The 57,120-nt window shown below is 71.3% G+C and carries 49 protein-coding genes (1 of these 49 only partly in view); 30 read left to right on the top strand and 19 right to left on the bottom strand.

The window, feature by feature from the left end:
• The 7 genes from ACFY0F_RS19610 to ACFY0F_RS19580 all read left to right on the top strand — a co-directional run.
• Positions 1-1,185, top strand: the 3' portion of a protein-coding gene (locus ACFY0F_RS19610) for an ABC transporter substrate-binding protein (RefSeq protein WP_388795413.1). The gene continues 81 nt to the left of window position 1, outside the view; the window shows 1,185 of its 1,266 coding nt (coding positions 82-1,266); its start codon lies off the left edge, out of view; its stop codon occupies positions 1,183-1,185.
• A gap of 20 nt (positions 1,186-1,205) precedes the next feature.
• Positions 1,206-2,171, top strand: a complete 966-nt coding sequence (locus tag ACFY0F_RS19605; RefSeq protein WP_388795411.1) for a carbohydrate ABC transporter permease — start codon at positions 1,206-1,208, stop codon at positions 2,169-2,171.
• A gap of 17 nt (positions 2,172-2,188) precedes the next feature.
• Entirely contained in the window at positions 2,189-3,061 is an 873-nt protein-coding gene (locus tag ACFY0F_RS19600; RefSeq protein ID WP_388796208.1) for a carbohydrate ABC transporter permease, read from the top strand.
• A gap of 12 nt (positions 3,062-3,073) precedes the next feature.
• Positions 3,074-5,953: a glycoside hydrolase family 2 TIM barrel-domain containing protein gene (locus ACFY0F_RS19595; protein ID WP_388795408.1), complete on the top strand. Its 2,880-nt coding sequence runs from the start codon at positions 3,074-3,076 to the stop codon at positions 5,951-5,953.
• Between the two features lie 313 nt (positions 5,954-6,266).
• Positions 6,267-7,592 carry a jacalin-like lectin gene (locus ACFY0F_RS19590; RefSeq protein WP_388796205.1) on the top strand — a complete coding sequence of 442 codons (1,326 nt, stop codon included), beginning with the start codon at positions 6,267-6,269 and terminating at the stop codon, positions 7,590-7,592.
• 76 nt (positions 7,593-7,668) lie between these two features.
• Complete coding sequence (locus tag ACFY0F_RS19585) at positions 7,669-8,313, top strand: TetR/AcrR family transcriptional regulator (protein ID WP_388795405.1); 645 nt, start codon at positions 7,669-7,671, stop codon at positions 8,311-8,313.
• Positions 8,306-8,992 (top strand): alpha/beta fold hydrolase, encoded by a 687-nt coding sequence (locus tag ACFY0F_RS19580; RefSeq protein WP_388795402.1) that lies wholly within the window; start codon positions 8,306-8,308, stop codon positions 8,990-8,992. The genes ACFY0F_RS19585 and ACFY0F_RS19580 overlap by 8 nt, the downstream gene beginning before the upstream one ends.
• Before the next feature lie 8 nt (positions 8,993-9,000).
• Here the strand turns inward: ACFY0F_RS19580 and ACFY0F_RS19575 are convergent, their stop codons facing one another.
• From ACFY0F_RS19575 to ACFY0F_RS19555, 5 genes are all read right to left on the bottom strand, one after another.
• Positions 9,001-9,765 carry an isocitrate lyase/phosphoenolpyruvate mutase family protein gene (locus tag ACFY0F_RS19575; RefSeq protein ID WP_388795399.1) on the bottom strand — a complete coding sequence of 255 codons (765 nt, stop codon included), beginning with the start codon at positions 9,763-9,765 and terminating at the stop codon, positions 9,001-9,003.
• Positions 9,762-10,232, bottom strand: a complete 471-nt coding sequence (locus ACFY0F_RS19570) for a hypothetical protein (protein WP_388795396.1) — start codon at positions 10,230-10,232, stop codon at positions 9,762-9,764. Before ACFY0F_RS19570 ends, ACFY0F_RS19575 begins: the two co-directional genes overlap by 4 nt.
• 60 nt (positions 10,233-10,292) lie before the next feature.
• A complete protein-coding gene (locus tag ACFY0F_RS19565; RefSeq protein ID WP_388795393.1) occupies positions 10,293-10,661 on the bottom strand; it encodes a VOC family protein in 369 nt (122 codons plus the stop codon).
• A gap of 103 nt (positions 10,662-10,764) precedes the next feature.
• Positions 10,765-12,474 (bottom strand): DUF2264 domain-containing protein, encoded by a 1,710-nt coding sequence (locus ACFY0F_RS19560; RefSeq protein ID WP_388795390.1) that lies wholly within the window; start codon positions 12,472-12,474, stop codon positions 10,765-10,767.
• 22 nt (positions 12,475-12,496) lie between these two features.
• Positions 12,497-13,546, bottom strand: coding sequence for a rhamnogalacturonan acetylesterase (locus ACFY0F_RS19555; protein ID WP_388795388.1), 1,050 nt, complete (start codon positions 13,544-13,546; stop codon positions 12,497-12,499).
• A 189-nt stretch (positions 13,547-13,735) separates the two neighbouring features.
• Here ACFY0F_RS19555 and ACFY0F_RS19550 point away from each other — a divergent pair, with 189 nt between their 5' ends.
• Complete coding sequence (locus tag ACFY0F_RS19550; protein ID WP_388795386.1) at positions 13,736-15,451, top strand: rhamnogalacturonan lyase B N-terminal domain-containing protein; 1,716 nt, start codon at positions 13,736-13,738, stop codon at positions 15,449-15,451.
• Positions 15,452-15,461: 10 nt separating this feature from the next.
• Here ACFY0F_RS19550 and ACFY0F_RS19545 read toward each other — a convergent pair whose 3' ends face one another.
• Together ACFY0F_RS19545 and ACFY0F_RS19540 are read right to left on the bottom strand one after the other, a co-directional pair.
• Entirely contained in the window at positions 15,462-16,874 is a 1,413-nt protein-coding gene (locus tag ACFY0F_RS19545; RefSeq protein WP_388795383.1) for an RICIN domain-containing protein, read from the bottom strand.
• Position 16,875: 1 nt separating this feature from the next.
• On the bottom strand, positions 16,876-17,949 hold the full coding sequence (locus tag ACFY0F_RS19540; protein WP_388795380.1) for a family 43 glycosylhydrolase: 1,074 nt from the start codon (positions 17,947-17,949) through the stop codon (positions 16,876-16,878).
• 254 nt (positions 17,950-18,203) lie between these two features.
• Between ACFY0F_RS19540 and ACFY0F_RS19535 the strand changes: the two genes are divergently transcribed.
• Positions 18,204-20,243, top strand: a complete 2,040-nt coding sequence (locus ACFY0F_RS19535; RefSeq protein WP_388796202.1) for an autotransporter-associated beta strand repeat-containing protein — start codon at positions 18,204-18,206, stop codon at positions 20,241-20,243.
• Here the strand turns inward: ACFY0F_RS19535 and ACFY0F_RS19530 are convergent.
• Positions 20,237-21,628: an amino acid permease gene (locus ACFY0F_RS19530; RefSeq protein WP_388795377.1), complete on the bottom strand. Its 1,392-nt coding sequence runs from the start codon at positions 21,626-21,628 to the stop codon at positions 20,237-20,239. The two genes, ACFY0F_RS19535 and ACFY0F_RS19530, sit on opposite strands and share 7 nt — an antisense overlap.
• A gap of 125 nt (positions 21,629-21,753) precedes the next feature.
• On the opposite strand from ACFY0F_RS19530, the gene mmuM reads away from it, so the two are divergent.
• Positions 21,754-22,680 (top strand): homocysteine S-methyltransferase, encoded by a 927-nt coding sequence (gene mmuM, locus ACFY0F_RS19525; RefSeq protein WP_388795374.1) that lies wholly within the window; start codon positions 21,754-21,756, stop codon positions 22,678-22,680.
• Positions 22,681-22,940: 260 nt separating this feature from the next.
• Here the strand turns inward: mmuM and ACFY0F_RS19520 are convergent, their stop codons facing one another.
• Positions 22,941-24,506 carry a carboxylesterase/lipase family protein gene (locus tag ACFY0F_RS19520; protein WP_388795370.1) on the bottom strand — a complete coding sequence of 522 codons (1,566 nt, stop codon included), beginning with the start codon at positions 24,504-24,506 and terminating at the stop codon, positions 22,941-22,943.
• Between the two features lie 587 nt (positions 24,507-25,093).
• Between ACFY0F_RS19520 and ACFY0F_RS19515 the strand changes: the two genes are divergently transcribed.
• Positions 25,094-26,143 (top strand): LacI family DNA-binding transcriptional regulator, encoded by a 1,050-nt coding sequence (locus tag ACFY0F_RS19515; protein ID WP_388796199.1) that lies wholly within the window; start codon positions 25,094-25,096, stop codon positions 26,141-26,143.
• 92 nt (positions 26,144-26,235) lie between these two features.
• On the opposite strand, the gene ACFY0F_RS19510 is transcribed toward ACFY0F_RS19515, so the two are convergent.
• Positions 26,236-26,493 (bottom strand): hypothetical protein, encoded by a 258-nt coding sequence (locus ACFY0F_RS19510; RefSeq protein ID WP_388795367.1) that lies wholly within the window; start codon positions 26,491-26,493, stop codon positions 26,236-26,238.
• Positions 26,490-27,353 carry an oxaloacetate decarboxylase gene (locus ACFY0F_RS19505; protein WP_388795364.1) on the bottom strand — a complete coding sequence of 288 codons (864 nt, stop codon included), beginning with the start codon at positions 27,351-27,353 and terminating at the stop codon, positions 26,490-26,492. Before ACFY0F_RS19505 ends, ACFY0F_RS19510 begins: the two co-directional genes overlap by 4 nt.
• Positions 27,354-27,607: 254 nt before the next feature.
• Between ACFY0F_RS19505 and ACFY0F_RS19500 the strand changes: the two genes are divergently transcribed.
• A complete protein-coding gene (locus tag ACFY0F_RS19500) occupies positions 27,608-28,123 on the top strand; it encodes a barstar family protein (protein WP_388795362.1) in 516 nt (171 codons plus the stop codon).
• Positions 28,124-28,206: 83 nt separating this feature from the next.
• Positions 28,207-28,608, top strand: a complete 402-nt coding sequence (locus tag ACFY0F_RS19495) for a VOC family protein (protein WP_388795359.1) — start codon at positions 28,207-28,209, stop codon at positions 28,606-28,608.
• On the opposite strand, the gene ACFY0F_RS19490 is transcribed toward ACFY0F_RS19495, so the two are convergent.
• Together ACFY0F_RS19490 and ACFY0F_RS19485 are read right to left on the bottom strand one after the other, a co-directional pair.
• On the bottom strand, positions 28,591-29,286 hold the full coding sequence (locus tag ACFY0F_RS19490) for a helix-turn-helix domain-containing protein (RefSeq protein ID WP_388795356.1): 696 nt from the start codon (positions 29,284-29,286) through the stop codon (positions 28,591-28,593). The genes ACFY0F_RS19495 and ACFY0F_RS19490 overlap by 18 nt on opposite strands.
• Positions 29,287-29,490: 204 nt before the next feature.
• Positions 29,491-30,654: a YihY/virulence factor BrkB family protein gene (locus ACFY0F_RS19485; protein WP_388795353.1), complete on the bottom strand. Its 1,164-nt coding sequence runs from the start codon at positions 30,652-30,654 to the stop codon at positions 29,491-29,493.
• Between the two features lie 176 nt (positions 30,655-30,830).
• On the opposite strand from ACFY0F_RS19485, the gene ACFY0F_RS19480 reads away from it, so the two are divergent.
• The 15 genes from ACFY0F_RS19480 (at position 30,831) to ACFY0F_RS19410 (ending at position 45,795) form a co-directional block, all read left to right on the top strand.
• Complete coding sequence (locus ACFY0F_RS19480) at positions 30,831-32,468, top strand: acyl-CoA dehydrogenase family protein (RefSeq protein WP_388795350.1); 1,638 nt, start codon at positions 30,831-30,833, stop codon at positions 32,466-32,468.
• Between the two features lie 304 nt (positions 32,469-32,772).
• Positions 32,773-34,044, top strand: a complete 1,272-nt coding sequence (locus ACFY0F_RS19475; RefSeq protein ID WP_388796196.1) for a GAF domain-containing protein — start codon at positions 32,773-32,775, stop codon at positions 34,042-34,044.
• A gap of 183 nt (positions 34,045-34,227) precedes the next feature.
• Positions 34,228-35,568, top strand: coding sequence for a hypothetical protein (locus ACFY0F_RS19470; protein WP_388795347.1), 1,341 nt, complete (start codon positions 34,228-34,230; stop codon positions 35,566-35,568).
• A gap of 17 nt (positions 35,569-35,585) precedes the next feature.
• Positions 35,586-36,173: a GNAT family N-acetyltransferase gene (locus ACFY0F_RS19465; protein ID WP_388795344.1), complete on the top strand. Its 588-nt coding sequence runs from the start codon at positions 35,586-35,588 to the stop codon at positions 36,171-36,173.
• Positions 36,174-36,304: 131 nt separating this feature from the next.
• Positions 36,305-36,388, top strand: a complete 84-nt coding sequence (locus ACFY0F_RS19460; protein WP_310591794.1) for a putative leader peptide — start codon at positions 36,305-36,307, stop codon at positions 36,386-36,388.
• 121 nt (positions 36,389-36,509) lie between these two features.
• The gene (locus ACFY0F_RS19455) at positions 36,510-38,210 is read left to right on the top strand and encodes a nitrite/sulfite reductase (RefSeq protein ID WP_388795341.1); all 1,701 of its coding nucleotides are present in this window, start codon (positions 36,510-36,512) and stop codon (positions 38,208-38,210) included.
• Entirely contained in the window at positions 38,207-38,398 is a 192-nt protein-coding gene (locus tag ACFY0F_RS19450) for a hypothetical protein (protein ID WP_388795338.1), read from the top strand. Before ACFY0F_RS19455 ends, ACFY0F_RS19450 begins: the two co-directional genes overlap by 4 nt.
• Positions 38,395-39,105, top strand: a complete 711-nt coding sequence (locus ACFY0F_RS19445) for a phosphoadenylyl-sulfate reductase (RefSeq protein WP_388795335.1) — start codon at positions 38,395-38,397, stop codon at positions 39,103-39,105. Before ACFY0F_RS19450 ends, ACFY0F_RS19445 begins: the two co-directional genes overlap by 4 nt.
• Before the next feature lie 55 nt (positions 39,106-39,160).
• Positions 39,161-39,697: an adenylyl-sulfate kinase gene (gene cysC, locus ACFY0F_RS19440; RefSeq protein ID WP_388795332.1), complete on the top strand. Its 537-nt coding sequence runs from the start codon at positions 39,161-39,163 to the stop codon at positions 39,695-39,697.
• Positions 39,694-40,638, top strand: coding sequence for a sulfate adenylyltransferase subunit CysD (gene cysD / locus ACFY0F_RS19435; protein ID WP_388795329.1), 945 nt, complete (start codon positions 39,694-39,696; stop codon positions 40,636-40,638). Before cysC ends, cysD begins: the two co-directional genes overlap by 4 nt.
• A 2-nt stretch (positions 40,639-40,640) precedes the next feature.
• Complete coding sequence (locus ACFY0F_RS19430) at positions 40,641-41,969, top strand: sulfate adenylyltransferase subunit 1 (RefSeq protein WP_388795326.1); 1,329 nt, start codon at positions 40,641-40,643, stop codon at positions 41,967-41,969.
• Between the two features lie 273 nt (positions 41,970-42,242).
• A complete protein-coding gene (locus tag ACFY0F_RS19425; RefSeq protein WP_388795323.1) occupies positions 42,243-43,364 on the top strand; it encodes an aliphatic sulfonate ABC transporter substrate-binding protein in 1,122 nt (373 codons plus the stop codon).
• Positions 43,365-43,400: 36 nt separating this feature from the next.
• Entirely contained in the window at positions 43,401-44,180 is a 780-nt protein-coding gene (locus ACFY0F_RS19420) for an ABC transporter ATP-binding protein (RefSeq protein WP_388795320.1), read from the top strand.
• Entirely contained in the window at positions 44,167-45,051 is an 885-nt protein-coding gene (locus ACFY0F_RS19415; protein WP_388795317.1) for an ABC transporter permease, read from the top strand. Before ACFY0F_RS19420 ends, ACFY0F_RS19415 begins: the two co-directional genes overlap by 14 nt.
• 6 nt (positions 45,052-45,057) lie before the next feature.
• Positions 45,058-45,795 (top strand): sirohydrochlorin chelatase, encoded by a 738-nt coding sequence (locus ACFY0F_RS19410; RefSeq protein ID WP_388795314.1) that lies wholly within the window; start codon positions 45,058-45,060, stop codon positions 45,793-45,795.
• Between the two features lie 187 nt (positions 45,796-45,982).
• Here ACFY0F_RS19410 and ACFY0F_RS19405 read toward each other — a convergent pair whose 3' ends face one another.
• The 3 genes from ACFY0F_RS19405 to ACFY0F_RS19395 form a co-directional block, all read right to left on the bottom strand.
• Positions 45,983-48,499, bottom strand: coding sequence for a fibronectin type III domain-containing protein (locus ACFY0F_RS19405; RefSeq protein ID WP_388795311.1), 2,517 nt, complete (start codon positions 48,497-48,499; stop codon positions 45,983-45,985).
• A gap of 185 nt (positions 48,500-48,684) precedes the next feature.
• Positions 48,685-49,710, bottom strand: a complete 1,026-nt coding sequence (locus ACFY0F_RS19400; protein WP_388795308.1) for a ketopantoate reductase family protein — start codon at positions 49,708-49,710, stop codon at positions 48,685-48,687.
• A gap of 45 nt (positions 49,711-49,755) precedes the next feature.
• Positions 49,756-50,307, bottom strand: coding sequence for a DUF1697 domain-containing protein (locus ACFY0F_RS19395; RefSeq protein ID WP_388795305.1), 552 nt, complete (start codon positions 50,305-50,307; stop codon positions 49,756-49,758).
• Positions 50,308-50,542: 235 nt separating this feature from the next.
• On the opposite strand from ACFY0F_RS19395, the gene ACFY0F_RS19390 reads away from it, so the two are divergent.
• Positions 50,543-52,786 carry an MMPL family transporter gene (locus ACFY0F_RS19390; RefSeq protein WP_388795302.1) on the top strand — a complete coding sequence of 748 codons (2,244 nt, stop codon included), beginning with the start codon at positions 50,543-50,545 and terminating at the stop codon, positions 52,784-52,786.
• A gap of 109 nt (positions 52,787-52,895) precedes the next feature.
• On the opposite strand, the gene ACFY0F_RS19385 is transcribed toward ACFY0F_RS19390, so the two are convergent.
• From ACFY0F_RS19385 to ACFY0F_RS19375, 3 genes are read right to left on the bottom strand one after another with little or no spacing between them, the layout of a single operon-like run.
• Complete coding sequence (locus ACFY0F_RS19385; RefSeq protein WP_388795299.1) at positions 52,896-54,185, bottom strand: ABC transporter substrate-binding protein; 1,290 nt, start codon at positions 54,183-54,185, stop codon at positions 52,896-52,898.
• Complete coding sequence (locus ACFY0F_RS19380; RefSeq protein WP_388795296.1) at positions 54,185-55,018, bottom strand: carbohydrate ABC transporter permease; 834 nt, start codon at positions 55,016-55,018, stop codon at positions 54,185-54,187. Before ACFY0F_RS19380 ends, ACFY0F_RS19385 begins: the two co-directional genes overlap by 1 nt.
• Positions 55,015-55,962, bottom strand: a complete 948-nt coding sequence (locus ACFY0F_RS19375) for a carbohydrate ABC transporter permease (protein ID WP_388795293.1) — start codon at positions 55,960-55,962, stop codon at positions 55,015-55,017. Before ACFY0F_RS19375 ends, ACFY0F_RS19380 begins: the two co-directional genes overlap by 4 nt.
• A gap of 110 nt (positions 55,963-56,072) precedes the next feature.
• Between ACFY0F_RS19375 and ACFY0F_RS19370 the strand changes: the two genes are divergently transcribed.
• Positions 56,073-56,936: a phosphotransferase enzyme family protein gene (locus ACFY0F_RS19370; protein ID WP_388795290.1), complete on the top strand. Its 864-nt coding sequence runs from the start codon at positions 56,073-56,075 to the stop codon at positions 56,934-56,936.
• Positions 56,937-57,120 lie beyond the last annotated feature (184 nt).

Here is a 57,120-nt window from a genome sequence, read left to right as displayed (position 1 = left end):
GCCGCGTGCGGCAGCAACAACGGCCGCGGCGGGAGCGGCGGATCGGGCAAGCACCTCACCCAGATGTTCCACGCCTACGGTGAGGCGGGGACGGAGCAGGCGGTCAAGCGGTACGCCGCCGCGTACAAGGGCGCCAACGTGGCCACGCAGTGGATCACCAGCGCCGACTACGAGAGCAAGCTCTTCGCCACCCTGCTCACCGACAACGCGCCCGACCTGTTCGAGTTCCACCCGCAGATCCAGATGGTCAAGAGCGGGCAGGTGGCAGACCTGTCCGACATCGTCAACCCGGTCAAGGACGACTTCAACGCGGCCGACATCAAGTCGCACACGGTCGACGGGAAGATATACGGCGTCCGGATGATCGACGACCCGCAGTTCTTCTTCTACCGGCCCTCGCTCTTCAAGAAGGCCGGGGTGAAGGTCCCGGAGACCCTCGACGAGCTGATCGAGGCCGCCGCCAAGCTCACCACCGGCAAGGTCAAGGGCCTGTACCTCGGCAACGACCTCCACGCGATCATCAACCCGCTGATCTGGTCCGCGGGCGCCGACACGCTCGACGACAAGAACCAGATCGCCTACCACACCCCCGGCGTCGTCGAGGGTCTGAAGAAGATGCGCAAGCTCTTCACCAGCGGCCACCTCCTCCTCGGTGCCCCGACCGACTTCTGGGACCCGTCCTCGCTCACCCAGGGCCTGTGTGCCATCCAGTTCTGCGGCATGTGGGCGATGCCGCAGTTCCAGAAGGCGCTCGGCGACGACATCGGGATCTTCCCCTTCCCGAAGACCATCGACTCCGGCAAGCCCTCCGTCTACAACGGCGGCTGGTCGATGTTCGTCAACGCCAAGGGCAAGAACGTCGACGCCGCCAAGGAATACGTGAAGTGGCTGTGGATCGGCCAGAAGAAGTACCAGGAGGACTGGGCCACTTCGTACGGCTTCCACATCCCGCCGCGCACCTCGATCGCCGCGTCCGCCACCAAGCTCAAGTCGGGCCTGCCGGCGCAGGGCGTCAAGCTCTTCAACGAGTTCGGCCACTTCGACAACATCGGCTGGACCCAGGCGATGATCCAGGCGACGTGGGACCTCCTCGCCAACTGCGTCCGCAAGAGCGGCGACCCGGAGAAGGCGCTCGACCAGTGCGACAAGACCGTCAACCGCGAGCTCAAGAAGCTCTTCGGATAGGCGGCCGGACGGACCACGCCATGTCGACGACGACTACTCGCGACCTCGCGAACCCCGCCCCGGCGAAGGCCCACCCGGCCAAGCCGCGGCGGGGGCTGTGGGGCAGCCGCACCTTCAACTTCTGGCTCTTCTCCGCCCCGTTCCTCATCGGGCTGATCATCTTCGTCTACGTGCCGATCGGCTGGAGCGTCTACCTCAGCTTCTTCGACGCACGCTTCACCGTCACGCCGGACAAGTTCATCGGCTTCGACAACTACACGTACATGCTGACGGACCCCAAGTTCGTCGGATCCCTCGGCACCTTCACCGCGTTCGCCGCGTTCATCGTGCCCACCACCTGGGCGATGTCGCTGGGCCTCGCCATGCTGGTGCACCGGCTCAGGTTCATGCGGGCGTTCTTCCGGTCGGTGTTCTTCCTGCCGACCGCGTGCAGCTATGTCGCCGCGTCCCTGATCTGGAAGATGTCCATCTTCAGTGGCGTCCGCTTCGGCCTGATGAACACGATCATCGGCTGGTTCGGGGTGGACAACATCGCCTGGCTGGCTTCCCCCAGCCCACCCTGGTACTGGCTGGTCATCGTCACGGCCCGCCTGTGGCTGCAGTCCGGCTTCTACATGATCCTTTTCCTGGCGGCTCTGCAGAACATCCCGACCGAGCTGTACGAGGCGGCTGCCATCGACGGCGCCAAGCCGGGCTGGCAGACCTTCCGGTACATCACCCTGCCCCAGCTACGGGCCACCACGACCGCGGTGATCCTCTTGCTGCTCATCGCCGCTTACCAGGCCTTCGACGAGTTCTACAACCTGCTGGACAAGACGACCTGGGGCCGGCCGCCGCTGGTCGAGCTGTACTACACCGCCCTGGGCACGGAACAGGACTACGGCGCCGGCAGCGCGGGAGCCGTCATCCTGACCCTGCTGATCATCGTCGTCACCCTGTTCCAGGGGAAGATCCTGGGCTTCGGAAGGGGGGACGAGTCCAAGTGACCGCCACCACGCCCGACATACGCGAGACCGCGCCCTCGAAGGGAACGCGCCGGAGCAGGCGCAGCGGCGGTGTCATGGGCGCCGCCGGCCTCTACGTCGCCGCCGGAGTCGCCGCCTTCCTCTTCCTGATCCCCTTCTACATCCTGGTCCGCAACGCCCTCTCCACGGACGCCGCGATCACCGGTGAGCACTGGGAGTTCTTCCCCACGCACCTGCAGTGGGGCAACATCAGCGAATTGTTCGACGACCCGCAGGTGGACTTCGGGAAGTCGCTGCTGAACTCCCTGGTCGTCGCCGTCTCCATGACCGTCGGCATCCTTCTGGTCTGCTCCCTCGCCGGCTACGCCCTGGCCCGCATCCCGTACAAGCACGCCAACAAGATCTTCTACGTCGTTCTGGGCACCCTGATGGTCCCGACCTCGGTGACCTTCGTGCCCAGCTTCGTACTGGTCTCATCACTCGGCTGGGTGGACACCTATCGCGGTCTGATCATTCCGGGCCTGTTCAGTGGTTTCACCTGCTTCCTGTTCCGGCAGTACTTCCTCGGCTTCCCGAAGGAGCTGGAGGAGGCGGCGCGGGTGGACGGGCTGGGCTACTGGGGCGCGTACTGGCGTATCGTGGTGCCGAACTCGCTGAACTTCTTCGCGGCCATGGCCACCATCACCTTCATCAGCGGCTGGAACGCCTTCCTGTGGCCACTGGTCATCGGCCAGGACCCGGGTTCGTGGACCGTCCAGATCGCGCTCTCCTCGTACATGACCAACCAGACGGTCGTCTTCCACACGATCTTCATGGCCACTGCCATTTCCATCCTGCCCCTGTTGTTCGTGTTCCTCTTCCTCCAGCGCTGGCTGGTCCAGGGGATCGCACAGACCGGTATCAAGGGCTGAGCTAGGAGACCGATGTCTTTCCGTACCGCCACCGACTATGTCGAGGACGTCTCGCCGGGCAGCGGCAGCCTGCCGCCGCGTGCCTGGTACGCGTCCTCGGACGCGAGGACCCTGTCGCTGAACGGCAACTGGCGTTTCAGACTGTCCGCGACGGTCGACGCCGAGGACGACTCCTTCGCGGCGCAGGGGTACGACGCCGGTGACTGGGCGGAGGTGTCGGTCCCCGGCCACTGGGTCCTCCAGGGGCACGGCTCCCCCATCTACACCAACCACCTCTATCCCTTCCCGGTCGACCCGCCCCGGGTCCCGACCGAGAATCCGACCGGCGACCACCTGCGGTTCTTCGACCTCCCCGAGGGCTGGGACCTGGAGGCCGGCGGGGCGGTGCTCCGCTTCGACGGTGTCGAGTCCTGCGCCCGCGTCTGGCTGAACGGCACGGACATCGGCGAGTTCAAGGGCTCACGGCTGCCGCACGAGTTCGCGGTCGGCCATCTGCTGAAGCCCGCGGGCAATGTGCTGGCCGTCCGCGTGCACCAGTGGTCGGCGGGCTCCTACCTGGAGGACCAGGACCAGTGGTGGCTGCCGGGCATCTTCCGTGACGTGACGCTGCTGCACCGCCCGGCGGACGCCGTCCTCGACTTCTTCGTGCACGCCGCCTACGACCACGTCACGGGCGAGGGCACCCTGCGCGTCGACTCCGACGTCGACGGGCGGGTGATCGTGCCCGCCCTGGACATCGATGTCGCGACCGGCGAGTCCGTGACGGTGCCGGTCGAGGCGTGGACGGCGGAGACGCCGAAGCTGTACGACGGTGTCCTGGTCACCGAGGGCGAACGGGTGCCGCTGCGCATCGGCTTCCGCACGGTCGTCCTCCAGGACGGCCTCATCAAGGTCAACGGGAAGCCCGTCCTGTTCAAGGGCGTCAACCGTCACGAGTGGCACCCCGAGAAGGGCCGCGCGCTGGACCTGGAGACCATGCGCGAGGACGTGCTGCTGATGAAGCGGCACAACATCAACGCCGTCCGCACCTCCCACTACCCGCCGCACCCGGCCTTCCTCGACCTGTGCGACGAGTACGGGCTGTGGGTGATCGACGAGTGCGACCTGGAGACCCACGGCTTCACCGAGCAGGCCTGGCGGGACAACCCCGTCGACGACGACCGCTGGACCCCGGCCCTGCTCGACCGCGCCGCCCGCATGGTGGAGCGCGACAAGAACCACCCGTCCGTCGTCGTCTGGTCCCTCGGCAACGAGGCGGGCACCGGCCGTGGTCTGACCGCCATGGCCGAGTGGATCCACGGCCGGGACTCCTCACGGCTGGTGCACTACGAGGGCGACATCGACTGCCGTGACACCGACATGTACTCGCGGATGTACGCGAGCCACGCCGAGGTCGAGGCAATCGGCAAGGAGCTGGACGGCGGTACGCACAAGCGCCGTGAACTGCCCTTCATCCTCTGCGAGTACGGGCACGCCATGGGCAACGGCCCCGGCGGCATCGCCGACTACCAGCGGATCTTCGAGTCGTACGACCGGCTCCAGGGCGGTTTCATCTGGGAGTGGATCGACCACGGCATCAAGGACGAGCGGTACGGCTTCGCGTACGGCGGCGACTTCGGCGAGGAGCTGCACGACGGCAACTTCGTCTGCGACGGACTGCTCTTCCCCGACCGGCGGCCCTCCCCCGGTCTGGTCGAGTTCAAGAAGGTGATCGAGCCGGTCCGTATCGGGGGCGACCTCGCCGACGGGACCGTACGGATCACCAACAGGCACGACTTCGCCGACCTGTCCGGGCTGGCGTTCGAGTGGTCGTACCAGGTGGACGGCGAGACGGTCGAGTCGGGCCCACTGTCCGTGCCGTTGCTCGCCGCCGGCGAGTCGGCCGACGTGAAGCTGCCTCAGCCGCCTGCGGCGGGGAGCGGTGAGACGTGCTGGACGGTACGGGCGCTGCTCGCCGCCGACACGGCGTGGGGTCCGAAGGGCCATGTGGTGGGCTGGGGCCAGTTCCCCGTCTCCGCCCGGCAGGTGCCATCGGTCGCCGCGACCGCCCGGCCGGTGAGCGGCGAGGGGCTGATCACCCTGAGCCCGGCCTCCTTCGACGCCCGCACCGGGGCGCTCCGGTCGGTCGGCCCGGTCGAGGTCACCGGGCTGCGTCTCGACGTGTGGCGGGCGACCACCGACAACGACGACGGCGCGGCCTGGCAGACGGACGTCCGCCATGCCGAGCTGTGGCGCAAGTTCGGCCTGCACCGCATGCGGCACCGCCTCGACGGGGTGGAGGCCGACGGGGATGCACTGACCGTACGGACGCGGGTGGCGCCGGCGGCCTGGGAGGTGGGGCTGTCGACGGTGTACCGGTGGACGTCCGACGGAGATCGTCTACAGCTGGCCGTATCCGTGACACCGGACGGCGACTGGCAGGAGCTGCCGCTGCCCCGGCTCGGCATCCGCTTCGGGCTGTCCGGCGCGGACACCGACGCGGTGAGCTGGTTCGGCGGCGGTCCCGGCGAGGCGTACCCGGACACCCGGGCGGCGTCGATGGTCGGCCGCTGGCAGTCGACGGTCGACGGTATGCAGACCCCGTATGTCCGTCCGCAGGAGAACGGCGCCCGTGCCGACGTCCGCTGGGCGGAGCTCGGCGGGCTGCGTATCGAGGGTGACCCGGAGTTCTTCTTCAGCGCCCGGCGCTGGACCACCGAGCAACTGGACGCCGCCGCCCACCGCACCGACCTCACTCCGGGCGAGACGGTCTGGGTCCACCTCGACCACGGCCAGCACGGCATCGGCACCGCCTCCTGCGGCCCTGGCCCGCTGCCGCAGTACCACCTGATCGCCGAGCCCGCCGAGTTCTCGTTCGTCTTCTCGAAGACCGACGGCCCGACGGGGTCCTGAGACACCGGCAGGCCTCTCAGGTCAACCGCCCACACCCGCGTACGACCACGCGCCCGTAAAACCAGTGGCGCATGGGACGTACGCGGGTGTGGGCTTGTTCCGTCCCCCGCTGTTTCCCGCCGTTTCCCCGCGCCCACGGTGTACGACCACGAGGAGCGCGGCGCCGCCTGGTCGGCCCTCGCGGCTGTGACGGCGGACTGTCCGGCGCGGCGGCACCAGGACGTCACGCACAAATGTTGAACAGTTTTCTCAACTGGCCTTCAAAAACAGGCCTGTTGACATGAACATGGGCCCCATGCGACCCATGCGACCCATGCGACAACTCCTCGGCACCCTCGCGGCGGGCACGCTCGCCCTGGCCGGGCTCACCGCGTCGGCCGGCACCGCGCAGGCGGAGACCGCTGCCGCCTCCGGCACCTTCAACGTGCTGACCTACAACGTGGCCGGTCTCCCCGAGGGCCTCAGCTCCAGCCACCCGGCGACCAACACGCCCCTCATCTCGCCCCGGCTGGCGCCCTACGACATCGTGAACGTCCAGGAGGACTTCAACTACCACGCGGCCCTGTACGCGGGCGACAACCACCCCTACCGCACCGCGACCAGCGGGGGCGCGGCCTTCGGTGACGGTCTCAACACGCTGTCCCGCTATCCCCTCGACGACTTCGAGCGCGTCAAGTGGAACAACTGCACGGGCACCAACTGCCTGACCCCGAAGGGCTTCACGCTGGCCCGGGTGCGGCTGGCCGAGGGCGTCTACGTCGATCTGTACAACGCCCACCCCAACGCGGACGACACCGACGACGCCCTCGCCGCCCGCCGCGCCAACATCGCGCAGCTCTCCGCCTTCATCCAGGCGAACTCGGCGGGCAACGCGGTGATCGTCATGGGCGACACGAACACCCGCTACACCCGCACCGCCGACAACATCCGCACGCTCGTGAACGACAACGGGCTCACGGACGCGTGGGTGAAGCTGATCAAGGGTGGTACGGCTCCGGCGCAGGGCGCGGACCCGCTGCTGTGCCCGACCTCCGCGCCGTCGAACGACTGCGAGGTGGTCGACAAGGTCCTCTACCGGAGCAGCAACCTGGTCTCCCTCTCCGCCACCCGTTACAACGACGAGTGGGCGTCCTTCCTGGACTCCTCCGGCGGCAACCTCTCCGACCACTTCCCGCACACCGTCGACTTCTCCTACACCCTCAACCCCAGGCTGCGGGCGAGCGACTTCTTCGGCGGGCCGCACGGCACCGCCTTCGACGACGCCGACGACCTGCCCGCCACGCCCTCACCGCGCACCCTCACCCTGCGCGGCGACTCCCGTCTCGACGCCGTGTCGCTGACGCACGACGGCGGCACCGCCCTGTCCCACGGCGGTTCGGGCGGCACGGCGAGCTCGCTCACCCTCTCCGCCGGCGAGCACCTCACGTCCGTGAAGCTGACCGAGGGTCAGAAGGACGGCCACACCCGGATCTTCTCCGCCGCCTTCACGACCGACAAGGGCCGCACACTGTCCGCCGGCACGGCGACCACGGACACCACCACCTTCACCGCCCCGTCCGGCTGGCAGATCGTGGGCTTCACGGGCCGTGCGGGCGAGGAGATCGACAAGCTGGGCGTGCTGTACGCACCGATCGGCTGACACCCGCACGGAGGGGCCATCCACCAAACCTAGATGGCCTAGGATGTAACCTAGGCATCCAAGGAGGTGGTGGCCCATGGTCCGGGCGGGACTCACCGTCGACCGTCTTGTCGCGGCGGCAGCCGAACTCGCCGACGAGGCCGGTTTCGAGAACGTCACCCTGTCCGCGCTGGCCCGCCGCTTCGGGGTGAAGGACGCGAGTCTGTACTCGCACGTCAAGAACCTGCAGGACCTGCGCACCCGGCTCGCGCTGTACGCGGGCGGCGAGATGGTCGAGCGGATCGCGGCGGCCGTGGCCGGGCGGGCCGGGAAGGACGCGCTGGTCGCCTTCGCGGGGGCGTACCGGGAGTACGCCCTCGAGCGGCCCGGCCGGTACGCGGCCACCCAGATCCGCATCGACCAGGAGCTCATCGCCGGCTCCCCCGCCCTGCGCCGCACCGCGGAGGTCACCTACGGCATGCTCCGCGCCTACGACCTCGACGAGCCCGACCTCACCGACGCCGTACGCCTGTTGCGCAGCACCTTCCACGGCTACTGCGTCCTGGAGTCCACCGGCGGCTTCGGCGCCGCCCGTGACGTACAGGCCTCCTGGGAGCGGGCCGTCGACGCCCTGCACATCGCCCTCGCGCACTGGCCCCGGGAGGGGGACCAGGAGAGGGATCTGGAGAAGAACCTGGAGAAGAACCTGGAGAAGAACCTGGAGAAGAACCGTCATGACTGAGCCGCACTACGACATCGCCGGCCGCGGACCCGTCCTGCTCGTCGTCCCCGGCGGGGCCGGGCATCCGATGGGGCTCGGCCCGGTCACCGAGCGGCTGGCCGAGCGGTTCACCGTGGTGACGTACGACCCGCTCGGGCTCGCCCACGGACGGCTCGGCCGCCCGGTGGCGGACCAGCGGGTGGCGGGCTGGAGCGAGGGGGCGTACGCCGTCCTGGAGGAGGTGCTCCCGGCGGGCGAGTCCGCGAACGTCCTCGGGATGAGCTCCGGTGCGATCGCGGCCCTCGACCTGCTCGCCCGGCACCCCGGGCGGCTGCGGCACGTGGTCGCGCACAAACCGCCGTGCGTGACGCTGCTGCCGGACGGGACGGAGCAGCGGGCCCGGCTGGTCGAGGGGATGCGGGCGGGGCAGACGTCGGCCGAGGGACCCATGGCGGTGTTCCTCGCCCATGTCCTGGAGCCGTTCTCCGCGTACGCGCCGGCCTTCACCGCCTCCCCCGGCCGCCTCACGGTGGCCGCCGGGGCCGACTCCCGGGGCCAAGTCCTGTACGACACCGCCGTGTCGGTGGCCGAGCGGACCGGCGGGACCTTCACCGAGTTCCCCGGCGGGCACCTCGGCGCACTGGAGCACCCCGTGGCGTTCGCCGACCGGGTCACCGGGACGTTGATCCCGTCCTCCTGAGGGCGTGGTCAGTCCGGCCGTCGCGGTCGGCGCACCAGCGCCTGTACGTCGTCGTACGAGGGCACCGTGCCGTGCGGTGCCCGGCCGCCGCGGATGTCGGCCATCGCGTCCAGCGCGGCACCCAGTGCCCGGCGGTAGAGCAGGGAACCGAGACTGACGCGGCTCACCCCCAGATCGGCGAGGTGGGCGACGGTGGGTCCGGCCGGGGAGTAGAGGATGTTGAGGGGGACGTCGAGGTGCCGGACCAGCTCGGTGATCCCGCGCGGGTCGGTCAGCCCGGGGACGAACACCCCGTCGGCACCGGCTTGCCGGTAGGCGTCCAGACGGGGCAGTGTCCCCTCCCCCTCGCCCCGCCAGTACGTGTCCGCCCGCGCGTTCACGAAGAGACCGGGGGCGGCCGACTTCACCGCCGCGATCTTCGCCGCGTGCCGGTCGGACGGACCGTTGCCGTCCTCGAGGTTGATGCCGGCGGCGCCCACGGCCCACAGCTCGCGTGCCAGTTCCCCCACCTCGTCGGGGTCGTCGCTGAAGCCGCCCTCCGCGTCCACGGACAGCAGGAACGGTTCGGCGCCGAGGGTCGGGGCGAGTCGCAGGGTCTCCCCGCGGGTCGCGGCGGCACCGTCGGGCAGTCCCGCCGCCGCCGCGACACCGAGACTGGTGGTGCCGATCGCGGGAAAGCCCCGGGCCGCGAGGGCCACCGCGGAGGCATGGTCCCAGGCGTTCGGCAGAAGGAGGGGTTCGCCCGGGCGGTGGAGTGCGGCGAACGCCGTCACGACAGGTCACCGACGGCGTCGGCGTAGTACGTGGACTCGGAGAGGTGGCGGGCGAGTTCCCGGAAAGTCCAGCCCTCCCCCGGCGAGGCGTCGAGCTGCTCGACGGTCAGTGCGTCCAGGCGGTGCGCCCAGATCCGGGCGAGGCGGGTGAGGCGGCTGCGGGCCTCGTCCAGGTCCTCGGCCGTGAAGGGCGCGAGGTCGGCCGCGGTGGTGACGGCGGAGGCGTGCCAGTGGTCGGGCTGCGGCTCGACGCCCGCCAGCCGGGACTCCAGTTCGGCCAGGTGGTCGACCAGATGGTCGGCCACCCGGCGGATCGCCTTGTGCGGGGTGTAGACGCGGTCGTCGCTGTGGGCGAGCGTGCCGTCCCACGCGGTCCAGGTGGCGGCCAGCGCGAGCACGTGGTCGACCATGGCGGTGACGGACCGCGCGGGGGTGTCGGGTGTCGTGTCGGGTGCGGTGTCGGTCATGCCCCGAACGCTAGGCGCGCATCTCTTCGGTGCCCGCCGAAGTGTGCGCGCCGACGGGTCCTACTGCGCGCGCTCCTCCGCGCTGCGCTCCACGCAGAACTCGTTCCCCTCGGGATCGACCAGGACCGCCCAGCCGCTGCCGTCCGGCTTACGGTGGTCGTCGACCAGCTTGGCGCCGAGGGCGAGCAGCCGTTCGACCTCCGCGTCACGGGTGCGGTCCTGCGGCTGGATGTCGAGGTGGACCCGGCTCTTGACGTTCTCGGCGTCAGGCACGGTGACGAAGAGCATCCCCGCGCCCTCGATCAGTGCCTCCTCGTCACCCGGGTGGTCGTCCTCGTGCAGGGGCAGTTCGAGCACCTGGGACCAGAAGGTGGCGAGCGCGTAGGCGTCGGCGCAGTGGACCGTGATGTGACGGATTCTGGAAGTCATGGACCCGGATTCTCGCGGAAGTCCGGGAAAAGGCTGAACGATTTTCGCAAGGCCTCCCGGCCCGGCGGCCACCGAAGGCCACGACATCGGTACACCGACGGGCTCACCGGGGCGTGACCGACCATGCCGGCCCTGCGGATCGCCCGTCCGGCGCACTGAAGCGGAAGGCCCTGGACGGGCCCGCCGCCCAGTGGACCACCACCCCGTGATCCTGCCGCGTCTCCACGGTCACCAGCTCCGTAAGGGGCAGGGGGTCCGGCTCGGCGGTGAGACGGGCGAGGGTGACGAAGAGCGTGGCCTCCTCACCCGTCACCCCCTCGAGCTCTTCCGACAGGCCCACCGCGGCGGCGAGTTCGGCCCGTACGCCCTCGGGAGCCGCCCAGCCCGTGATGCGCACCGGCGTCCCGGGAGCCGCCCCCGCCACCAGGTGCGCCCGCACCTCGACCGCTCCCTCGGCCACCACCAGGCTGGTCACCGTGATCCCGTCCCGGACGGTGTGCCGGGACGCCGCCCAGCCGTCGCCGACACCCAGCGGCACGATGTCCGTACGGCCCGGATCGCCGTCCACGACGACACTGTTGTCGTACGACGCCGCGGGCGCCGTCGCCGTCGAGTAGGCGAGCCGCGTGTAGTACGGGTCGTAACGGACGTCCTCGCTGCCGTGGTTGTGAAGGCGCACCAGGCCGTCCGAACGCGTCGACTGCAGCAGCCAGTTGGGAGCGGCGACCGGTGTCACCTCGTCCGCGCGCTCCGCCGGGCCCGGTTCCTCGGCCGCCGTCCACACCGGGTGCTCGGGCGGCAGCAGCAGGCCGAGGAAGGCCTTGCCGGCCCAGTAGGGCGAGGCGGGGCCGGAATAGCCCTGCAGCACCGCCTCGTCGGGGCCGTGCCAGCCGAGGGTCAGCAGGCCCCGCTCGTCGACCGCGCCCCGTTCGAGGAAGTACTTCAGCGCGCCCGAGGCCAGTCGTCGGGTCTCCCCCGGCGTCAGCGGCGTACGCCCGGTCAGGGCGCCCAGCCACAGCGGGGCCGTCGTCGCGAAGCGGTAGGTGAGGGAGCGGCCCTGGTGCATCGGGGCACCGTCGGCGCCGAACAGGCGGGCGTAGTCGGCGAGATGGGTCTCGAGCCGGCCGCCGTAGAGGTCGAGCAGGGCGGGGTCGCCGGCGAGGAAGGCGTGCAGCACCGGGTAGAGGTGCATCGCCCAGCCGTTGTAGTAGTCGAACTTGCGGCCGTCGCCGTCGGTGTACCAGCCGTCGCCGACGTACCACTGCTCGATGCGTTCCAGGCCGCGGTCGATCGCCTTGCGTGCGGCGTCGGCCTCGTGGCCGATGTCCGCCAGGAAGCCGCCGACGGTGACCGGGAACAACTCCCAGTTGCACGGCCAGGGTTCGGCGGTGAGCGCGTCGGCGAGCCAGGCCGCCGTCCGCCGGCGTACGGGATCGTCCAGCCGGTCCCACAGCAGTGGGCGGGTCAGACGCAGCGCAAGCGCGATCGAGGCGGCCTCGACCAGGGGCTGGCCGCGGTCCTCGATGCGGGGCCAGACGCCCGCGGTGCCCGCGGCGAGTCCCTCGGCGTAGCGGCCGAGCGCGTTCTCGTCGCGGCGGAAGGCGGCCAGCAGGAGGGTGCGGGCGTAGCCCTCCAGACCGTCGGAGAGACGGCCGGACCAACTCGTGCGCTCGCCGGGCAGGTGGTACAGCGCCCGGTCGGCGGTGGCGTACGGCTGCACCGCGGCGAGCAGGGCGTCGGCGGCGGCCTCCCAGTGCGCGCGGCTGTAGCCGGTGCGGGGGCTGAGGGAGCGGTCGTCGGCGGGCAGGTGCATCAGGTTCCTTCCAGGGCCACTGTCACCCCCGCACCCTGTCCTTGGGGACCAGGTGCTGGGCGAGGAGTTCGTCGCGGACCAGGCCGGCGTAGACCGTGGCGCCGTGCGCGGAGGTGTGCGTGTTGTCCTTCTTCTCGTTGTACAGGTACAGCGCCTTGGAGCCTTCCACGCCCAGCGACTCCACCAGTGCCTTGGTCTTCGCGGTGAGGTCGATCAGCGGGACGTGCTCGGCGGCGGCGACCTCGCGGATCACCTGCGGGTGGTTGACGCCGAGGCCGTTGACCAGGAGCGCGGTGTCGTTGTTCAGGGTGCCGTCGGAGTTGAACCAGCGGCGCACGATCGGGGTGACCAGGACCGGCCGGCCGCCCTTCTCGCGCACGCCCGCCACCATCGTCCGCAGGTTCGCCCGGTAGGTGGCCTCGTCCGTCGTCTTGTCGTTGTGGGCGAGCTGGACCAGGACCAGGTCGCCGTGGTGGATCAGCGGCTGGACGGTGCCCCACAGCAGCGGGTTCTGCAGATAGGTGACCGTGCTTTCCCCGGAGTCCGCGTGGTTGGCGACGGACAGGCTCTTGCCGAGGTACTGCGGGAGCCGCTGGCCCCAGCCGGAGTACGGGTCGGCGGGCTGGTCGCAGACGGTGGAGTCGCCGATGAGGAGGATCTGGCGGGGGTGCCTGGCGGGGGTCACCCTGATACCGGCGAGGGCGGGTGCCGAGCCGTCGAACGCGAGGTCGAGGCCGGGGCTGCCGTCGGCGCCGGTCGGCTCGCCCTCCGGGGTGCGGACGTCGACGGTGAAGGCACGGGTGACGCGTTCCCCGGCGGCGACGGAGGTCTCGGGCAGCAGGGCGCGCCGGGTCTCGCCGCTGACCGCCGTGCTGGAGGCGGTCGCGCCGCCGAGGACCACCTTCACGTCGTAGGTGCCGGGCGGGACGTCGAAGTGGCAGGCGGTGGCGGTGCAGTTCGCGATGCCGAGGGGCGGCTGCCGGTCATGGGCGTGGGCGGGCGCGGCCGACAGCACGGCCGTCAGGGTCGCCGCCGCGAGCGCGGCCGTACGCACACCGGTGAAAGGTCTCACTCCTGGCTCCTCCGTCACGGCGACATATCCGGCCGCTGGACCGTACCGCTCCTCGCAAGCGCTTTCTAGACCTCCGGCGGTTTTCCCGAGACAGCCGACTGCCGCTCGGTGAAAGCCCTTTCGCGAAATCGATTCAACTGTCACTCTGCCAGACACCCGCACCCCCACACCTCTGAAGGAGGCACCCCCATGTCCGGATCCGTGAACAGACCGGTCGGACGCCGTACCTTCGTGCTCGGCACGGCCGCCGCCGCCGGTTCCGCCGCCCTCACCGGACCGCTCGCGGCCTCCGCGTCCGCCACGTCCGCCACGTCCGCCACGTCCGCCACGTCCGCCACCGGCTTCGGCTACCGCGACGACGGTTCGAACTACGTCGTCGACACCGGCGCCGACCTGGTCTTCAAGGTCAGCAAGACCAACGGCGACCTCACCTCGCTGGTCTACCGCGGCACGGAGTACCAGGGCTACGGCGGCAAGAACTCGCACGTGGAGTCCGGCCTCGGCACGTCCACGGTGACCGCCAGGCAGTCGGGGACGACGATCCTCGTCTCGGTCGCCCACGGCACGCTCAGGCACTACTACGCGGCCCGCAGCGGCGAGAACAACATCTACCTGTGGACCAACAAGGCGGACTCCTCGGTCAGCGCCACCCGGTACATCGTGCGCGTCAAGGCCGGCCTGTTCCCCAACGACCAGCCCGACTCGTACACGTACACCACCAGCACCGTCGAGGCCTCGGACGTGTTCGCCAAGTCCGACGGGCAGACCCGCTCCAAGCACTACTCGAAGCTGCGGGTGACGGACTACGACTACATCGGCTGGGCCACCGGCAGCGTCGGCCTGTGGATCGTGCGCAGCAACCACGAGAAGGCCTCCGGCGGCCCGTTCTACCGCTCCCTGCTGCGCCACCAGAGCGCGGACGGAGGCGGCCTGTACGAGATCCTGTACTACGGCGAGAACCAGACGGAGCCCGAGCGCTACGGCCTCCAGGGCCCCTACGTCATCGCCTTCACCGACGGCGGGGCGCCCTCGTCCGCGCTGTTCCCGGGGACTCTGACCACCTCCTGGGCGGACTCGCTGGGCATCTCCGGATACGTGCCGGCGAGCGGCCGGGGCCGGGTGGCCGGCGTCGGCATCGCCGGGCGGAACACGGCGTACCCGTACACCGTGGGGCTGGCGAACTCGGCGGCGCAGTACTGGGGGCCGGCGCGGGCGTCGGACGGCTACTTCTCGGTCGGCGGTGTACTGCCGGGTGCATACACGCTGACTGTCTACAAAGGCGAGCTGGCGGTGTACAGCACATCGGTGACCGTGACCGCGGGCACGACGACCACGGTCAACACCCTCACCGTCCCCTCCTCCAACGACCCGGGCAACGCCACCGCCATCTGGCGGATCGGTGACTGGAACGGCACGCCGGGCGGCTTCAAGAACGCGGACCTGATGGCGTACGCGCATCCGTCCGACGTGCGGGCCGCGCCCTGGACCGGCAACGTGGTCATCGGCAGTGGCACGGAGACCTCGGCGTTTCCCTGCTACCTCTGGAAGGACGTCAACAGCGGCATCGTCGTCCACTTCAAGCTGACGGCCGCGCAGGCCGCCGCCGCGCACACCCTGCGCATCGGCGTGACCACGGCCTACGCGAACGGCCGCCCCCAGGTCGTCGTCAACGACACCTGGACGTCGGCCGTCCCCTCGCCGCCCACCCAGCCCAGCACCCGGTCGCTGACCGTGGGTTCGTACCGGGGCAACAACCACACGTTCACCTACAGCGTCCCGGCGTCCGCCTGGCTGACGGACACCGGCGCGTACAACACGCTGAAGATCTACGTGGTGAGCGGCTCGGGGACGACGTCCTATCTGAGCGCGGGCACGTCGATCGACGCGATCGACCTGCTGGCCTGAGCCGCCGACGTCATGATCCGCGCGTCCACTGCTGGTTGGTGCCGCCGTTGCACGTGTACGTGATGACCGCGGCGGAGTCGGCGGTGGACGCGCCGGACACGTCCAGGCACTCGCCGGTCGCACGCGACTTGACGTTCACGTAGGAGCCGGAGGTGGTCAGCGACCACTGCTGGCCGGTGGCCGAACCGCTGCAGTTCTCCTGGGTGACGGTACCGGCGTTCTCCTGCACGCACAGGGAGCTGTTCCTGACCACGAGCTGGTAGTAGCCGCTGCCCACGGACTTGAACCAGTACTTCTGGTTGGTGCCGCCGTTGCAGCCGTACTGCTTGATCTGGGCGCCCTGCCACAGCGACTGCCCGGTCACGTCGGCGCACTTGCCGCTGTGCCGCGCGACCAGCGTGTTGTAGGTGGCACTGGTCCCATCGACCGTCCCGGCGGCCGTGTCGACGGTGACCTCCGGGTACCAGGACATGGACATCGAGGTGGAGGTGGGGAAGGTCAGCGGGGACCACACGTAGCGGGAGTCGTTGACGGTGCCGCCGAAGGAGTTGCCCCAGCGGTCGCCCATGTAGAGGTACGACGTGCCGGACGTCCCCTGCACGGGAAGAACGTATGCGGTCTGCGATCCGTAGGCCGTCGAGTCGCCGACGTTCGTCATCGACGTCCACGGGCCGGCGAGGGAGGTGGCGGTGGCGTACTGCTGCTGGTTGGGGTTCCAGCCGGTGGCGCCCGAAGTGAGCATGAAGTAGACACTGCCCCGCTTGAACAGGGCGGGTGCCTCACGGTGGCCGCCCGGCCAGGGGTTGGCGACCAGGCTCGCGATGCCGGTGTAGTCCGCGGTCAGCCGGTAGATGTGCAGGTCGTAGTTCTCGTTGGCGGCGGAGACCATGTAGGCCGTGCCGTCCGTGTCGACGAACGTGGTGATGTCCCGGGACATGGAGGAGCCGAGCGGGCGGAAGCTGCCCTTGTAGGTGTAGGTCCCGTCGACCGTGTCGGAGACGGCGACGGCCGCGCGGGCCTCGCTGTAGTCGGTGCCGTTCTCCTTGTGCATCCACATCACGAACTTGCCGGTCGACGCGTTGTAGACGACCTTCGGCCGCTCGATGTAGGCGGTGCCCAGCTCCGAGGCACTGGACCGGGTCAGGACGTGGTTCCTGAACTCCCAGTTCTTCAGGTCGGTGGAGCGGTAGGCGTCGACGTACTTGAAGGTGTTGTCGGAGTTGCGGTCCTCGCCGAACCAGTAGTAGTACGAGCCGACCTTGATGACTCCGCCGCCGTGGGCGTGGACCGCGCTGCCGGAAGTGTCCGTGAACTGCGTGCCGTTGGTGATCGTCTGGGCCGCGGCCTGGGCGGGCCCGGCGGTCGCCAGTGCCGCAGCGAGGGCGCAGGACAGGGCCAGGAGGATCGCGTACGCGCGTCTCATCTCAGGAGCCCTCCTTCGCGGTGTCGGCGACGGGGACGCCGAAGTCCGGGGTGCCGTCCGGCTTCCAGCCGAGCTTCTGGATCCGGGTGTGGCGGTTGGGGTCGTTCAGCGGGTCGCCGGTGATCTCCTTGTACTGGCGGGCGTGGTAGACGAGGACGTCGGTGCGTCCGTCCTCGGCGACCGTGAAGCAGTTGTGGCCCGGGCCGTACTGCTTGGTGGTGTCGTTGCTGGTGAAGACCGGGGTCGGCGACTTGCGCCAGCTCGCCGGGTCCATCAGGTCGCTGTCGGCGTCGGCGGTGAGCATGCCGACGCAGTAGTGGTAGTCGGTGGCGCTGGCGGAGTAGGTGAGGAACAGGCGGCCGTTGCGCCGCAGGACGTACGGGCCCTCGTTGACCTTGTAGCCGACGCACTCCCAGTCGTACTCCGGGGTGGAGAGCCGGATCTGGGGGCCGGTGAGGGTCCAGGGGTCGGACATCTCCGACAGCCACAGCGCGGTGTTGTTGTCCATACCGGGCTCGTGCTGGGCCCAGGCGAGGTAACGGCTGCCGCGGTGCGTGAAGGTGGTGGCGTCCAGGGAGAAGGTCTCCCAGGCCGTCTTGATCTGGCCCTTCTCCACCCAGGTCCCCTGGAACGGGTCGCGGTGCGCGTTCTCCAGGACCCAGATGCGGATGGCCCACACGTCCTCGGCGGGCGCGGAGGCGAAGTAGATGTACCACTTGCCGTTGATGCGGTGCAGTTCCGGCGCCCAGATGTGCGCGCCCATCGGGCCGGTGGTGTGTGCCCGCCAGATGACCGACTCGGCGGCGGCGGAGAGGCCGTTCAGGGTGCGCGAGCGGCGCAGAATGATGCGGTCGTACTCGGGCACGGTGGCCGTGAAGTAGTAGGAGCCGTCGGTGTGCCGGGTGATGTGCGGGTCGGCGCGCTGCGGGACGAGGGGGTTGACGTAGGGGGACGCCTTCCGGTGGGCGGCAGCGGCGGGCGCGCCGGCCGCGGCGGCCAGGAAGGCGCCGGCTGCGGCGCCCTTCAGCACCACCCTGCGGCTGGGGACGCGGGGCAGGTCGTGATCGCGGCTCATGCGGACTGCCTCTCGGTGGGGGACGGGGGCATGGTTCGAGATGGCGAACGCCAGTTGTCATTACGAACGCCGAAAAGGTAAGGGTGAGTTACCGGGAGGTCAACGGGTCTGACGGGACTGGGGGCAAGCGATTTCTGCGGATGGTTCCCAGCGAATTTCTGTTATCGGTCCGCGGCGACGGGCGTCTCCGTACCGTGCACAGCCATCTCCACACCACAGCAGCGGTCACCGGCGCCCTGGCGGCGGTCGTCCTCATGGCGGGCGCTCCCCCGGCCGCGGCCGGCCCCCGGGACGCCACCGCCGATGTCCTCGCGGGCCGGGACGTCACACTCAGCGGCGACACGGTGGTCACCGTGCCTTCCGGGACCACGACGTACCACGGGGTCTTCCGCGGCGAGGGCACCCTCACCGTGCGCGGCAGCGGAACACTGGTCCTCACCAAGGACAGCGACTTCACCCTGCCCAGGTCCCGGCAACGCCAGGTCGTACGCACACAGGGCGGCAACCACCCGTATGTCACCGTCGCCCACCCCGACCCGCCGGCGATCACGGTCGAGCGCGGGGCGACCCTGCAGTACGGCGACGGCGGCACGACCGGACTGATCGGCCACTTCCCCTACAACACCCCGGCGTTCCGCCTCAACCAGGACAACATCCGGGTCGACGGCCGCCTGCGGCTGTCCCTCACAAGCGCCTACAACCTGGGGACCATCAGCGGCTCCGGTCTGATCACCCAGCCGAGATTCCTCTGGGGCACCTGGGACCTCTCCGGCGTCCATCCCTTCTCCGGGGTGATCGACAACGGGACGCAGCTCAACGCCGGACGACCGGAGTACGCGACCTCGCTGCCGAACGTGCGCAAGGTCCTCAACCAGGGCACCTGGACCGTGGACACCCCGCTGGGCCAGACCGTCACCATGGGGATGGACTTCTACCAGCGCGAGTACGGCAGCGACATCAACGTGCAGTCCCGGCCGGGCAGCAAGGTCGTCCTCACCGGCCAGTACAGCTGGTCGGACCAGGGCGGCGACACCAACCCCTCGCTGAGCGACCCGGCCCTGAACTGGACGCCCGCCCGGAAGAACGTCAACAAGCGCGGCACCAACATCAAGGGCGCGAACGTCCAGTGGGGCGACGGCACCACGAACAAGATCTTCATGCCGGGCACCGCCGAGACCGTCTACATCAATCTGCTGGCGGCCCGGTCCCGTTCACTGCTGACGTTCGACTACAACGGACCCGTGACACTGGGCGCTCCCATCGGCGGCGGCAAGTTCCACGATACGCTGGCCGCCCCCGGCGCCGGCGACATCGTCGTGAAGGGGACGAAGGGCAACGACGTCACCTTCGCCGCCGTCCAGTACTACAACGGCTCGACGACCGTGGAGAAGAACGCCGTGCTGCGGCTGGGCAGCGGCAAGTCCGGTGGCGACGGTGGACTGTATACACAAGGCGACCTCTACAAGATCGTCGACAATGGTTCGCTCGTACTGAACAACAGGAGCAGAGCGCTGGCGCTGTCCCGGATCAGTGGCAGTGGCTCCCTCACCCAGTCCGGCGCCGCGACGACCACGCTCACGGGCCGCGCGGTGACGTACACGGGCCCCACGACCGTCACCAGGGGCACGCTGGCCCTGCGCTCCGGAGCGACCCTCGCGCACAGCCGGGCCGTCAGGCTGGCCTCGGGCGCACGGCTGGACCCGGGCGCCCCGGGGCTGCGGGTGGCGACCGCGCTCACCGGCAAGGGCACGGTGAAGGGTTCGGTGACCAACGACGGACTGGTGGCCGGCGGACTGACGGTGACCGGGGACTACACCCAGCACGCGAAGGCCGAACTGGTCTTCCAGGGCAAGCCTTTGAAGGTGGCGGGCAGGCTACGGCTGGCCGGGACCCTCGACATGGCGGACGCCTCGGCCGCCCCCGCGCGGGAGATCACCCTGATCGACCACGGGGGTCGCGCCAGGACCAGCGGCACCTTCGACGGGCTGGGTGAAGGGGACCGGCTGAAACTCTCCGGCACCGTCTACCGGATCAGCTACCGGGGCGGTGACGGCAACGACGTCGTCCTGACGGCCGCCTCCGCCGGTGCCGCCCCGTCCGTCCGTGCCGAGGCGGCGGAGTCCACCGGCGGCCCGGTCACGGCCGACACCCGCAACGCGAGCGCCACCGCCGAGGGTTTCGGCTGGTGGCCGTACGTCCTCGCGCTCGGCCTGCTGGGCGGGCTGGTGTTCCCGATGGGCCTGCGCACCCGGCGCAGGGGCCGACGCGGCGGCGGACGGCACGCGGCTCACTGAGACCCGGCGCCGGGCTGTGCGGGCCGCTCCGCCGGCTCGCGGCGGCCGCGCAGCCACACGTACACCGGGATGCCCGCGAAGAGGAACAGCACGCCCTGGTAGACGGCGGCGTAACCGGCGCCCGCGATCAGCCAGAAGGAGAAGGCGAACGACAGGGCGGCGACGATCAGGTCCCGGGTGAGGCCGGCGGGGCGGACCCGGTCGCGGGTGCCGCGGGCCAGCCAGTACAACTGGGCCGCCGCCGACAGCAGGTACGGGACGCAGCCGGTGAAGGTCGTGATGAGGACGAGGACGCGGAAGGTGGTGTCCGGGCCCGCCGTGTAGTTGAGGGCGATCAGGAGCGTGCCGAGGACCACGCAGGCCCACACGCCGAAGCCGGGCACCCCGCCCTTGCCGATTCTTGCGAAGGGGGCCGGGAAGAGTCCGTCGCGGGCGGCGGCGTACGGCATCTGCGCCGCCATCAGGATCCAGCCGTTGAGGCACCCGGTGATGGAGGCGACCGCCACCAGGGCGATCGCGGTGCCGCCCCAGTGGCCGCCCGTGATCGCGTTCACGGCGTCGGCGAACGGCGCCCCCGAGTTCACGAGCCGGTCGTGCGGGACCAGGCCGAAGACGGCGACCGTGCCGAGGAGGTAGACGAGGGCGGAGGCGAGGGTGCCGAGGACGCTCGCGCGGCCCACCGTGCGCTCCGGGTCGTCGACCTCGCCCGCGCTGACCGCCGCCGACTCCACGCCGAGGAAGCTGTAGAGCAGCAGCGCGGCGGAGGCGGCGACGGCGCCGGGGACGCTGTCACCGGAGGCGTTGAACGGGCCGAAGTTGTCGGTGTCGACGAAGAACAGGCCGACGGTGGCGACCAGCAGCAGGGGTACGAACTTCAGGATGGTGGATACGATCTGCACCGCACCGACCCAACGGGTCCCGGCGAAGTTCGCCGCCGCCGGAAGCCAGAGCGCGGCGAGGGCGACGAGCCCCTGCGCCAGGTGGTTGCCGTGCAGGGGTACGAGGACGTCGACGTAGCCGACCACGGCGACCGCGAGGGCGGCGATGCTGACCCAGCACATCGTCCAGTACGACCACGCCGACAGGAAGCCCGCGAACGGGCCGAAGGCGTCGCGCGGATACACGTACAGCCCGCCGGTGACCGGGCTGCGCCGGGCCAGCCTGCCGAAGAGCAGCGCGAGCAGCACGGCGGCGACGGACAGGACGAGGAAGGCGAGCAGGCTGACCGTGCCGTACGGGGCGACGGTCGCGGGCAGCGCGAAGATGCCGCCGCCGATGATGTTGCCCATGACGAGGGCGGTGGCGGCGGTCAGGCCGAAGGCGCGGCGGCGCGGAGCCGGGGAGAGCTCCGGCCGGGTGGTCCCGGTGGGACTGGGGGAAGTCATGGCGGTTCCGGGGTGGCAGGTGCGGGGAGGTGCGTGATCGTAACCCGGTATCCCACATGGTGGGCGATCTGTTCATGTACTGGACACACTCGGCTGTCCGGGTCCTGGTGGACTAGCGTCGGGGCATGACCAGCGACACCCCTCCCCCGCTCACCGAGGCCCTCGCCGCCGGCACCGTCGTACTCGACGGCGGCATGTCCAACCAGCTCGAGTCCGCCGGGCACGACCTGAGCGACGAACTGTGGTCGGCACGGCTGCTCGCCGAACGGCCCGAGGCGATCACCGAGGCGCACCTCGCCTACTTCGAGGCGGGCGCGAACGTGGCGATCACCTCCAGCTACCAGGCGACCTTCGAGGGCTTCGCGAAGCGCGGGATCGGCCGGGAGGAGGCGGCCCGGCTGCTCACGCTGAGTGTGGAGCTGGCCCGGGAGGCGGCTCGGCAGGCCCACGCCGAGGGGGTCGCGGGCCCGTTGTGGGTGGCGGCTTCCGTCGGCCCGTACGGGGCGATGCTCGCGGACGGCTCCGAGTACCGGGGCCGGTACGGACTGAGCGTGGCCGAACTGGAGCGCTTCCACCGGCCCCGCCTGGAGGTACTGGCGGCGGCCGGGCCCGATGTACTGGCCCTGGAGACGGTTCCGGACGCGGACGAGGCGGCGGCGCTGCTGCGAGCGGTGCGCGGATTGGATACACCCGCCTGGCTTTCGTACACCGTCGACGGTGGTCGCACCCGCGCCGGACAGCCCCTGGAGGAGGCGTTCGCGCCGGCCGCCGACGCCGACGAGGTGATCGCGGTCGGCGTCAACTGCTGCGCGCCCGAGGATGTGGAGCACGCGATCGAGACCGCCGTCCGGGTCACCGGCAAGCCGGTGGTGGTGTATCCCAACAGCGGCGAGGCCTGGGACGCCGGGGCCCGCGCGTGGAACGGCCGCACCAGCTTCACCGCCGAGCAGGTCGAGGCCTGGCGCAGGGCGGGCGCTCGGCTGATCGGCGGCTGCTGCCGGGTGGGCCCGCAGGCGATCACGTCGATAGCGCAGGCGGTGGGCGCGGCCTGACCGAGGCCCTGCGGGTCCGGCCCCGCGCGCCTTTGGCTTCGGCCCCCCGCTGTTCGACCGACGAGCATCTGCTGCCGGGCACACACGTGGTGGTGCGGGGCTCGGTGGCGAAGCCGGCGGGCGCGGTGGACCGCTGACGGCTCGACCGCGCGGTCTGCTGACGGCTCGACCCGGTGGTCCGGCGGCGGCTCGACCCGGTGGTCCGCGACGGCTCGGCCCGGTGGTCCGGCGGCCGGTCGGCCCGGTGGTCCGGCGGCGGGTCAGTGCAGGCGGGCGCCGATCGAACGGCGCAGCCGGCGCACCGTCACCGCGAGTTCCGCGCTGCGGACGGCGTGTGGGCCGTCGACGGGATCCGGTGTGCGGTCGGCGATCGACCACAGACCGACCTCGGAATCCAGCGGCCTGTATGCGGTATACGGTTCACCGTCGCCGAGGACCCGGACCGGATGGGCGGCATCCCAGGCCTCCCACCCCGGATCCCCGTCGGTCGCGAACCGCACCCATGCCGTGTGCATCGTGTCGCACAGTTCCTGCGGTGCGCCCTCGCCGGCGAGGCGGGCGGACTCCGGGGCGTCCCCGGTGTCGAAGACGAAGCCGAGCTCGAGCCCGTGGCAGGCGCCGAGCCCGGGCAGGCGGGAGGGCCAGGCGAACTCGTAGACGTACGAGGACGCGGGGCGGGCGTCGGCCAGGCGGTGCAACGGCACGCGCAGCAGGTGGTCGGTGACGAGCTGGCCGACGAGCTCGGAGGGCGAGGCCTTCGGGTGCAGGGCGCGGTAGCCGCGCGGCACCTCGTGGCCGCAGTGGCAGCGGGCCATGGCACCGGCCAGGGCGACCGCGCCGAGCCGGTCGACGTGCTCCACGAGCCCGCCCGGCACCAGCCACAGCCGGTACTCGTCCCGGGTCCAGCCCATGAGGAGGTCGACGCCCCGCGCGGCTTCGCCGTCGAGGAGGGCCCGCAGCGGGTCTCGGGGCACGAGGTCGCCGTCGACGACGATGCCGAAGGCCGGGCCCCCCAGCACCGGGCTGCTGAGCCGGCCGGCCTCGGCCTGGGTACGCAGCAGCAGCTCCCGGTCGACGGCGGCGAAGGCCTCGGCCGTGGCGGGGATCTTCAGCCGGTTCGCCATGCGGCGCACCATGCGCCGCACCTTGTCGCGGTCGGAGGCCCCCGGGGCCCCGCTCTGCAGCACCGCCCGCCGTAGCAGGCCCTGCGCCTGGGGTGCGACGAGCAGGGCGCCGGCGCTGATGGCCCCGGCCGACTGCCCGGCCAGGGTCACCCGTCCGGGGTCGCCGCCGAAGGCCTCGATCGAGGCGTGCACCCAGCGCAGGGCGGCCAGCTGGTCGCGCAGCCCGGGGTTGGCGGGCGCGTCCGGGAACAGGCCGTAGCCCTCCACCCCCAGCCGGTAGTTGACCGAGACGAGGACGACGCCGTCGCGCGCGAAGGCGCGCCCGTCGTACACCGGGACGGCCGAGGACCCCCTGGTCAGCGCGCCGCCGTGGAGCCACACGAGGACGGGGAGCCGGGCGCCGGGGCCCGGCTCGGGGGTCCACACGTTGAGGTTGAGACAGTCGTCGCCGGGTACGACCGGGTCGGACAGGTACTGCGCGAACGCCTCCGAGTACGGCGGTTTTGGCGCCGTGGGGCCGAACGCGTCCGCGTCGCGCACCCCGTCCCAGGGTTCGGGCGGCCGGGGCGGGCGGAACCGGCCGGGGCCGAAGGGCGGGGCGGCGTACGGGATGCCACGGAAGACGGCGATCCCGTGTTCGTACCTGCCGCGCACCGCCCCGTACGGTGTGGTGACGACGGGGCCCGTCCGGTCAGCCGTCATGTGCCCACCAGCCCTTCGCGGCGCTCCTGTACCGGTAACACCACAGCACCACATCACCGCCGGGTATTCCGCCGCACGGAGCGCCGAGACGGCTGGTTCAGGCCATCTCTCGGATCGCGCCCATCTGGCCCATGCCGGTTTGGAGGCTGCCCTCAGACGGGGGTGTAGCAGTTCAAGGGAAGGCGGGCGCGGGTTGAGGTAGCGGTGTCGCCACCGCGGCAGCGCCCCCGGCCTTCCGCGACCTCACCAACCGCATCGTCCGGTCGCTTCTGGAGACCGGCGGTTTCAGACCGCGACTACACCCTCGATCGGAATGGCCGGTTCGGCCCTGGTCGCGGGGCCGATGCCGCCTGCACTGCGGACTTCACCCGGTCCGGCTCACGTGTACACCTGACCGACCGGTTCCGCTGTTCGAGGTTTCGAAAGTTCCACCCGCTATGATCCCGTGAATTCCCATGTCTTCCCGCCGTGTTGACGCGCACCTATGGTAGGAAGCGCTTTCTGCCCGGTCGGTGCCCGGGCCTCGGAAGCAGCGTTGGTCGCAACTTTCGATGGCCCTCGGGCGGGCCGGGGAGGCGGGTTCGGCGATGGTCCGTACGGGGAGCGCGAGCGTGGCGGCCGGTCCGACACTGGCCGTGGTGGCCCGCGAGGCGGGGGTGTCGGTGCCCACCGCGTCGAAGGTGGTCAACGGCCGGGAGGACGTGGCGCCGGAGACCCGCCGCCGGGTCACCGAGGCGCTGGACCGGCTCGGCTACGTCCGCAGGCCCCGCTTCGACGCGGCGAAGGTGCCCGGACTGGTCGATCTCGTGGTGCACTCGCTGGACAGCTCCTGGTCGGGTGCGGTGCTGCACGGCGTGGAGGAGGCGGCGCACGAGGCGGGCCTCGAGGTGGTGGTCTCCGCCGGGCTGAACCGGACCCGGGGCGGCCGCCCCGAGCGGGGCTGGCTGGACAAGCTCACCGCGCGCGGTTCCTCGGGGGTGCTGTTCAATCTGGCGGAGCTGTCGGCTTCGCAGTACGCCTGGCTCGGCCAGCACCGCATTCCGTACGTGATGATCGATCCGGTGCACGAACTCCCGCCCGGTGTCGTCTCGGTGGGGGCGCAGAACTGGCAGGGCGGGGTGACGGCGACCGAGCATCTGCTGGGACTCGGCCATGAGCGCGTCGCCGTGATCGCGGGGCACCGGCGCACGATGTGCTCCAGCGCGCGAGTGGCGGGGTACCGCTCGGCGCTGGCGTCGGCCGGGGTGCGCCAGCGTGCCGAGTACGTCCGTCACGCGGGCTTCGACGAGACCGCCGCCCGGCTGCACACGCACGAACTGCTGGACCTGCCCGAGCCACCGACGGCCCTGTTCGTCTGTTCGGACCGGATGGCGCTCGGGGCGTACGCGGCGCTGGCCGAACGGGGTCTGCGGGTGCCGGACGACATCAGTGTGGTCGGCTTCGACGACCTGCCCGAGTCCCGCTGGGTCGCCCCGGCGCTGACCACGGTCCGCCAGCCACTGGCGGAGATGGCGGCGACGGCCCTCAGACTTCTGGTGCGGATGATGCACGGCGAGCGCCCGGAGGGGACGCGCACGGAGCTGTCGACACGGCTGGTGCTGCGGGAGAGCACGGCGGCGCCGTCCGGGGCCGGCTGAGCGCGGCGCCGTCCGGGGCCGGCCGAGCGCGGAGCGGAGACGGCCGGGAACCTCCCGCACGGGGTGCCCGGCCGCCGTCTGCCGTGAGCCGCTCAGTCGTGGCTGGCGTGGTGGCCTGCGCCGACGATGGCCTCCATCAGGTCGACGGCGCTGCCGTCGTGGTCGCTGCCGGCGGTGCCGCTGCCGGTGGAGACGTTGCCGGTGCGGTCGACCTCGAGGATCGAGTCGGCGTGCGAGTTGTCGATGACGGTGATCAGCCCCCCGTTCGCGGCGGCGGGCGGGGCGGCGGCCCCGAGGAGGGCGACCGCCAGTGCCGTGGCCTTGCGGAGGCGGGGTGCCGTGCGGCTCACACGCCCACGCCCTCGGGGGCCGGCCGGTGGCGGGCGATGTTCCGCTCCAGCAGACGGGTGGCGGCCCTGACGCCGACCCCGCGGGTGGGATCCACCTCGGGCAGCCGTCCGTCGGCCGCCTTCAGGCCCGCGAGCGCGGAGTGCATCGCCTCGTGCGCGGCGAACAGGCACGGGGTGCTGTAGATCGCGACGTCGACGCCCAGGTCGGAGAGCTCGCCCAGCGACAGGCGCGGCGACTTGCCGCCGGCGATCTGGTTGAACAGCAGCGGCTTGTCGCCGACGACCTCGCGGATCCTGCGGATCCACGCCACGCTGCGCACCCCGTCGACCAGGACGACGTCGGCGTCGGTGGCGGCCAGCCGCTCGGCCCGGTGCAAAATGTCGTGCTCGTCGGTGGCGTCCGTCCGGGCCACCACCACGAGGTCCTGGCGGGTGGCGAGGACCTTCTCCAGCTTCTCCAGGTACTCCTCCAGCGGCAGCACCTGCTTGCCGTCGGCGTGCCCGCAACGGCGGGGGCGCTTCTGGTCCTCGAGGATCACACCGGAGGCGCCGATCCGCTCCAGACCCTCGACCACGTGACAGGCGACCTCCGCGTCGACGTACCCGTCGTCGATGTCCACCAGCAGGTGGTGGTGCGGGAACGCGCCCCGCAGCCGCTGGACGAACGCGAGCATGTCCGGCCAGGCGATGAACCCGATGTCCGGCAGCCCGTAGTACGAGGCCGCGAAACCGAAGCCCGAGACGAACATCCCGTCGTAGTGCTCGGCGGCGATCGACGCCGAGTACATGTCGTACACGCCGATCAGCGGGGTGGTCCCCGGCCCGGCGATCCGCTCGCGCAGCTTCTTCCCGTGAGTCAAGGTCCGGCTCCTCGTGTGGGTGGGTGGCGCGGCTGCCGGTGCGGCGCCGCGTCGCGACATCCCTTTACCAAGACAAGAGCATCTCTTGAGATCCGACTGGGATTGCCTATGGACGGGCTTTACTCACTCGGATGGAGCAACGGGTTCACCGCAGAAACGTCACGCGGTCTGTCCCCCCTTCGCCGTACGGAGGGCGCGTCCCGTCCGACCCCGACCCAACGGCCCGCCAGACCTCTCCGGGACAGGGTCCCGCAGTGGCTGCCTTCGACCTCGACGCCGACCTCGCCCTGCGCCTGACGACGAACACCTTCGTCCCCCTGTTCCGGCGTCGGCGGCTGCGGGACGAGACCACCGCGTGGCTGCACGACCACGGCTACCGGATCGTCGCCCTGGACGCCGGACGGTGGACCACGGAAGCGGACCTGCACCGGGATGTCGCGGCGGCACTGGACTTCCCCGACTACTACGGCCGCACCCTCGACGCGCTCGACGACTGCGACGTCGAGGCGTACGAGTACGGGACCACCCGGGAGGCGACCGGCCTCGTCCTCGTTCTCAGCCGCTACGACCGCTTCGCGCGGGCTCAGCCGCGCGCGGCGCAGGCGGTCCTGGACATCGTCGCGGACCGCGCCCGCGGCGCCGCGCTCTTCGGGCACCGCATCATGGCCCTCGTCCAGAGCGACGACCCGGACATCGCCTTCGAGCCGGTGGGCGCCATGGCGGTGCTGTGGAACGACGCGGAGGCGCTCGACAGCAGCCGCCGCGCGTGAACCGACTCCGGCGGCCGGCCGTCGGCCCGCGGGTGTCCGATTCCTTCAAGACCGGCCGGCCGGCCCCTGCCTACGGTGATCGCATGACTCCACGTTTCTCAGTGGTCGGCGTGGTGGCCTCCGACCTGGCCGCCTCGCTCGCGTTCTATCGCCGCCTCGGTCTGGTCTTCCCCGACGGCGCCGAGGATCAGCCGCACGTCGAGGCCGAGTTGCCCGGGGGGCTGATCCTCGCCCTGGACACCGAGGACACCGTCCGCTCCTTCCACCCGGACTGGCGGCCGCCGGCCGGCGGGGGCCGGGTCGCGCTCGCCTTCCGGTGCGCGACGCCGGCCGAGGTCGACGCCGTGTACGAGGACCTGGTCGGCGCCGGGTACCACGGCGAGCTCGAACCGTGGGACGCCTTCTGGGGGCAGCGGTACGCCACCGTGCACGACCCTGACGGCAACGGCGTCGACCTGTTCGCCCCGCTACCCCCGGCCCAGTAGTTCTCGGAGCGTCGTCCCCGCCAGATCCCGCACCTCCCGGGCCAGATGCGGCTGGTCGGCGTACCCGGCCCGCACGGCCGACTCGGCGAACGGCACCCCGGCGCGGACGAGGGCGAGCGCCCGCTGCAACCGCAGCACCCGGGCCAGCGTCTTGGGGCCGTAACCGAAGGCGCTCAGGCAGCGGCGGTGCAACTGGCGGGCCCCGAGGCCGAGTCCGTCGGCCGTGGCGGCGACCGGGCGGCCCGCGTCCAGTGCCGTGACCAGCCGTCCGAGCAGCGGATCGGGCGGGCCCGCCTCGGCCGCCCGCTCCAGCGCGATGTCCTCCAGGGCCCTCGCGGGATCGGGCGCGGCGGCGACGCGGGCGCTCAGGCGCCGTACCCGGGCGGCGGGCCACAGGTCGGCCAGTTCCACGCGCTGGTCGCGCAGTTCGTACGCCGGTACGCCGAGGAGGGCGGACGCGGTGCCCGGCCGGAACCGGACGCCCGCCCAGCGGCGCGGCCGGCCGCCCGGGACGTACGCGTGCGTGTCGGGGCCCGCGACCAGCAGGCGTCCCTCGTTCCACAGCAGGTCCATGCAGCCGTCCGGCAGCACGGGCCGCGCGGGCCGCACGGCGGGGTCCTCCAGGGTGCGGCGCCACACCACCGCTCCGGTCAGCCGGGACGCCCGTTCCTGGTACACGTGCGCCAGGCTACGCCGCGGACGCCTCGGGCCGGGCCCGGCTGTCCCGCGGCCGGCAGGTGGCCGCTGCCGTCGACTGCCGTGGTCACGCCTGGGCGTGCGGCGCCGGGGCGCTTCCGGAGGACCGGGACGTCGCACCGATCCGCCGCCGAAGCGCCGACCGGGCCGCCATGCCGGCACCCGGCGGCGGGCCGCCCGCCCCGGTCACTTATCGGGCGGCCCGGTCTCCCCCGCCGTCTTGTGGGCGTTGTGCTGGCTCCTCACATGCGCGCGCAACCGCGCCGTCACGTCCTCCGGGGGCAGGAAGCGCGACCAGCGCTCGGGGAACTCGGACGGCATGTCGGGGTCGTCGGGGTCGTCGGGGGCGCTCTCGAGGGCGGCGGCGGCCCGGGCGACGTACTCGGCGACCTGGACCTCGCGCAGTCGCTCCTGGGCGGCGCGGGCGGCGGCCGTGGCGGCGGCCGGCCAGACCCGGTCGATGGCCGCGTTGACGGCGGCGCCGACGAGCACGGCGAACGCGGACACACCGATCCAGAGCAGCACCGCGACGGAGGCGGCGAGGGAGCCGTAGATCGTGGCGCCCTCGATCGTGCTGGTGAGGTAGATGCGCAGCAGGAAGCTGCCCAGCACCCACATGGCCAGCGCGACCAGGGCGCCGGGCACGTCCTCGATCCACGGGGAGCGCACCGGCACCGACACGTGGTAGAGCGTGGTGAGGAAGGCGATCGAGAGGACGATCACCACCGGCCAGTACAGGACCTGCACCAGCGTCTCCGACCAGGGCACGATCCCCACCACCGCGTCCGGCCCCGCCACCATCAGCGGCAGCGCCACCGAGCCGATCAGCAGCGCCACGATGAACAGCAGGAAGGCCATGATCCGGGTCTTCACGATGCCCCGGACGCCGTCGAGGCCGTACATCACGGTGATGGTGTCGATGAAGACGTTCACCGCGCGGGAGCCCGACCACAGGGCGAAGAGGAAGCCGATGGAGATGACGTCGGGGCGGCCGCCCTTCATCACGTCGTGCAGGATCGGCTCGGCGATCTCCTTGACGCCCTTGTCGGACAGCACGGTCCGGGAGGCCTCCAGGAGGTTGTTCTCCAGGGACTGGATGGTGTCGGCGCCGGTCCAGGCGTCCACGTAGCCGAGCAGCCCGATCAGGCTCAGCAGCAGCGGCGGCACGGACAGCAGCGTGAAGAACGCCGCCTCGGCCGCCAGGCCCAGGATGCGGTACTCCATGCACGAGTTGACGGTGTCCTTGAGCAGCAGCCAGGCGGTCCGGCGCTTGGAGACGTTCCGGTAGAGGACTCTGGCCCGGTGGAGCCGTCCGCCGGGCCGCTCGGTGGGTTCACTTGCTGGCTGCACGCCCTAACGGTATCCGCCGGGACGGACCCCTCTCACCTCGCGGGCGGCGCCTCGCGGCAGGGGGACCCGGGAGCGGGCCCGGGAGCCCGTCGTGTTCGGGGCTCCGGTGCGCCCGGCGACCGTGACTGTGTCACTCTGGGGCCATCACCGCCGTCGCCCCGGGTAGGTTCGCTGACATGGCAGGCACCAGCACGCACTCCGTGACGAACCAGCCACCGCCGCTGGTCGGACATGACCTCTTCACCACCGACCGGGCGCTGAGCGAGGCGGTCGAACGGCACACCGATCCGGACCTGGTCGACGAGGTCCGCGACGAACTGTCCGGGCTCGGCAGGACCTCGGGCTCGGCGCAGGTACAGGAATGGGCGGTACTGGCCAACGAGAACCCGCCCAGACTGCGCACCCACGACCGCTACGGGCACCGTGTCGACGAGGTCGAGTTCCACCCGGCCTGGCACCGGCTGCTGGGCAAGGGGGTCTCGGCGGGACTGACCACCGCCTGGGTGCGCCCCGCCGGGCACGTGCGGCGGGCGGCCGGGTTCCTGATCTGGTCCCAGGTCGAGTCGGGCAACGGCTGCCCGCTGTCCATGACCCACGCGGCGGTGCCCGCGCTGCGCACCGATCCCGGGCTCGCCGCCGAGTGGGAGCCCCTGCTGACGTCCACGATCTACGAGCGGGAGCTCAGGCCCGCCCACCTCAAGGCCGGGGCGGTCTTCGGGATGGGCATGACCGAGAAGCAGGGCGGCAGCGACGTACGGGCGAACACCACCGCCGCGACCCCGCTCGCCGAGGACGGCACGTACACGCTGACCGGGCACAAGTGGTTCTGCTCCGCGCCCATGTCGGACGGGTTCCTGGTGCTCGCTCAAGCACCGGGCGGGCTGACCTGCTTCCTCGTGCCCCGGGTCCTCGAGGACGGCACCCGCAACGTCTTCCTCATCCAGCGGCTCAAGGACAAGCTGGGCAACCGGTCGAACGCCTCCAGCGAGGTCGAGTTCGACGGGACCTGGGCGCGCCGCGTCGGCGAGGAGGGGCGGGGGGTGCGGACCATCATCGAGATGGTCGCCGCGACCCGGCTCGACTGTGTGCTCGGCTCGGCGGGGCTGATGCGGCAGGCGGTGGCGCAGGCCGTGCACCACTGCGCCCACCGGGAGGCCTTCGGCGGCAAGCTGATCGACAAGCCGCTGATGCGCAACGTCCTCGCCGACCTGGCGCTGGAGTCGGAGGCCGCGACCGCACTGGCGATACGGCTCGCCGCCGCCTACGACGACGGGAGCGAGCGGGAGCGGGCGCTGCTGCGGCTGGCGGTGCCGGCCGCCAAGTACTGGGTGACCAAGCGGTGTACGCCGGTGGTGGTGGAGGCCGCCGAGTGCCTGGGCGGCAACGGCTACGTCGAGGAGTGGGGCATGCCCCGGCTGGTGCGCGAGTCGCCGCTCAACTCCATCTGGGAGGGCGCCGGCAACGTACAGGCGCTGGACGTGCTACGGGCGCTGCAACGCGAACCGGGGGCGCTGGACGCCTATCTGGTCGAGGTGGGCCGGGCGCGTGGTGCCGACCACCGGCTGGACGCCGCGGTGAAGGACCTGCTGGTCGAACTCGGCGAGCTGGAGGGCGTGGAGGGGCGCGCCCGGCGGCTCGTGGAGCGGCTGGCGCTGGTTCTGCAGGGCTCGCTGCTGGTGCGGTTCGCGCCACCGGAGGTCGCCGACGCGTTCTGCGCCTCCCGGCTGGGCGGCGACTGGGGCGCGGCCTTCGGCACGCTGCCGTACGGGCTGAATCTGGCCGCCGTGGTGGAGCGGGCCCGGCCGGTCTCCTGAGGGCGGCTGATGCGGGAGTGGTGCTGCGCCGACACGGCACCACTCCCGCTCACGGCCCTCGCGGGCCACGGCGCCATCAGGGCGGCGCTGCTCAAGTTTCGGCCACCGCCGGGTCCGGCCACCAGGGTTGCAAGGGGTTGCAACTTGTCGGGGTCCGTGGGCGGACTGTGTCCCTGCGACGGGTACCGGCGGGCACCATGGGACGAGCGGTCGGGCCGGAAAGCGTCGTCCGGACCGCCGGGCAACCGCTTGCCCGCAGCACGTCCCACAGCCCTCTAGGAGGACTTCCGTGGCCGACTCGTCGATGACCGTGGCGCGACTGGCCGCCATGGACGTGTCGCGAGCGGCGCGGGTCCTGGACGAGGTGCGCGCGGCCGCGCTGTCCGGGCGGCGCACGCCGCTGGCACCGCGACCGGTGATCGAGCAGTCCTGGGGGCGGATGCTGCGCGGCGGGCTGGATCCCGACCGCGGTTCCCGCAGCGGACTGCTGGCTCCGGAGGAAGTGCTGCGCAGGCGGGAGGAGTCGGCGCTGCGGCACGTCCTGCCGGTGCTGCGGCAGGGGCTGTTGACGGTCGCCGACGTCGCCCGGCACATCATGGTGGTGACCGACGCCGAAGGCCGGGTGCTGTGGCGGGAGGGCAGTGCGGCCGTGCTGCGCAAGGCCGACGGTCTCGGTCTGGAGGAGGGCGCGGACTGGCGGGAGGACGTCGTCGGCACCAACGGCGTGGGCACCACGGTGGTGGTGCGCCGGCCGGTGCAGGTCTTCGCCGGTGAGCACTTCGTGCGCTCGCACACCTCGTGGACCTGCGCCGGCGCTCCGGTCACCGACCCCCGTGACGGCCGGCTGCTCGGCGTGGTGGACATCAGCGGCCCGCTGGAGACGATGCATCCGGCGACGCTGGCCTGGGTGGACTCGGTGGCCAAACTCGCCGAGGCGCGGCTGAGGGAGCTGCACCTGACCGCGCTGGAGCGGCTGCGCGCCGAGGCGGCGCCGGTGCTGGCACGGGTCGGCGGGCGGGCGGTGGCGGTGGACCGGGACGGCTGGACCGCCGCGGTCACGGGACTGCCGTACAGCCCGCGCGTCGGGCTGCCCTCGGCGTTGTCGGCGGGCCGCCGGTGGCTGCCCGCGCTCGGCCTGTGCTCGGTGGAGCCGCTGGGCGACGGCTGGCTGGTGCGCGCCGCCGACCAGCCGCCGCCCGGCGCCGCCCGGATCGTGCTGGACCTCGCCGGGCCGCGGCACTGGACGGTGACGGTCTCCGGCCAGGCGGGGTCCTGGTCCCGGGAACTGAGCCCCCGGCACGCCGAGTTGCTGTACCTGCTGGCCCTGCACCGCACCGGGCGCAGCGCGGCGGGACTGGCCGCGGACTTGTTCGGGGACCCGTCCCGCACGGTGACGGTACGGGCCGAGATGTCACGGGTGCGGCGGTACCTGGGGGCGTTTCTGCAACACCAGCCGTATCGTTTCTGCGAGGAGGCGGAGGTCGAGGTGCTGCTGCCCGAGGATCCGTTCGCACTGCTGCCCCACTCGACGGCGCCGGCCGTGATCGGGGGCCGGACTTCGCCGCTGTCGTCCTGAATGGCGGCGGAGCTTACCGCATTTGGCATATTCAGCATATCCGAGGGTGCATCTTCCGCATATTTGCGAGGTCTTCGACCCACGCCGCCCCGACTGCCGTAGCATCCCCCTACGGGCCACCCCACCTGCTCCTCGGTCAACGCAATGACCATCAGGCGCAGTTGGCCCGCCTCGGGAGGAGACATGAAGCAACGCGGCAGACACCGCCGGCGCAGACGAGGTGCGGCGCTGCGCGCGGTCCTCGCCGGGACCGCACTCGCACTCACCGCGGCGGCCACCCTGATCAGCGCTTCGCAGGCCACGGTCGCCGACGATCCCGGCGCCCTGAAGCCACTGTCCTCCTCCGCGGGGACCGGCGCGCTGCGGCTTCAGGAGCACCCCGTGCCGGCCCGCTCGCTGGACCGGCTCTCCTCGGCCATGGGCGGTCCGGTCGGTGTCGGCACGGTGCTGCGGAGCGCGGACCGCACCCTGCGCGAGTCGGCCGACTGCGGATCCGAGGAACGCGAGTCACTGCCCGTCGCCCCGGTGCCCACGACGGCGTACTGCTGGGATCCGGCCGACACCGCCGCCACCGGCTGGCGGCCGGCCTCGGTGACCACGTCCGGTGACGCGGACGACGACGGTCTGTGGGGCACCGACCGTGTGATCCTCGCGGGCTGGACGCACAGCACGACGTCCGGCCCCGTCCACGAGCGGGGCCTAGCCCGGGTCGCCTTCGTCGACGCCGACCATCCCCGCCACCCGTCCTACCGCTGGGTGCTGCTGGTCGTCCCGGTGGACGAGGGGCGCGACTACCGCGGCCTGACCTCGCCCGTCTCCGGCATGGCCTGGTACGGGGACAAGCTGCTCGTCACCTCCGGCCCGAAGTCCGCCGAGGCGCTCTACGTCTACGACCTGAACCGCATCCAGCGCACCAGCGTCGACGGCCCCGCGGTCGGCCGGGTGCCCGGCGGCTGGTCGGCCGACGGCTACGGCTATGTGATGCCGGCCGTGGCCTCGTACCGCTTCACGGCCGGCCGCTGCGCCGGCACGGAGCACGCCGCCCCCTGTCCGGGCAGTCTCTCCCTCGACCGGGGCACGTCCCCCGACAGCCTGGTCGTCGCCGAACGGACCCCCGCGGGCGGCGACCGGCAGTCCCGTCTGTGGCGGTACTCCCTCAGCGCGGTCCCGGCGCACGGCGGGCCGCTCGCCACGGACGCGGCCGGCCGGGTGGACGCGGTGGACGCGTACCGGACCGGGGCGGCCGACATCCGGGGGGTGCTGTCGTACCACCCGGTCGGGGCGGCCCGGCCGACCTGGTACATCGCGCACCCGCCCCGCGACCTGGACGGCCACGGCACCCTCTGGGCGCAGGACGCCGACGGCGCGAGGTCGGCACGCTGCGGCTCCGACGCCACGCGCCATTGCTGGGCAGAGGAGGCAGGGTCCCTGTCCTACTGGCCTCAGACGGGTGAGGTGTGGTCGGTCACGGACCGCATGCTGTTCTCCCTGCCCCTGACCGCCATCGACAGTTCGCTGGGGTAGATGATTCCCTGAGCGCCATGAGCAGCGTCACGGTCACCACCTGGTCCCTGGAGCAGACGTCCCCGGCCGACCTTCTGCCGGCCGCCGCCCCCGACGGCGACGTCCGGATCGTCCGTTCCGAGGTCCCCTCACCCGAGTTCAGCCGCTTCCTGTACGCGTCGGTCGGCGGTGACATCCGCTGGACCGACCGGCTGAGCTGGAGCTACGACCGGTGGCGGGAGTACCTGGAGCGGCCCGGCGTGGAGACGTGGGTCGCCCACGACCGGGGCACTCCGGCCGGTTTCGTGGAGCTGGACCCGCAGGCCGAAGGGGTCGTGGAGATCACGTACTTCGGCCTGCTGCCCGCCTTCCGCGGCCGGCGCATCGGCGGCCATCTGCTGGCCCATGGCACGGCCCGGGCGTGGGACCTCGCCGAACGGTGGAGCGGGCGGGCGCCGACGAAGCGGGTGTGGCTGCACACCTGCAGCAAGGACGGCGAGTTCGCCATGGACAACTATCTGCGGCGCGGCTTCCGGCTGTTCGACACCAAGGTGGAGGAGGAGCGCGAGGCGCCGGCGCCGGGGCCCTGGCCGGGGGCGTATCCGGGGGCCCGTCCGGGGGCCTGACGACATGGACGTACGGCCACTGCGGGCCGTCCGCGCATGACGCAGATCACAGCGTCCATGATTCGGGACATGCATGTCCACATCGCGGATAAAGGTGGACTGGCCAGAGATCCCCATGACACGCTTTCGGCATGTCCGGAACTGGAATCGCCTTGGTGAGTCGGCGGCACGTCGACCTCGGCCGCATGTCCAGCGCCATCTGTCCGGCGCGCTGACAGCTCCAGCGACCCGACATTCACGACTTCCCTCTCCCCCTGCGCAACGACGCGCACGTATGCCCGTATCCCCATACGCGCAGGCAAGAGCCGCTTTCCGCCTGTCCCGAAGGACGTACACATGGCCGCCACCCCACAGAACCCTGACGCCTCCGCGCCCCGACGCAAGGTGAGCCGTCACCGCGGTGAGGGTCAGTGGGCCGTGGGTCACTTCACCCCGCTCAACGGCAACGAGCAGGTCAAGAAGGACGACGACGGTCTCAATGTGCGGACACGCATTGAGACGATCTACTCCAAGCGCGGCTTCGACTCGATCGACCCCAGCGACCTGCGCGGGCGGATGCGCTGGTGGGGGCTGTACACCCAGCGCAAGCCCGGGATCGACGGTGGCAAGACCGCGATCCTGGAGCCGGAGGAGCTGGACGACGAGTACTTCATGATGCGCGTCCGCATCGACGGCGGGGCGCTGACCACCCGGCAGCTGCGGGTCATCGGTGAGATCTCCCAGGAGTTCGCGCGCGGCACCGCCGACATCACCGACCGGCAGAACGTCCAGTACCACTGGATCCGCGTCGAGGACGTGCCCGAGATCTGGGAGCGGCTGGAGGCCGTCGGGCTGTCCACCGTCACGGCCTGCGGCGACACGCCCCGCGTCATGATCGGCTCGCCGGTCGCGGGCATCGCCGAGGACGAGATCATCGACGGCACCCCGGCGCTGGAGGAGATGAAGCGCCGTGTCCTGAACAACAAGGCGTACTCCAACCTCCCCCGCAAGTTCAAGACGGCCATCTCGGGCTCGCCGCTGCTGGACGTCGTCCACGAGATCAACGACGTGGCCTTCGTCGGCGTCCGCCACCCCGAGCACGGGCCGGGCTTCGACGTGTGGGTCGGCGGCGGACTGTCGACCAACCCCAAGCTCGGGGTGCGGCTCGGCGCCTGGGTTCCGGTCGACGAGGTGGCCGACGTCTACGAGGGCGTTCTTTCGATCTTCCGTGACTACGGCTACCGCCGGCTGCGCAACCGCGCCCGGCTGAAGTTCCTGGTCGCCGACTGGGGCGCGGAGAAGTTCCGGCAGGTGCTGGAGGACGAGTACCTGGGCGGGCGCAAGCTGATCGACGGACCCGCCCCCGAGCAGCCCGTCCAGCAGTGGCGCGACCACATCGGAGTGCACCGGCAGAAGGACGGCCGCTTCTACGTCGGTTTCGCCCCGCGGGTCGGCCGTGTCGACGGCACCACGCTGACGAAGATCGCCGACCTCGCGGAGGCACACGGCTCCGGGCGGGTGCGGACGACCGTCGAGCAGAAGATGATCGTCCTCGATGTCGAGGAGGGCCAGGTCGACTCGCTGGTCGAGTCCCTGGAGGCGCTGGACCTCAGCGCCCGGCCCTCCCCGTTCCGGCGCGGCACCATGGCGTGCACCGGCATCGAGTACTGCAAGCTCGCCATCGTGGAGACCAAGCAGCGCGGCTCCCAGCTGATCGACGAACTGGAGCGCCGGATCCCGGACTTCGACGAGCCGATCACCATCAACCTCAACGGCTGCCCCAACGCCTGCGCCCGTATCCAGGTGGCGGACATCGGTCTCAAGGGACAGCTGGTCCTGGACAAGGACGGCAACCAGGTCGAGGGCTACCAGGTGCACCTCGGCGGCGCCCTGGGCCTCGAACCCGGCTTCGGCCGCAAGGTGCGCGGACTGAAGGTCACCGCCGAGGAGCTCCCCGACTACGTCGAGCGCGTCCTGCGGCGCTTCCAGGCCGAGCGCGAGGAAGGCGAGCGGTTCGCCGCCTGGGCCGCGCGCGCCGCAGAGGAGGCCCTGTCGTGAGTGAGCGCGCCGCACCTTTCTACTGCCCCTACTGCGGCGACGAGGACCTTCGTCCCAGCGAAGCCCCGGAGAGCGGTCACGGCGCCTGGGAATGCGCGGCGTGCAACCGCGCATTCCAGCTGAAGTTCCTCGGGCTGCTGGCCCGGGGGCTTGAGCGAGCCGACGATGGAGGGGATGACCGGATATGACGACGGCTCAGGAGACACGTACCGCCGAGGAACTGAAGGCGCTGGCCGAGCAGGCGGGCCGCGACCTGGAGGACGCCTCCGCGCTGGAGATCCTCCAGTGGGCGGTGGACACCTTCGGCAAGGGCTTCTGCGTCACGTCCTCCATGGAGGACGCGGTGGTCGCCCATCTGGCGTCCCGCGTGATGAAGGGCGTGGACGTGGTGTTCCTCGACACCGGCTACCACTTCCCGGAGACCATCGGCACCCGCGACGCGGTCGACGCGGTGATGGACGTCAACGTCATCACGCTCACCCCGCGGCAGACGGTCGCCGAGCAGGACGCCGAGTACGGCCCCAGGCTGCACGACCGCGACCCCGACCTGTGCTGCAAGCTCCGTAAGGTGCAGCCCCTGGAGGAGGGCCTCAAGGGCTACCAGGCCTGGGCGACGGGTCTGCGCCGCGACGAGTCCCCGACCCGGGCGAACACCCCGGTCGTGGGCTGGGACGACAAGCGCCAGAAGGTCAAGATCTCGCCGATCGCCCGCTGGACGCAGGACGACGTGGACGCCTACGTCGCCGAGCACGGCGTGCTGACCAATCCGCTGCTGATGGACGGCTACGCCTCCGTCGGCTGCGCCCCGTGCACCCGCCGGGTCCTCGAGGGCGAGGACGCGCGTGCCGGCCGCTGGGCGGGCCGCAGCAAGACCGAGTGCGGGCTGCACGGCTGACATGACCGAGATTTCCACGCACTCTCCGACGAGTCCGACGAGCAGGGAGACGCCCGTGACGACCGGAGCCACCGTCTGGCTCACGGGTCTGCCGAGTGCCGGCAAGACCACCATCGCGTACGAGCTGGCCGGACGGCTGCGCGAGGAGGGCCACCTCGTCGAGGTGCTCGACGGCGACGAGATCCGCGAGTTCATCTCGGCGGGCCTCGGCTTCAGCCGCGAGGACCGGCACACCAACGTGCAGCGCATCGGCTTCGTCGCCGAACTGCTGGCCCGCAACGGGGTCAAGGCCCTGGTGCCGGTGATCGCGCCGTACGCGGACAGCCGGGACGCGGTACGCAAGCGGCACCAGGAGAACGGCACGGCGTACCTGGAGGTGCACGTGGCGACCCCGGTCGAGGTGTGCTCGGTACGCGATGTGAAGGGGCTGTACGCCAAGCAGGCCGCGGGTGAGCTGTCGGGGCTCACGGGCGTCGACGACCCGTACGAGGAGCCCGAGTCGCCCGACCTGCGCATCGAGTCGCAGCACCAGAGCGTGCCGGAGTCCGCGGCCTCCGTGTACGCCCTGCTCAGCGAAAGGGGACTGGCATGACGACCGTCACCACGGTCAAGGGGGGCGGCGAGGGCACGGACAGCCCGTACGCCCTCTCCCACCTGGACGCGCTGGAGTCCGAGGCGGTGCACATCTTCCGTGAGGTGGCGGGTGAGTTCGAGCGGCCGGTGATCCTGTTCTCCGGAGGCAAGGACTCCATCGTCATGCTGCACCTGGCGCTGAAGGCGTTCGCCCCGGCGGCGGTGCCCTTCTCGCTGCTGCACGTGGACACCGGGCACAACTTCCCCGAGGTCCTGGAGTACCGCGACCGCACGGTCCGGCGGCACGGGCTGCGCCTGCATGTGGCCTTGGTGCAGGACTACATCGACCGCGGGGTGCTCAAGGAGCGCGCCGACGGAACCCGCAACCCGCTGCAGACGGTGCCGCTGACGGAGAAGATCCAGAGCGAGCGGTTCGACGCCGTCTTCGGCGGGGGCCGCCGGGACGAGGAGAAGGCCCGGGCGAAGGAGCGGGTGTTCTCGCTGCGCGACGAGTTCTCCCAGTGGGACCCGCGCCGGCAGCGGCCCGAGCTGTGGAACCTGTACAACGGCCGGCACGCGCCCGGCGAGCACGTCCGGGTCTTCCCGCTCAGCAACTGGACCGAGCTGGACGTCTGGCAGTACATCGCCCGCGAGGGCATCGAGCTGCCCGAGATCTACTTCGCGCACGAGCGTGAGGTGTTCCGGCGGGCCGGCATGTGGCTGACGGCGGGCGAGTGGGGCGGCCCGAAGGACGGGGAGACGGTCGAGAAGCGCCTGGTGCGCTACCGGACCGTCGGCGACATGTCCTGCACGGGCGCCGTCGACTCCGACGCCACCACGCTGGACGCCGTCATCACCGAGATCGCCGCTTCCCGGCTGACCGAACGTGGCGCCACCCGCGCCGACGACAAGATGTCCGAGGCCGCGATGGAAGACCGCAAGCGCGAGGGGTACTTCTAAGCATGACCACGACCACGGAACTCTCCGCCGCCACCCTGCTGCGGTTCGCCACCGCCGGTTCGGTCGACGACGGCAAGTCCACCCTCGTCGGCCGCCTGCTGCACGACTCCAAGTCGGTCCTCACCGACCAGTTGGAGGCCGTCGAGCACGCCTCCCTGAGCCGCGGCAAGGACGCGCCCGACCTGGCCCTCCTCACGGACGGGCTGCGCGCCGAGCGCGAGCAGGGCATCACCATCGACGTGGCGTACCGCTACTTCGCCACCCCGCGCCGCCGGTTCATCCTCGCCGACACGCCCGGCCATGTGCAGTACACCCGCAACATGGTGACCGGCGCCTCCACCGCCGAGCTGACGGTGATCCTCGTCGACGCCCGCAACGGCGTCGTCGAGCAGACCCGCCGGCACGCCGCCATCGCCGCGCTGCTCCGCGTCCCGCACGTGGTCCTCGCCGTCAACAAGATGGACCTCGTCGACTACCAGGAGTCCGTGTTCGCCGCGATCGCCGAGGAGTTCACGGCGTACGCGACCGAACTGGGCGTCCCGGAGGTCACCGCGATCCCGATCTCGGCGCTGGCCGGGGACAACGTGGTGGAGCCGTCCGCGAACATGGACTGGTACGGCGGCCCGACCGTCCTGGAGCACCTGGAGACCGTCCCGGTCAGCCACGACCTGGCGCACTGCCACGCCCGGCTGCCCGTGCAGTACGTGATCCGGCCGCAGACCGCCGAGCACCCGGACTACCGGGGCTACGCGGGCCAGATCGCGGCCGGTTCGTTCCGCGTGGGCGAGCAGGTGACGGTCCTGCCGTCCGGCCGCACGGCGAAGATCTCCGGGATCGACCTGCTCGGCGAGCCGGTCGACGTCGCCTGGACCACGCAGTCGGTGACCATCCTCCTCGAGGACGACATCGACGTCTCGCGCGGTGACCTGATCGTGCCGACCAAGGACGCCCCGGCGACCACCCAGGACATCGAGGCCACGGTCTGCCATGTCGCGGACGCCCCGCTGACCGTCGGTCACCGGGTACTGCTCAAGCACGGCACCCGCACGGTCAAGGCGATCGTCAAGGACATCCCGTCCCGGCTCACGCTCGCCGACCTGTCCCTGCACCCACATCCGGGACAGCTCGTCGCCAACGACATCGGCCGGGTGAAGGTCCGCACCGCCGAGCCGCTGCCGGTCGACTCCTACTCCGACTCGCGGCGCACCGGCTCCTTCATCCTGATCGACCCCAGCGACGGCACCACGCTCACCGCGGGCATGGTCGGCGAGTCCTTCGCCGCCCCCGAGCCGGTCAAGGAAGAGCCCGACGACGACGGCTGGGACTTCTGAGCATGAGGACGACCGACGTCTACTCGACGTTCGCGAAGGAGGGCGGCCGCGTCGGCAGCGGCGCCCTCGGCAGCGGGCAGGGCGGAGTGGCGCGATGTGTGCGATGACGTACGCGCACTGCCTGCGCGCCCCGTCCCCCCACCCTCCCCCACATGCTCGACTTCGCTCGCAAGCGGGGGGACCCCCACCCCGGAAGCGACGAAGACCCTTGCCGAACACCCGGCCACGACCGAAAAGACCGTGACCGCCGGGCCAACGAGAGGAAAGCCTCCCGTGCCTGCCAACCGCTCACCCCGTTCGACGCTCGTTCGCCGCGGCATGGCCGCCGTAGCCGCACTCCCCCTGCTGACCCTCGCAGCTTGCGGTTACGGCTCCAAGTCCGCGGACACCTCCGCCAACCAGAAGGTCGCCGCCGGCGCCAAGAAGATCGACGGCCTCGACTCCGTCAAGATCGGCTACTTCGGCAACCTGACCCACGGGACCGCGCTGGTCGCCCGTGAACAGGGCATCTTCCAGAAGGAACTGGGCGCCACCAAGGCCGACTACGCCACCTTCAACGCCGGCCCCTCCGAGATCGAGGCGCTCAACTCCGGTTCCATCGACATCGGCTGGATCGGCCCGTCCCCGGCGATCAACGGCTACACCAAGTCGAACGGCAAGAGCCTGAAGATCATCGGCGGTTCGGCGTCCGGCGGTGTGAAGCTTGTCGTGAACCCGAAGAAGATCAAGTCCCTGAAGGACGTCAAGGGCAAGAAGATCGCGACGCCCCAGCTCGGCAACACCCAGGACGTGGCGTTCCTCAACTGGATCGCCGACCAGGGCTGGAAGGTCGACGCGCAGAGCGGCAAGGGTGACGTCACGGTCGTCCGCAGCGACAACAAGGTGACCCCGGACGCCTTCAAGGCGGGTTCCATCGACGGCGCCTGGGTGCCGGAGCCGACCGCCTCGAAGCTGGTCGCAGAGGGCGGCAGGACGATCCTCGACGAGTCCACGCTGTGGCCCGGCAAGAAGTTCGTGATCACGAACATCATCGTGCGGCAGTCCTTCCTCAAGCAGCACCCGAAGGCCGTCGAGGCCGTGCTGAAGGCCGCCGTCGGGGCCAACAAGTGGATCAACGCCAACCCGGACAAGGCGAAGGCCGCCGCGAACAAGCAGCTGGAGGCCGACTCGGGCAAGGCGCTTCCCGCGAACGTCCTGGACCCGGCGTGGAAGTCGATCCAGTTCACCGACGATCCGCTGGCCTCCACCCTGAACACCGAGGCGCAGCACGCGGTCAAGGCCGGCCTGCTGGACAAGCCGGACCTGAAGGGCATCTACGACCTCACCCTCCTCAACAAGGTCCTCAAGGCCGAGGGTGAGAGCACCGTGGACGCCGCCGGTCTCGGCACCAGCTGACGCGGGTCCCCGATGATCTCCCAGGAGGTGACGAACATGGCCACGACCCTTGCCAAGGCCGCGGAGTCCGTCGAGTACGCGGCTCGTCTCGACCACGTCTCGAAGTCCTTCGCGACGCCGGGTGGGCAGCAGCTCGTCCTGGACGACATCAGCATCGATGTCGCGCCCGGCGAGTTCGTCACCCTCCTGGGGGCGTCGGGCTGTGGCAAGTCCACGTTGCTGAACCTGGTGGCGGGCCTGGACAGGCCCACCGCCGGTGACATCACCACGGACGGCCGCCCGGCCCTGATGTTCCAGGAACACGCCCTCTTCCCGTGGCTGACCGCGGGCAAGAACATCGAACTCGCCCTGAAACTCAGGGGTGTTCCCAAGCCCGAGCGGCGCGGCAAGGCCGAGGAGCTGCTCGAACTGGTGCGGCTGAAGGGCGCGTACGGCAAGCGCGTCCACGAATTGTCGGGCGGTATGCGCCAGCGCGCGGCGCTGGCCCGCGCGCTGGCGCAGGAGAGCAACCTGCTGCTGATGGACGAGCCGTTCTCGGCCCTGGACGCCATCACCCGGGACCTGCTGCACGACGAGTTGACCCGGATCTGGGAGGAGACGGGGCTGTCGGTGCTGTTCGTCACGCACAACGTGCGCGAGGCGGTACGACTCGCCCAGCGCGTCATCCTGCTGTCGTCGCGCCCGGGCCGGATCGCGCGCGAGTGGTCGGTCGGCATCCCGCAGCCGCGGCGCATCGAGGACGCGCCGGTGGCCGAACTGTCCCTTGAGATCACCGATGTACTGCGTGGGGAGATCCGACGTCATGGCCAGCACTGAGACAACGCCGGTCAAGGACGCCGGGAGCGTCGAGGCCGGCCTGGACGCGCTCGAGACGACGGCCGCCGGACGCCCGCCGTTGCGGAAGACCTTCGTCGACAAGATCCTTCCTCCGGTCATCGCGATCGCCGTGGTGCTGCTGGTCTGGCAGGGTCTGATATCGCTGAAGATCGTCGACAACCCCAGCAAGCTGCCCGCGCCGTCGGCGGTGGCGCAGGCCTTCAAGAACGACTGGCTCAAGGGCGACCTGCTCGGTTACATCTGGACCAGCGTCTCCCGCGGTCTGCTGGGCTTCTTCTTCGCCCTGCTGATCGGCACCCCGCTGGGACTGCTGGTGGCGCGGGTGAAGTTCGTGCGCGCCGCCATCGGCCCGATCCTGTCCGGGCTGCAGTCGCTGCCGTCGGTGGCGTGGGTGCCGCCGGCCGTGATCTGGCTCGGTCTGAACAACTCGATGATGTACGCGGTGATCCTGCTCGGCGCGGTCCCCTCGATCGCCAACGGCCTGGTGTCCGGCGTCGACCAGGTGCCGCCGCTCTTCCTGCGCGCGGGCCGCACCATGGGCGCGACGGGTCTCAAGGGCGTCTGGCACGTCACGTTGCCGGCCGCGCTGCCCGGCTATGTGGCCGGCATGAAGCAGGGCTGGGCGTTCTCCTGGCGCTCGCTGATGGCCGCGGAGATCATCGCGAGCTTCCCCGACCTGGGCGTGGGCCTCGGCCAACTGCTGGAGTACGCGCGCACCGCCAGCGACATGGCCATGGTGTTCGAGGCCATCCTGCTCATCCTGTTCGTCGGCATCGCCATCGATCTGCTGATCTTCAGCCCGTTGGAACGGTGGGTGCTGCGCAGCCGCGGCCTGCTGGTGAAGAGCTGATCCCTCATGCGTGACCCGGTCCTTCTCGTCATCGCCCACGGCAGCCGCGACGCGCGGCACGCCGCGACCGTGCACGCCCTCGTGCGGCGGGTGCGGTCGCTGCGGCCGGGGCTGCGCGTGGAGACCGGGTTCCTGGACTTCAACGTCCCGTCCGTGCACGGGGTGCTGGAGTCACTGGCGGCGGAAGGCGTTCGTGACGTCGTGGCGCTGCCCCTGCTGCTGACCCGCGCCTTCCACGCGAAGGCGGACATCCCGGCGGTCCTGCGGGACGCGCCGCGGCGGCTGCGGATCCGGCAGGCGGAGGTGCTGGGGCCCTCCCCGCTGCTGCTGGCGGCGCTGGAACGCCGGTTGTACGAGGCGGGGCTGACGCCCGCCGACAAGTCCTCGACCGGGGTCGTGCTGGCCTCGGCGGGGTCCTCCGACCCGGAGGCGATCGCAGTGATCGCTGACATCGCGCGGGAGTGGCGGCACACCGGTTGGTGCGCCGTGCGGCCTGCGTTCGCCTCCGCATCCCTTCCGCGCACCGAGGACGCGGTGCGCGAACTGCGGGAGCTGGGCTGCGCGAAGGTCGCGGTCGCCCCTTACGTGCTGGCACCGGGTTTCCTGCCGGACCGTATCGCGCGGGGTGCGGCGGAGGCGGACGTGCTCGCCGGCGTCCTCGGTCCCGCACCGGAGGTGGCCCGGGTGCTGCTGGAGCGGTACGACGCGGCACGCGACCCGGCGCTGCTGGCCGTCGGCGCCTGAGTATCCGCCGCACCACGCCGGCCGTACCACGCCGTCCCGCGGTCCGGCGCTCCCCTGTGACGCCGGTCCGCGGACGGTGCCGGGGCACGGCCTTCCGGTCGTGGCCAACCCTCTTGTCGTGCCCGGCACTTGGTTCTGCGTTTCCCACGTCGGAAGTGTCACAGCGGCGGGGATTTCCGCTGCGGCGTCAGGGTTGCGTGGTCGCCGTGACGGTGACGGCGGGCCCGGTGCCCGCCGCGGTCACCGCCGCCACGGTCACGGTGTACGAGGTGCCGGGGCGCAGTCCGCCGAGCACCCGGAACATGCCCTTGGCGGAGGCCTGGGTGACCAGGACGTCCCGGCCGGTGACGTCGACCGGGTCGCGGCCGTCCGAGACGGTCACCCGGTAGCCGGTGACCTTGGCGTCGCCCGTCACGGTGGGCGGCGTCCAGGCGAGGGTGGCCGCGGTGGACGCCGTGCGCAGCTTGGCGCCGGTCGGGGCGTCCGGCAGGACGGTCGTCGCCGTCGGTGAAAGGGGCGCCGAGGCGAGGGAGGGGGCGCCGGCTCCGTACGCGCTGCGCGCGGTGACCGTCACCGTGAACGGGCCGCCGGCCGAGGGCAGCCCGCCGATGCGGACGAGGGCGGTGCGCCGGAAGTCGGCGGCGCCGACGGTCTGTTCGGCGACCTGCCGGCCCGTGGTGTCGTAGGCCCGGGCGGTGTACGACGTCACGGGTGAACCGCCGTCCGCGAACGTCGGGTTGAAGGTGACGTACAGCGCGTCCGCACCCGCGGCGCTGGTACCGACCCTGGAGGGCGCCTCGGGGACGGAGAGCGCGCCGACGCGGCGGTTCAGCAGGTGCCGGTAGGGCGGCTCGAGTCCCGCGCCCCGCAGTACCGCCGCCGGTACGTCGGACGGTGCCGTCATGATCTTGTTTCCGGTGGTCACCAGCCCCTTGTTGTCCCCGTCGGCGGTGCCTTCCTCCCACCAGTTGTCCTTGACCAGGGTGGGGTCGTTGTTGCCGAGGCCGTCCCGGTAGTCGGTGTGGCGGGAGGCGACGTTGGCGTAGGAGGCGTGGTAGAGGACGTTGCCCTCGACGGTCTCGTAGGTGCAGCCGTTGTCCGTGTAGACGCTCTTGCCCAGGCCCCACTGGTCGTGGATGACGTTGCCGGTGACCTTCTCGCCGTCGGCCAGGGAGGTGCCGGTCAGGCCCTGGGTGTAGATGCCGCCGCCGTCGTCGAGCATCTGCATGTAGTCGAAGATCAGGTTGTCGCGTACGGCGTTGTCGTGGCTCGGGTTCGGCGTGGCCGGGTCGCCGATCTTGTCGGGCCAGCCGCCCCAGCCCATCGACACGGCGCTGTAGCCGACGTGGTCGATCTGGTTGTGGGCGATGGTGTCGTGCTGGGTGTAGCCGCCCAGGACGGCGACGCCGCCGTGGTACTCGCGGGGCAGCCCGTAGAGGTGGTTGTCCGTCACCTGTACACCGGAGGCGGGGCTCTGGCCGTCCACTCCGCCGATCTCCAGGCCGTTGCCGGAGATGTCGGTGAAGACGCTGCCGGTGACGGACGAGTCCTTGCTGCCGGTTCCCAGGTCGAGCCCGGCGGCGCCGAGGTGGGCGAAGACGTCGTCGGTGAACTCGATGCGCTGCCCGTGGGCGAAGGACACGTTGCCGGGCATCTTCGTCCAGGAGGCGAACGGGCAGGTGCCGCCTTCGACGTACTGGCACAGTCCCTGGGTGGCCCAGCCCTTGTCGCCGGTGATGGTGTAGCCGGCCTGGATCTCGGAGAAGCCTTCGGGCCGGGAGGGGATCAGCCAGGTCGCGTAGCTGAACTGGATGCCGCGGAAGGCGATGTCGTGGACGGGGGCGTCCGCCGTGCCCCGCCCGTCGACCAGTTTCTCGGCCGCGGCGGCCTCGACGTCGGACCGGGTGAGGTCCTCTCCCTTGCGCGGCAGGTAGTAGACCTTCCGCGCGCTCCTGTCGAGGTACCACTCGCCGGGCTGGTCGAGGAGTTCGTAGGCGTTCTCGACGTAGGACGCCTTGCCGCCGTTGGTGAGGTGTCCCGGGCCGACCATGCTGACCGTGCGGCCGGGGATGTTCGGGAACTCCACCCGCTTGTTGGAGTTGTCCCAGCAGGGCTGCGCCATGGTGATGGTGGTGCCCTCGGCGGCGGCGATCCGGCAGCGCGGCTCGGTCCACTGGCCGAGGCCGTTGCGCTCGACGTTCCACAGCGCCTCGCCGCTGGTGTACACGAACTCGGCGTCGGAGGGGTGCTTCCAGTGGGCGATGGTGTCGGAGGAGGCCTCGTAGCCGGTGGCCGTCTGGGTGAGGGTCACCGGTACGGCTCCGCGGGCCCGCTGGGCGCGTACTCCGTCCACGTACAACTGCCGTGTGTCGGTGAGCCCTCGGGGGGCGGGCGCGGACCACAGGCCGGTGCGGCCCGCGACCGGGTGCCATCCGGTGACCCGGCTCCCGCCGCTGACGACCGTGCCGTCACCGCCCTGCCAGACGACCCGGTGGCCACCGGTCCCCGAGTCGCGGGCGTCGAGCACCAGCGGCTCGCTCTGCCGGTACGTTCCGGGCGCGAGGTGGACCGTCAGGTCGCCGTGCAGGTCCGCGACCCTGGCGCGGACCAGGTCGCGGGCTCGCTCCAGGGTGCGGACGGGATGCTTGACGGTCCCGTCGGCGTGGTCGTCGCCGACGGGCGACACGTATACATCGGAGGTCACGGCGGCTTGGGCGGTGACCGTGACCGAGGGGGATCCGAGCAGAAGGATGGCGGAAATCAGGAGTAATGGTGCGTGTCTGCGGTGTGCGGGCATGTACCTCTCCCATGCGGGAAGCGTGTGCCGTCCCGGGAAAGGTAGGAGCATTGATGAGTGACCGTCAATGAGTCGGTCACGACCGAGGGAACTCAGGACAGCTTCGCGAAGCCCGCGTCCGCCTCGTCGGCCAGCCGGGTGAGCTCCGCGAGCGGCATGGATCCGGCCGGCCTGCGCTCCCGGGCGAACCGGTTGGCGAGCCGCTGCAGCAGCTCGTTCAGCGGGGTCGGCACACCGTGCAGGCGGCCCAGCAGGACGATCTCGCCGTTGAGGTAGTCGGCCTCGATGGTGCCGGTGCCGCGGGTGAGGGACTGCCAGGAGGAGCCGCCGCCGCGCGGGGCGCCGTCGAGCGGTACCAGGGTGACCTTGTCACCGCGGGCCGCCCGCTGCTCCTCCGCGCTCGCGTACGCGATCCCGGCGGCCCGCAGCACGGCCTCGCCCTCGGCCCGCACCCTCGCGTACAGCGCCCGGCCCGCCTCGCTGTCGACCGGACCGCCGCCCGCCTCCACCGCGTTGCCGAGGTTGCCGAGCAGTTTCGCGTACTGCCAACGCGCCACGTCCTCGGCCACCGGGGCCTCGAAGTGGCACTTCTCCAGGTCGGCGGCGATACGCCGCAGGAGGTCGTCCGCGCCGTGCGGGTGACGGCCGAGGTGCAGGATCCCGGTGAGCGGGGCCCCGGCGGCCAAGACCACGCCCGGCTCGACGAAGGTGGACGGCAGCCAGACACAGACGCCGTACACGTGCCGGAAGCGGCGCAGGGCCAGGCGCTGGCCCTCCACCCCGTTCTGCGCACACAGCAGCGGCAGCCGCTCGGCGGCCGTACCACCGCCCTCCACCGGCACCGGGCCCCAGCTCTCCAGGGCGGCCGTGCTGTCCTGCGTCTTGACGGCCAGTATCAGCACGTCGTCGGCGCGCAGCGCGCCGAGCCGCTCCGGCCCGTCCACGACGGGCAGCCGGTACGTCAGCTCGCCCTCCGGCACCCGCAGCCGCAGCCCGCCCTCCCGCAGCGCCTCGTGGTGCGCGCCCCGCGCGACCAGCACGACCTCGTGGCCGCCCTGGGCCAGCCGTCCCCCGACGGTCCCGCCGACCGCCCCCGCCCCGATGATGATGTAACGCATGCGAAGAGCCTGGCACACGGGCCCGGCCGGTCAGCCGCCAGGGGATCACGCCTGCGGGGCCGTCAACTCCACCAGCTTGACCACCGTGTTCCAGTTCCGGCTCGTGGCGATCACCCCTCTGGTGCTCCGCGGCCGGGACAGGGCCTCGGCGAGTCTGGAGCGGCCGAGACCCTCCGGGGCGTACAGGTACAGGCAGCGGTCGCCGAGGCGGAACTCCTCGGGGAGGTGGGCGGCCTGGTCGATGTCCGCGAAGCGTTCGGCGGTGACGGACGTGGAGAAGTAGGTGACGTGCAGTTGCCTGGGCTGGAGCTCGGCCGCGGGGAACGGACAGGCCTCCAGCACCGCCCGCAGATAGCCGTGGTCGCGGACGATCACGTCGACCCGGAAGCCGAAGTGCCGCTCGATCGCCTCCGCCAGCTCCGCGGCCAGGGACTCCTCGTCACCCCGCCCGGTGGTGAAGACGGCCTGGCCGCTCTGCAGATGGGTGCGTACACCGTCGTGGCCGAGGCCGGTCATGAGCTGCCGCAGTTCGGCCATCGGGAGTTTTCTGCTGCCGCCCACGTTGATTCCGCGCAGCAGCGCCGCATACGTCGTCACCCGGACACCATAGAGCGGCCGTCGGCGGCCATACGGAGTGGATCTCCGTCGACGGGACGGACACCCTGGTCAGCGCCCCCGAGACACGCAGATAGATGTAAGGGGCCGATGTCCTCCCCGGCGACGAGGGGACGTCGTCGTACTTCACCGGACAGCAGGACGAGACGGTCTTATCCGGCCCATACCTTCGTAACGAACGCAGGCACGGAGGAGAGAACAAGGGGGAGGGCCCGTCATGGGTAACGGAGACACGCGGGTGCGGGGCCTGGCCGCCCGCGCCGGCGGCTGGAGCGCCCGGCATCGCTGGGCGGCCGTCGGTATATGGGTGCTGTTCGTCGTCCTGGCGATGGGGCTCGGCTCCGCGGCGGGCCGGGTCGACGTCGACGACAGCGACCAGCTCAAGGGGGAGACGCACACCGCTGCGCGGATCATCGACGACGCGGGCATCAAGGAGCCGGCCGGGGAGACCGTCCTCATCCAGTCGAAGGACGGCGCCCTGAAGGCCACGGACGCCGAGTTCCGGGCCACCGTCGCGGACGTGGTGAAGGCCGTCGGCGCCACCGGCAAGGTCACCGGCGTCACCTCGCCGTACGACACCCGGACCATCTCGAAGGACGGGCGCAGCGCGCTGGTGCAGTTCGACATGCGCGGTGACGCGGACACCGCCGCCGACCGGGTCGAGCCGGTGCTGAAGGCCGTCGACGGGGTGCAGAAGGAACACGGATCGCTGCGGATCGAGGAGATCGGCGGCGCCAGCATGCAGAAGCAGTACAAGGACGCCTTCGGCGACGACTTCCAGAAGGCCGAGTACTCCGCCGTGCCGGTCGCCCTCGGCATCCTGCTCATCGCGTTCGGGGCGCTGGTGGCGGCGCTGCTGCCGGTGGCGCTGGCGATCACCGCGATCATGGCGACGATGGGTCTGATGGGCATCGTCAGCCATCTGCAGCCGATGAGCGACACCGCCAACTCCGTGATGCTGCTGGTCGGTATGGCGGTCGGCGTCGACTACTGCCTGTTCTATTTGCGCCGGGAGCGCGAGGAGCGGGACGCCGGGCGGGATGCGGGCACCGCGCTCAGGATCGCCGCCGCCACCAGCGGCCGGGCGATCATCGTCTCCGGTGTCACGGTGTGCGTGGCGATGGCGGGCATGCTGTTCACCGGGCTCGCCACCTTCGAGGCGATGGGCCTGGCCTCGCTGATGGTCGTGGCGGTCGCCATGGTCGGCTCCGTGACCGTGCTGCCCGCGCTGCTGTCGCTGCTGGGCGAGCGGGTGGAGAAGGGACGCATCCCGTTCCTGCGCCGCCGCCGGACCGGTGGCAGCTCGGAGAGCCGGTTCTGGACGGCCGTGCTGCGCGGTGTGCTCGCCCGGCCGGTGGTCTCCGTGGTCGTGGCGGTGGGCGCGCTGCTGGCCGTGGCCGCGCCCGCGCTCGGCATGAAGACCTCGCAGCTCACCCTGGACCAGGAGTTCGGTGACTCGCTGCCCATCGTGCAGACCTACAACCGGCTCAACGACGCCTTCCCGGGCGGTTCCGAGCCGGCCGAGGTGGTCGTGAAGGCCAAGGACATCAACGCACCCGAGGTACGGCGGGCGCTGGCCGACTTCAAGGAGAGGGCGGTCGCTTCGGGCGCCTCCCAAGGCCCGGTCGACATCAAGCTGCACGACGCGCAGAACGTCGCCCTGGTGTCCGTACCGCTGGTCGGCGGCTCGGACATGGACAAGGCGAACAAGAGCCTGGAGAAGCTGCGGGACGAGGTACGGCCCGCCACGCTCGGCAAGGTGGACGGCGTGCAGGCGCCGATCACCGGGAACGTCGCGGGCAACCACGACTTCAACGACCAGCTGATGGGCTCCGTCGCCCCGGTCTTCGCGTTCGTGATCGTCTTCGCCTTCCTGCTGATGCTGCTGTCGTTCCGCTCACTGACCGTGGCGATCACCTCGATCCTGCTGAACCTGTTGTCGGTGGGCGCGGCGTACGGCATCCTCGTCGCCGTCTTCCAGCACGGCTGGGGTGCCTCCCTGGTGGGCGCCGAGGGCGTCGGCGCGGTCGTCACCTGGCTGCCGCTGTTCCTGTTCGTGATCCTGTTCGGTCTGTCCATGGACTACCACGTGTTCGTGGTCTCCCGGATCCGCGAGGCCCGGATGCGCGGCCGCAGCACGAGGGACGCGATCCAGCACGGCGTGGTCACCACGGCCGGTGTCGTCACCAGTGCCGCGGTCATCATGGTCGCCGTGTTCGCGATCTTCGGCACGCTGTCCATGCAGGACATGAAGCAGATGGGTGTGGGCCTCGCCACCGCCGTGCTGATCGACGCGACGATCATCCGCGGTGTGCTGCTGCCGGCCGTGATGGCGCTGCTGGGCGAGCGCAACTGGTACCTGCCCAGGTGGATGCACCGGCTGCCGGACCTCACCCATGACGAGTCGCCCGCGGCGGTGGCGGCACCGGTACGGCAGGAGGAGGAGCAACTGCCCGTCTGATTCCTCCTGTTGACGGTGGGCCCGTCGGTTTCCGGGGGAACCGACGGGCCCACTCCTGTGCTCCGGCAGGCGCGCGTCGACACGGCCGACCACCTCTGACGGCGCCCGTTCACCGCTGGTAGCGGGCCAGCACCAGGTTGCCGTCCTTCTCCAGCCGGTGGCGCAGTTCGGCGAGGCCGATCGCTTGGCTGTAATACTCCTGGAAGGCCGGGGTCGCCACCTTGTCCTTCCACTCCGGGTAGCCGCGGACGGACTGGGCGGGCGCCGGGCTGAGGTGGGCCGCGAGGGCGGTGCCGGTGGCCCAGCCGTCCTTCGCGGTGTGCAGGGCCGGGTCGGCCAGGGCCCGGGTGCCGGTGGGCAGCATCCAGTCCCCGAGGGCCAGCCGCACCATGTTCTTCGGCCGCAGCAGGAAGTCGACGAACGCGGCGGCCTCTCTCTTGTGCGGGCTGTCGGCGGCGATGGACAGGGTCTGCGGGCTGACGCCCTGGGTGAGTCCGTCGTCGCCCGCCGGGGCGGGCAGCACCGTCCACTCGAAGCCCTTCGGGGCCTGCTCGGCGATCTGCTGCCGGTAGGAGAAGCCCAGCGGGACCATGGCGTACCTGCCGCCGAAGAAGCCGGGCAGTGTGTCCGAGCCGCCGCTGCCCAGGGTCGAGGCGGACGCGCTGTGGTCCGTGCCGACCTGGTCGTGGACGGTGCGGGGCACCACCTGGTCGGCGGCGTCGAAGCGGACGGTCACCTTGCCGTCGCCGCCGGCACCGTCTCGGTGGAAGAGCCGGCCGCCCGCCGACAGCGACAGGTTGAGGGTGGCCGAGACGGGTTCCTTCAGCGGCCAGGCGACGCCGTACTTCCCGTCACCGCTGAGCCGCTTCGTCACCTGCCGGAACTCGGCCCAGCTCCAGGGGCGTCCGGGCGTGGGTATCCGCACCCCGGCCCGTTCCAGCCAGGCCGTGTTGGCGATCAGCACCCGGGACTCCTGGAGGAACGGGACTCCGTAGATGCCGTCGCCGAAGGTCGCCGTCTCCCAGGTGCGGCGGGGGATGTCCTTTTTCAGGCGGGCGGACAGCAGGCCGGCCAGGTCGGCGAGGTAGCCGCCGTAGGCGAAGTCCGCGAGGTCGTCGGAGGCGTCGTGGATGACGTCGGGTGCCTCGCCGCCCTCGAAGGAGGTGAGCAACTGGTCGTGGACGCTGTCCCAGCTGCCCTGGACGTACTCGACGTGGACGCCGGGGTGGGTGGCGTTCCACTCCTTCACCAGCTCCTTGTTGGCGGCGACGGACTCCTGCTGCCAGGCGAGGGACTGGAAGCGCAGGGTGATCCGGCCGCCGGTGTCCGTGCCGCCCGAGGAGCAGCCCGCCAGCAGCATCAGGAGGGCGACGAGGGCGGTGGTGAACCGGGTGCGCATCAGCCCTTCACCGCCCCGGTGAGCATGCCGCCCGTGATCCGGCGCTGGACGAGGGCGAAGACGGCCAGCGAGGGCAGCGTGGCGAGGAACGCGGCCGCCGCCAGCGGGCCGAGGTCGGCCACGCCCTCGGCACCGACGAAGTGGGTGAGGACGACCGGCAGGGTCTGCTTCTTTGGGGTCTTCAGCAGCACCAGGGCGAAGAAGAACTCGTTCCACGCGGTGACGAACGCGAACAGTCCCGTCGCCACGATCCCCGGCGCGAGCAGGGGCGCCGTCACCGACACCAGTGTCCGCACCCGCCCCGCGCCGTCGACCGCCGCGGCCTCCTCCAGCTCGGCCGGCACGGCCCGGACGTATCCGACGAGCATCCACAGCGCGAACGGCAGCGCCCACACCACGTAGACCAGCACCAGCCCGGCCAGGGAGTCGATCAACCGCAGGTTCTTCAGCACGAGGAACAGCGGAATGATCACCAGGACGAACGGGAAAGCCTGGCTGACCACCACCCATCCGGTCGCCGCCCTGGACAGCAGGGTGCGTCGGCGGGCGATGACGTACGCCGTCGGGACGGCGACCAGTACGGCGATCACCGCGGCGCAGGCCGCCGCGAGGAGGGAGTTGAGTCCGGCGCGCAGCAGCGGCTGCTCGTCGAAGGCCTGCCGGAAGTTGGCCAGGGTGGCGTCCCGCGGGATCCAGGTGGGGTGCGCGCTGCCCAGCTCCCGTGGCGACTTGAACGCGGTGGACAGCAGCCACAGGAGGGGGAAGGCCAGGAAGACCAGATACGCCAGCAGGGCGGCGTACTGGCCCACGCGGGCCCCGGTGCGGGTCCTCACGCCTCCTCGCCTCCCCGCAGCCGGCCGGCCAGGAAGACGGCGAGAAGCACCGAGATCACCGCGACCAGCACACACCCCATCGCCGCCGCGTAGCCGAACTGGCCGTAACGGAAGGCCTCTTCGTAGGCGAAGAGCATCGGTAGCCGGGTCCTGCCGCCCGGGCCGCCGCCCGTCAGCACATAGACCAGGGCGAAGGAGTTGAAGTTCCAGATGAGGTTCAGCGCGGTGATGGCGAGCGCGATCGGTCTGAGGGCGGGCCAGGTGACCGTGCGGAACCGGCGCCAGGCGCCCGCGCCGTCCACCGCGGCCGCCTCGTGCAGTTCGCGTGGAGTGTTCTGCAGTCCGGCGAGCAGGGCGACCGTCGTCTGGGGCATCCCGGCCCACACGCCGACGACGATCACGGCGGGCAGGGCGCTGCCCAGGCCGCCGAGCCAGTCCCGGCCGTCGCCGAGTCCGAGGTCGCGCAGGGTTTCGTCGAGGATGCCGGCGTCCGGGTTGTAGACCAGCCGCCACATGATGCCGACCACGACCTCGGGCATGGCCCAGGGCACGAGGGCGAGGGCGCGGGCCGGCCAGCGCAGCCGTAAGTCCTGGTTCAGCAGCAGGGCGAGGCCGAGCGCCAGCAGGAACTGCGGCACGGTCACCCCGACCGCCCACACGAGCCCGATCCGGAAGGACTCCCAGAACAGCGTGTCGTGCAGCAGGTCCCGGAAGTTGAGGACACCGGTCCACCGGGTGGGCGCGGTACGGCCCGACTGGGCGTCGGTGAACGCCAGCAGGATGCCGTACAGCAGGGGCCCGACGCTCAGGGCCAGGATGGGGATGAGGGCGGGCAGGACGAGGAACCAGGCGCCGCGGTCACGGGCGCGCCGGGGCGGCCGTCCGGCCTCCACCACCAATGCCACGGAATCAGCCCCTTTGCGCGACTCGGTTGGCGTGTTCATGGTCGTGAAGGCGTGGTGTTCCGTCAAGGGACCGCGCACAGGGCCCGACCTGTGGGAATGGGAGACTGGCCGATACCAGGACCGGGCAGGCCAGGACACGGAGGCGGACGATGGACGAGGCACGGGCGCGGGACGTACTGGCCGCGGCAGGGGTGCTGCCGGGCCCGGCACGGGACGTGCGGCTGCTCGCCCTGGGCGAGAACGCGGTGTTCGCCGCCGGTGAGCTGGTCGTCAAGGTGGGCCGCGACGCCGAGTTGCTGGACCGGGCGCGGCGGGAGCTGGACATCGCGGCCTGGCTGGACCAGGCGGGTGTGCCGGCGGTGCGGGCGGCCGAGCCGGAGGCGCTGCTGGTGGACGGGCACCCGGTGACCGTGTGGCACCGGCTGCCCGACCCGGTACGGCCGGCCGATCCGCGGGATCTGGCCGGACTGCTGCGGATCGTGCACGCGCTGCCTTCCCCTTCCTTCACTCTCGCGCCCCGCGATCTGCTGGGCGGTGTGGAGCGCTGGCTGCGACTCGCGGGCGACGCGATCGACCCCGCGGACGCGGCGTACCTGCGTGAGCGGCGGGACGGCTTCGCCGCGGCCGCGGCCGCACTGACGCCCCATCTGCCGCCGGGGCCCATCCACGGCGACGCGCTGCCCCGGAACGTCCATGTCGGGCCCGACGGCCCGGTCCTGGTCGACCTGGAGACCTTCTCCGCCGACCTGCGCGAGCACGACCTGGTGGTCATGGCCCTCACCCGCGACCGCTACGGCCTGCCCGCCGAGGCCTACGACTCCTTCACCGCCGCCTATGGCTGGGACGTGCGGGAGTGGGAAGGCTGCGGGGTGCTGCGCGGCGCCCGGGAGACGGCGAGCTGCGCGTGGGTGGCCCAGCACGCGCCGAGCAATCCCAAGGCGCTGACGGAGTTCCGGCGGCGGGTCGCGTCACTGCGGGACGGGGACGAGACGGTGCGGTGGTTCTCCTTCTGAGGGGGTTGCGCGGGCCGGCGCTTTCAGGTGCTGCGGCGCTGGTGCCGAGGCCCGCGCACCGGGCGGAGCCGCTGCCCGGTCGCCCGGCAGGCTAGGGCCTGTCCGGCGGATCATGCCGCAGACGCGGGGCTTGGCACGCCCTCCCCCACTCTCGGCTTCGCTCGAGCGGGCGGTGCCCCCACCG

The sequence above is a fragment of the Streptomyces sp. NPDC001544 genome (assembly GCF_042894285.1).
Classification (GTDB): Bacteria; Actinomycetota; Actinomycetes; order Streptomycetales; family Streptomycetaceae; genus Streptomyces.
The sequence above is the reverse complement of the archived record's forward strand: the minus strand, read 5'-3'. Positions and strand labels throughout refer to the sequence as shown.

Coding starts and splice junctions, on each gene's coding strand:
- ACFY0F_RS19605 (WP_388795411.1), top strand. CDS start 1,206: ATGTCGACGACGACTACTCGCGACCTCGCGAACCCCGCCCCGGCGAAG.
- ACFY0F_RS19595 (WP_388795408.1), top strand. CDS start 3,074: ATGTCTTTCCGTACCGCCACCGACTATGTCGAGGACGTCTCGCCGGGC.
- ACFY0F_RS19590 (WP_388796205.1), top strand. CDS start 6,267: ATGCGACAACTCCTCGGCACCCTCGCGGCGGGCACGCTCGCCCTGGCC.
- ACFY0F_RS19585 (WP_388795405.1), top strand. CDS start 7,669: ATGGTCCGGGCGGGACTCACCGTCGACCGTCTTGTCGCGGCGGCAGCC.
- ACFY0F_RS19580 (WP_388795402.1), top strand. CDS start 8,306: ATGACTGAGCCGCACTACGACATCGCCGGCCGCGGACCCGTCCTGCTC.
- ACFY0F_RS19570 (WP_388795396.1), bottom strand. CDS start 10,232: ATGACCGACACCGCACCCGACACGACACCCGACACCCCCGCGCGGTCC.
- ACFY0F_RS19565 (WP_388795393.1), bottom strand. CDS start 10,661: ATGACTTCCAGAATCCGTCACATCACGGTCCACTGCGCCGACGCCTAC.
- ACFY0F_RS19560 (WP_388795390.1), bottom strand. CDS start 12,474: ATGCACCTGCCCGCCGACGACCGCTCCCTCAGCCCCCGCACCGGCTAC.
- ACFY0F_RS19550 (WP_388795386.1), top strand. CDS start 13,736: ATGTCCGGATCCGTGAACAGACCGGTCGGACGCCGTACCTTCGTGCTC.
- ACFY0F_RS19545 (WP_388795383.1), bottom strand. CDS start 16,874: ATGAGACGCGCGTACGCGATCCTCCTGGCCCTGTCCTGCGCCCTCGCT.
- ACFY0F_RS19540 (WP_388795380.1), bottom strand. CDS start 17,949: ATGAGCCGCGATCACGACCTGCCCCGCGTCCCCAGCCGCAGGGTGGTG.
- ACFY0F_RS19535 (WP_388796202.1), top strand. CDS start 18,204: ATGGCGGGCGCTCCCCCGGCCGCGGCCGGCCCCCGGGACGCCACCGCC.
- ACFY0F_RS19530 (WP_388795377.1), bottom strand. CDS start 21,628: ATGACTTCCCCCAGTCCCACCGGGACCACCCGGCCGGAGCTCTCCCCG.
- mmuM (WP_388795374.1), top strand. CDS start 21,754: ATGACCAGCGACACCCCTCCCCCGCTCACCGAGGCCCTCGCCGCCGGC.
- ACFY0F_RS19520 (WP_388795370.1), bottom strand. CDS start 24,506: ATGACGGCTGACCGGACGGGCCCCGTCGTCACCACACCGTACGGGGCG.
- ACFY0F_RS19515 (WP_388796199.1), top strand. CDS start 25,094: ATGGTCCGTACGGGGAGCGCGAGCGTGGCGGCCGGTCCGACACTGGCC.
- ACFY0F_RS19495 (WP_388795359.1), top strand. CDS start 28,207: ATGACTCCACGTTTCTCAGTGGTCGGCGTGGTGGCCTCCGACCTGGCC.
- ACFY0F_RS19480 (WP_388795350.1), top strand. CDS start 30,831: ATGGCAGGCACCAGCACGCACTCCGTGACGAACCAGCCACCGCCGCTG.
- ACFY0F_RS19475 (WP_388796196.1), top strand. CDS start 32,773: ATGACCGTGGCGCGACTGGCCGCCATGGACGTGTCGCGAGCGGCGCGG.
- ACFY0F_RS19470 (WP_388795347.1), top strand. CDS start 34,228: ATGAAGCAACGCGGCAGACACCGCCGGCGCAGACGAGGTGCGGCGCTG.
- ACFY0F_RS19465 (WP_388795344.1), top strand. CDS start 35,586: ATGAGCAGCGTCACGGTCACCACCTGGTCCCTGGAGCAGACGTCCCCG.
- ACFY0F_RS19460 (WP_310591794.1), top strand. CDS start 36,305: ATGTCCGGAACTGGAATCGCCTTGGTGAGTCGGCGGCACGTCGACCTC.
- ACFY0F_RS19455 (WP_388795341.1), top strand. CDS start 36,510: ATGGCCGCCACCCCACAGAACCCTGACGCCTCCGCGCCCCGACGCAAG.
- ACFY0F_RS19445 (WP_388795335.1), top strand. CDS start 38,395: ATGACGACGGCTCAGGAGACACGTACCGCCGAGGAACTGAAGGCGCTG.
- cysD (WP_388795329.1), top strand. CDS start 39,694: ATGACGACCGTCACCACGGTCAAGGGGGGCGGCGAGGGCACGGACAGC.
- ACFY0F_RS19430 (WP_388795326.1), top strand. CDS start 40,641: ATGACCACGACCACGGAACTCTCCGCCGCCACCCTGCTGCGGTTCGCC.
- ACFY0F_RS19420 (WP_388795320.1), top strand. CDS start 43,401: ATGGCCACGACCCTTGCCAAGGCCGCGGAGTCCGTCGAGTACGCGGCT.
- ACFY0F_RS19415 (WP_388795317.1), top strand. CDS start 44,167: ATGGCCAGCACTGAGACAACGCCGGTCAAGGACGCCGGGAGCGTCGAG.
- ACFY0F_RS19410 (WP_388795314.1), top strand. CDS start 45,058: ATGCGTGACCCGGTCCTTCTCGTCATCGCCCACGGCAGCCGCGACGCG.
- ACFY0F_RS19400 (WP_388795308.1), bottom strand. CDS start 49,710: ATGCGTTACATCATCATCGGGGCGGGGGCGGTCGGCGGGACCGTCGGG.
- ACFY0F_RS19390 (WP_388795302.1), top strand. CDS start 50,543: ATGGGTAACGGAGACACGCGGGTGCGGGGCCTGGCCGCCCGCGCCGGC.
- ACFY0F_RS19385 (WP_388795299.1), bottom strand. CDS start 54,185: ATGCGCACCCGGTTCACCACCGCCCTCGTCGCCCTCCTGATGCTGCTG.
- ACFY0F_RS19375 (WP_388795293.1), bottom strand. CDS start 55,962: ATGAACACGCCAACCGAGTCGCGCAAAGGGGCTGATTCCGTGGCATTG.
- ACFY0F_RS19370 (WP_388795290.1), top strand. CDS start 56,073: ATGGACGAGGCACGGGCGCGGGACGTACTGGCCGCGGCAGGGGTGCTG.